At 74.3% G+C, this 53,976-nt stretch carries 57 protein-coding genes and 1 pseudogene (2 of these 58 only partly in view); 33 read left to right on the top strand and 25 right to left on the bottom strand.

Features of this window, described 5'->3' with window-relative positions:
- The 11 genes from AB0D45_RS04270 to AB0D45_RS04220 all read left to right on the top strand — a co-directional run.
- Window positions 1-1,458, top strand: partial view of a nitrate- and nitrite sensing domain-containing protein gene (locus AB0D45_RS04270; RefSeq protein WP_362455210.1) — the 3' portion only. The gene continues 900 nt to the left of window position 1, outside the view; the window shows 1,458 of its 2,358 coding nt (coding positions 901-2,358); its start codon lies beyond the left edge, outside the window; its stop codon occupies window positions 1,456-1,458.
- The gene (locus AB0D45_RS04265) at window positions 1,455-1,859 is read left to right on the top strand and encodes a roadblock/LC7 domain-containing protein (RefSeq protein ID WP_361604540.1); all 405 of its coding nucleotides are present in this window, start codon (window positions 1,455-1,457) and stop codon (window positions 1,857-1,859) included. The genes AB0D45_RS04270 and AB0D45_RS04265 overlap by 4 nt, the downstream gene beginning before the upstream one ends.
- Complete coding sequence (locus AB0D45_RS04260; RefSeq protein ID WP_361604543.1) at window positions 1,859-2,230, top strand: DUF742 domain-containing protein; 372 nt, start codon at window positions 1,859-1,861, stop codon at window positions 2,228-2,230. The genes AB0D45_RS04265 and AB0D45_RS04260 overlap by 1 nt, the downstream gene beginning before the upstream one ends.
- A complete protein-coding gene (locus tag AB0D45_RS04255) occupies window positions 2,217-2,819 on the top strand; it encodes an ATP/GTP-binding protein (RefSeq protein ID WP_362455209.1) in 603 nt (200 codons plus the stop codon). Before AB0D45_RS04260 ends, AB0D45_RS04255 begins: the two co-directional genes overlap by 14 nt.
- 73 nt (window positions 2,820-2,892) lie before the next feature.
- Window positions 2,893-3,504 (top strand): hypothetical protein, encoded by a 612-nt coding sequence (locus AB0D45_RS04250; RefSeq protein WP_362455208.1) that lies wholly within the window; start codon window positions 2,893-2,895, stop codon window positions 3,502-3,504.
- Window positions 3,505-3,838: 334 nt separating this feature from the next.
- A complete protein-coding gene (locus AB0D45_RS04245) occupies window positions 3,839-4,813 on the top strand; it encodes a PP2C family protein-serine/threonine phosphatase (RefSeq protein WP_362455240.1) in 975 nt (324 codons plus the stop codon).
- A gap of 100 nt (window positions 4,814-4,913) precedes the next feature.
- Window positions 4,914-5,288: a VOC family protein gene (locus tag AB0D45_RS04240; RefSeq protein ID WP_361604555.1), complete on the top strand. Its 375-nt coding sequence runs from the start codon at window positions 4,914-4,916 to the stop codon at window positions 5,286-5,288.
- A gap of 230 nt (window positions 5,289-5,518) precedes the next feature.
- Window positions 5,519-5,968 (top strand): SRPBCC family protein, encoded by a 450-nt coding sequence (locus AB0D45_RS04235; protein ID WP_361604561.1) that lies wholly within the window; start codon window positions 5,519-5,521, stop codon window positions 5,966-5,968.
- A 443-nt stretch (window positions 5,969-6,411) separates the two neighbouring features.
- Entirely contained in the window at window positions 6,412-7,614 is a 1,203-nt protein-coding gene (locus AB0D45_RS04230; protein WP_362455207.1) for an enoyl-[acyl-carrier-protein] reductase FabV, read from the top strand.
- A gap of 349 nt (window positions 7,615-7,963) precedes the next feature.
- Window positions 7,964-9,205: a globin domain-containing protein gene (locus AB0D45_RS04225; protein WP_362455206.1), complete on the top strand. Its 1,242-nt coding sequence runs from the start codon at window positions 7,964-7,966 to the stop codon at window positions 9,203-9,205.
- Window positions 9,206-9,294: 89 nt separating this feature from the next.
- Window positions 9,295-9,933, top strand: coding sequence for a pyridoxamine 5'-phosphate oxidase family protein (locus AB0D45_RS04220; protein ID WP_361604570.1), 639 nt, complete (start codon window positions 9,295-9,297; stop codon window positions 9,931-9,933).
- A gap of 40 nt (window positions 9,934-9,973) precedes the next feature.
- Here the strand turns inward: AB0D45_RS04220 and AB0D45_RS04215 are convergent, their stop codons facing one another.
- Entirely contained in the window at window positions 9,974-10,672 is a 699-nt protein-coding gene (locus AB0D45_RS04215; RefSeq protein WP_362455205.1) for a DUF4232 domain-containing protein, read from the bottom strand.
- A gap of 84 nt (window positions 10,673-10,756) precedes the next feature.
- On the opposite strand from AB0D45_RS04215, the pseudogene AB0D45_RS04210 reads away from it, so the two are divergent.
- From AB0D45_RS04210 to AB0D45_RS04190, 5 genes and pseudogenes are all read left to right on the top strand, one after another.
- Window positions 10,757-10,855, top strand: a pseudogene (locus AB0D45_RS04210) (hypothetical protein); the annotation flags it as partial.
- Window positions 10,856-11,056: 201 nt separating this feature from the next.
- Window positions 11,057-11,239, top strand: a complete 183-nt coding sequence (locus AB0D45_RS04205; protein ID WP_362455204.1) for a hypothetical protein — start codon at window positions 11,057-11,059, stop codon at window positions 11,237-11,239.
- 55 nt (window positions 11,240-11,294) lie between these two features.
- A complete protein-coding gene (locus AB0D45_RS04200) occupies window positions 11,295-12,014 on the top strand; it encodes a hypothetical protein (protein ID WP_362455203.1) in 720 nt (239 codons plus the stop codon).
- A complete protein-coding gene (locus AB0D45_RS04195; protein WP_362455202.1) occupies window positions 12,011-12,949 on the top strand; it encodes a hypothetical protein in 939 nt (312 codons plus the stop codon). Before AB0D45_RS04200 ends, AB0D45_RS04195 begins: the two co-directional genes overlap by 4 nt.
- On the top strand, window positions 12,946-13,953 hold the full coding sequence (locus AB0D45_RS04190; RefSeq protein WP_362455201.1) for a serine hydrolase domain-containing protein: 1,008 nt from the start codon (window positions 12,946-12,948) through the stop codon (window positions 13,951-13,953). Before AB0D45_RS04195 ends, AB0D45_RS04190 begins: the two co-directional genes overlap by 4 nt.
- Window positions 13,954-13,969: 16 nt before the next feature.
- Here AB0D45_RS04190 and AB0D45_RS04185 read toward each other — a convergent pair whose 3' ends face one another.
- On the bottom strand, window positions 13,970-14,758 hold the full coding sequence (locus tag AB0D45_RS04185; protein WP_362455200.1) for a TIGR04222 domain-containing membrane protein: 789 nt from the start codon (window positions 14,756-14,758) through the stop codon (window positions 13,970-13,972).
- 290 nt (window positions 14,759-15,048) lie between these two features.
- On the opposite strand from AB0D45_RS04185, the gene AB0D45_RS04180 reads away from it, so the two are divergent.
- Entirely contained in the window at window positions 15,049-16,425 is a 1,377-nt protein-coding gene (locus tag AB0D45_RS04180; protein ID WP_362455199.1) for an oxygenase MpaB family protein, read from the top strand.
- Window positions 16,426-16,526: 101 nt separating this feature from the next.
- Here AB0D45_RS04180 and AB0D45_RS04175 read toward each other — a convergent pair whose 3' ends face one another.
- The 3 genes from AB0D45_RS04175 to AB0D45_RS04165 form a co-directional block, all read right to left on the bottom strand.
- Window positions 16,527-17,792: an MFS transporter gene (locus AB0D45_RS04175; RefSeq protein ID WP_362455239.1), complete on the bottom strand. Its 1,266-nt coding sequence runs from the start codon at window positions 17,790-17,792 to the stop codon at window positions 16,527-16,529.
- Between the two features lie 17 nt (window positions 17,793-17,809).
- Complete coding sequence (locus tag AB0D45_RS04170) at window positions 17,810-18,349, bottom strand: winged helix-turn-helix domain-containing protein (RefSeq protein WP_362455198.1); 540 nt, start codon at window positions 18,347-18,349, stop codon at window positions 17,810-17,812.
- Window positions 18,350-18,508: 159 nt separating this feature from the next.
- Window positions 18,509-18,928, bottom strand: a complete 420-nt coding sequence (locus tag AB0D45_RS04165; protein ID WP_362455197.1) for a hypothetical protein — start codon at window positions 18,926-18,928, stop codon at window positions 18,509-18,511.
- 203 nt (window positions 18,929-19,131) lie between these two features.
- On the opposite strand from AB0D45_RS04165, the gene AB0D45_RS04160 reads away from it, so the two are divergent.
- Both AB0D45_RS04160 and AB0D45_RS04155 read left to right on the top strand, forming a co-directional pair.
- On the top strand, window positions 19,132-20,310 hold the full coding sequence (locus tag AB0D45_RS04160) for a lycopene cyclase family protein (protein ID WP_362455196.1): 1,179 nt from the start codon (window positions 19,132-19,134) through the stop codon (window positions 20,308-20,310).
- A gap of 24 nt (window positions 20,311-20,334) precedes the next feature.
- A complete protein-coding gene (locus AB0D45_RS04155) occupies window positions 20,335-21,888 on the top strand; it encodes an FAD-dependent oxidoreductase (RefSeq protein ID WP_362455195.1) in 1,554 nt (517 codons plus the stop codon).
- Between the two features lie 63 nt (window positions 21,889-21,951).
- On the opposite strand, the gene AB0D45_RS04150 is transcribed toward AB0D45_RS04155, so the two are convergent.
- The 4 genes from AB0D45_RS04150 to AB0D45_RS04135 are packed head-to-tail and all read right to left on the bottom strand — an operon-like array spanning window position 21,952 to window position 26,775.
- The gene (locus AB0D45_RS04150) at window positions 21,952-22,971 is read right to left on the bottom strand and encodes a DUF5914 domain-containing protein (RefSeq protein WP_362455194.1); all 1,020 of its coding nucleotides are present in this window, start codon (window positions 22,969-22,971) and stop codon (window positions 21,952-21,954) included.
- Window positions 22,968-24,026 carry a phytoene/squalene synthase family protein gene (locus AB0D45_RS04145; RefSeq protein WP_362455193.1) on the bottom strand — a complete coding sequence of 353 codons (1,059 nt, stop codon included), beginning with the start codon at window positions 24,024-24,026 and terminating at the stop codon, window positions 22,968-22,970. Before AB0D45_RS04145 ends, AB0D45_RS04150 begins: the two co-directional genes overlap by 4 nt.
- Window positions 24,023-25,606 (bottom strand): phytoene desaturase family protein, encoded by a 1,584-nt coding sequence (gene crtI, locus AB0D45_RS04140; protein WP_362455192.1) that lies wholly within the window; start codon window positions 25,604-25,606, stop codon window positions 24,023-24,025. Before crtI ends, AB0D45_RS04145 begins: the two co-directional genes overlap by 4 nt.
- A complete protein-coding gene (locus tag AB0D45_RS04135) occupies window positions 25,603-26,775 on the bottom strand; it encodes a polyprenyl synthetase family protein (protein ID WP_362455191.1) in 1,173 nt (390 codons plus the stop codon). The genes crtI and AB0D45_RS04135 overlap by 4 nt, the downstream gene beginning before the upstream one ends.
- 165 nt (window positions 26,776-26,940) lie before the next feature.
- Here AB0D45_RS04135 and AB0D45_RS04130 point away from each other — a divergent pair, with 165 nt between their 5' ends.
- From AB0D45_RS04130 to AB0D45_RS04120, 3 genes are all read left to right on the top strand, one after another.
- A complete protein-coding gene (locus AB0D45_RS04130) occupies window positions 26,941-27,648 on the top strand; it encodes a class I SAM-dependent methyltransferase (protein ID WP_362455190.1) in 708 nt (235 codons plus the stop codon).
- 103 nt (window positions 27,649-27,751) lie between these two features.
- Entirely contained in the window at window positions 27,752-28,663 is a 912-nt protein-coding gene (locus AB0D45_RS04125; RefSeq protein ID WP_362455189.1) for an SDR family oxidoreductase, read from the top strand.
- A 19-nt stretch (window positions 28,664-28,682) separates the two neighbouring features.
- Window positions 28,683-29,165, top strand: coding sequence for an MSMEG_6728 family protein (locus AB0D45_RS04120; RefSeq protein WP_362455188.1), 483 nt, complete (start codon window positions 28,683-28,685; stop codon window positions 29,163-29,165).
- On the opposite strand, the gene AB0D45_RS04115 is transcribed toward AB0D45_RS04120, so the two are convergent.
- The 3 genes from AB0D45_RS04115 to AB0D45_RS04105 form a co-directional block, all read right to left on the bottom strand.
- Window positions 29,117-29,401, bottom strand: coding sequence for a helix-turn-helix transcriptional regulator (locus AB0D45_RS04115; RefSeq protein WP_362455187.1), 285 nt, complete (start codon window positions 29,399-29,401; stop codon window positions 29,117-29,119). The two genes, AB0D45_RS04120 and AB0D45_RS04115, sit on opposite strands and share 49 nt — an antisense overlap.
- Window positions 29,401-29,886: a DUF2975 domain-containing protein gene (locus tag AB0D45_RS04110; RefSeq protein ID WP_362455186.1), complete on the bottom strand. Its 486-nt coding sequence runs from the start codon at window positions 29,884-29,886 to the stop codon at window positions 29,401-29,403. Before AB0D45_RS04110 ends, AB0D45_RS04115 begins: the two co-directional genes overlap by 1 nt.
- A 129-nt stretch (window positions 29,887-30,015) precedes the next feature.
- The gene (locus AB0D45_RS04105) at window positions 30,016-30,903 is read right to left on the bottom strand and encodes an NAD(P)H-binding protein (protein ID WP_362455185.1); all 888 of its coding nucleotides are present in this window, start codon (window positions 30,901-30,903) and stop codon (window positions 30,016-30,018) included.
- A 215-nt stretch (window positions 30,904-31,118) separates the two neighbouring features.
- Here AB0D45_RS04105 and AB0D45_RS04100 point away from each other — a divergent pair, with 215 nt between their 5' ends.
- From AB0D45_RS04100 to AB0D45_RS04090, 3 genes are all read left to right on the top strand, one after another.
- Window positions 31,119-31,310: a hypothetical protein gene (locus AB0D45_RS04100; RefSeq protein WP_362455184.1), complete on the top strand. Its 192-nt coding sequence runs from the start codon at window positions 31,119-31,121 to the stop codon at window positions 31,308-31,310.
- A 111-nt stretch (window positions 31,311-31,421) separates the two neighbouring features.
- Window positions 31,422-31,574, top strand: a complete 153-nt coding sequence (locus AB0D45_RS04095; protein ID WP_362455183.1) for a hypothetical protein — start codon at window positions 31,422-31,424, stop codon at window positions 31,572-31,574.
- Between the two features lie 558 nt (window positions 31,575-32,132).
- On the top strand, window positions 32,133-33,077 hold the full coding sequence (locus tag AB0D45_RS04090; RefSeq protein WP_362455182.1) for a hypothetical protein: 945 nt from the start codon (window positions 32,133-32,135) through the stop codon (window positions 33,075-33,077).
- Window positions 33,078-33,112: 35 nt separating this feature from the next.
- Here AB0D45_RS04090 and AB0D45_RS04085 read toward each other — a convergent pair whose 3' ends face one another.
- On the bottom strand, window positions 33,113-34,303 hold the full coding sequence (locus AB0D45_RS04085) for a spore photoproduct lyase family protein (RefSeq protein WP_362455181.1): 1,191 nt from the start codon (window positions 34,301-34,303) through the stop codon (window positions 33,113-33,115).
- A 291-nt stretch (window positions 34,304-34,594) separates the two neighbouring features.
- Between AB0D45_RS04085 and AB0D45_RS04080 the strand changes: the two genes are divergently transcribed.
- Window positions 34,595-35,002 carry an SsgA family sporulation/cell division regulator gene (locus AB0D45_RS04080; protein ID WP_362455180.1) on the top strand — a complete coding sequence of 136 codons (408 nt, stop codon included), beginning with the start codon at window positions 34,595-34,597 and terminating at the stop codon, window positions 35,000-35,002.
- Between the two features lie 90 nt (window positions 35,003-35,092).
- Here AB0D45_RS04080 and AB0D45_RS04075 read toward each other — a convergent pair whose 3' ends face one another.
- Complete coding sequence (locus AB0D45_RS04075) at window positions 35,093-36,175, bottom strand: helix-turn-helix domain-containing protein (RefSeq protein ID WP_362455179.1); 1,083 nt, start codon at window positions 36,173-36,175, stop codon at window positions 35,093-35,095.
- Window positions 36,176-36,275: 100 nt separating this feature from the next.
- Here AB0D45_RS04075 and AB0D45_RS04070 point away from each other — a divergent pair, with 100 nt between their 5' ends.
- Window positions 36,276-37,595, top strand: coding sequence for an MFS transporter (locus AB0D45_RS04070; protein WP_362455178.1), 1,320 nt, complete (start codon window positions 36,276-36,278; stop codon window positions 37,593-37,595).
- Complete coding sequence (locus AB0D45_RS04065) at window positions 37,592-38,077, top strand: hypothetical protein (protein WP_362455177.1); 486 nt, start codon at window positions 37,592-37,594, stop codon at window positions 38,075-38,077. Before AB0D45_RS04070 ends, AB0D45_RS04065 begins: the two co-directional genes overlap by 4 nt.
- Before the next feature lie 87 nt (window positions 38,078-38,164).
- Here AB0D45_RS04065 and AB0D45_RS04060 read toward each other — a convergent pair whose 3' ends face one another.
- From AB0D45_RS04060 to AB0D45_RS04040, 5 genes are read right to left on the bottom strand one after another with little or no spacing between them, the layout of a single operon-like run.
- Window positions 38,165-39,151, bottom strand: coding sequence for an ABC transporter substrate-binding protein (locus AB0D45_RS04060; protein ID WP_362455176.1), 987 nt, complete (start codon window positions 39,149-39,151; stop codon window positions 38,165-38,167).
- A 1-nt stretch (window position 39,152) separates the two neighbouring features.
- Window positions 39,153-41,243 carry an ABC transporter permease subunit gene (locus AB0D45_RS04055; RefSeq protein ID WP_362455175.1) on the bottom strand — a complete coding sequence of 697 codons (2,091 nt, stop codon included), beginning with the start codon at window positions 41,241-41,243 and terminating at the stop codon, window positions 39,153-39,155.
- Window positions 41,244-41,295: 52 nt separating this feature from the next.
- Entirely contained in the window at window positions 41,296-42,366 is a 1,071-nt protein-coding gene (locus AB0D45_RS04050; RefSeq protein WP_362455174.1) for a glycine betaine/L-proline ABC transporter ATP-binding protein, read from the bottom strand.
- Window positions 42,363-43,889: a GMC oxidoreductase gene (locus AB0D45_RS04045; protein WP_361609588.1), complete on the bottom strand. Its 1,527-nt coding sequence runs from the start codon at window positions 43,887-43,889 to the stop codon at window positions 42,363-42,365. The genes AB0D45_RS04050 and AB0D45_RS04045 overlap by 4 nt, the downstream gene beginning before the upstream one ends.
- 45 nt (window positions 43,890-43,934) lie before the next feature.
- On the bottom strand, window positions 43,935-45,419 hold the full coding sequence (locus AB0D45_RS04040) for an aldehyde dehydrogenase family protein (RefSeq protein ID WP_362455173.1): 1,485 nt from the start codon (window positions 45,417-45,419) through the stop codon (window positions 43,935-43,937).
- A 206-nt stretch (window positions 45,420-45,625) separates the two neighbouring features.
- Between AB0D45_RS04040 and AB0D45_RS04035 the strand changes: the two genes are divergently transcribed.
- A complete protein-coding gene (locus AB0D45_RS04035) occupies window positions 45,626-46,315 on the top strand; it encodes a DUF6882 domain-containing protein (protein WP_362455172.1) in 690 nt (229 codons plus the stop codon).
- Between the two features lie 89 nt (window positions 46,316-46,404).
- Here AB0D45_RS04035 and AB0D45_RS04030 read toward each other — a convergent pair whose 3' ends face one another.
- On the bottom strand, window positions 46,405-47,022 hold the full coding sequence (locus AB0D45_RS04030; RefSeq protein ID WP_362455171.1) for a TOPRIM nucleotidyl transferase/hydrolase domain-containing protein: 618 nt from the start codon (window positions 47,020-47,022) through the stop codon (window positions 46,405-46,407).
- Window positions 47,023-47,119: 97 nt separating this feature from the next.
- The gene (locus AB0D45_RS04025) at window positions 47,120-48,079 is read right to left on the bottom strand and encodes a LysR family transcriptional regulator (protein WP_362455170.1); all 960 of its coding nucleotides are present in this window, start codon (window positions 48,077-48,079) and stop codon (window positions 47,120-47,122) included.
- A gap of 89 nt (window positions 48,080-48,168) precedes the next feature.
- Here AB0D45_RS04025 and AB0D45_RS04020 point away from each other — a divergent pair, with 89 nt between their 5' ends.
- A complete protein-coding gene (locus tag AB0D45_RS04020) occupies window positions 48,169-49,092 on the top strand; it encodes a zinc-binding dehydrogenase (protein WP_362455169.1) in 924 nt (307 codons plus the stop codon).
- Complete coding sequence (locus tag AB0D45_RS04015; protein ID WP_362455168.1) at window positions 49,089-50,081, top strand: alpha/beta fold hydrolase; 993 nt, start codon at window positions 49,089-49,091, stop codon at window positions 50,079-50,081. The genes AB0D45_RS04020 and AB0D45_RS04015 overlap by 4 nt, the downstream gene beginning before the upstream one ends.
- Window positions 50,082-50,147: 66 nt before the next feature.
- On the opposite strand, the gene AB0D45_RS04010 is transcribed toward AB0D45_RS04015, so the two are convergent.
- Together AB0D45_RS04010 and AB0D45_RS04005 are read right to left on the bottom strand one after the other, a co-directional pair.
- Window positions 50,148-50,741, bottom strand: a complete 594-nt coding sequence (locus AB0D45_RS04010) for a DinB family protein (protein ID WP_361609602.1) — start codon at window positions 50,739-50,741, stop codon at window positions 50,148-50,150.
- A 174-nt stretch (window positions 50,742-50,915) separates the two neighbouring features.
- Window positions 50,916-51,395: a lamin tail domain-containing protein gene (locus AB0D45_RS04005; protein WP_362455167.1), complete on the bottom strand. Its 480-nt coding sequence runs from the start codon at window positions 51,393-51,395 to the stop codon at window positions 50,916-50,918.
- A gap of 575 nt (window positions 51,396-51,970) precedes the next feature.
- On the opposite strand from AB0D45_RS04005, the gene AB0D45_RS04000 reads away from it, so the two are divergent.
- On the top strand, window positions 51,971-52,333 hold the full coding sequence (locus tag AB0D45_RS04000) for a subtilase-type protease inhibitor (protein ID WP_362455166.1): 363 nt from the start codon (window positions 51,971-51,973) through the stop codon (window positions 52,331-52,333).
- A gap of 62 nt (window positions 52,334-52,395) precedes the next feature.
- Here AB0D45_RS04000 and AB0D45_RS03995 read toward each other — a convergent pair whose 3' ends face one another.
- Complete coding sequence (locus tag AB0D45_RS03995; protein WP_362455165.1) at window positions 52,396-53,217, bottom strand: M15 family metallopeptidase; 822 nt, start codon at window positions 53,215-53,217, stop codon at window positions 52,396-52,398.
- 117 nt (window positions 53,218-53,334) lie between these two features.
- On the opposite strand from AB0D45_RS03995, the gene AB0D45_RS03990 reads away from it, so the two are divergent.
- On the top strand, window positions 53,335-53,916 hold the full coding sequence (locus tag AB0D45_RS03990; RefSeq protein WP_362455164.1) for a hypothetical protein: 582 nt from the start codon (window positions 53,335-53,337) through the stop codon (window positions 53,914-53,916).
- Between the two features lie 51 nt (window positions 53,917-53,967).
- Here AB0D45_RS03990 and AB0D45_RS03985 read toward each other — a convergent pair whose 3' ends face one another.
- Window positions 53,968-53,976, bottom strand: the 3' portion of a protein-coding gene (locus AB0D45_RS03985; protein WP_362455163.1) for an SDR family oxidoreductase. The gene runs 771 nt beyond the window's last position; 9 of the gene's 780 nt are visible here — the last part of the coding sequence; its start codon lies beyond the right edge, outside the window — the gene reads right to left on this strand; its stop codon occupies window positions 53,968-53,970.

The following is a 53,976-nucleotide window of genomic DNA, read 5'->3' as shown; positions in this document are numbered from 1 at the left end:
CCGCGGCTCGCCGCACTCAACACCGACCGGGCCCGCGGCGTGCTCGCCCACGCCGACGCCAAGGCCTCCCGGCTGGAGACCGAGGTCTCCTGGCTGGTCGGAGCGAGCGGCGGCGCCCTGCTGCTGGTCACCGCAGTCGTCGTCCTCACCACCCGATCGGTCCTGCGCCGGCTGAGCCGCCTGCACACCCGTACGGTCGCCATCGCCGAGGAGACCCTGCCCGAGGTGGTGGCACGGCTCCAGCGCGGGGAGGCCGTCGACCCGCAGGCGCTGCCGGCCGTGCGCGGACGCCAGGACGAAGTCGGGCAGATCGCCGACGCCTTCGCCCGGGTGGTCGCCGTCTCCGTCGACGGGCACCGCCGACTCGCCGCCGAGCGCCACGGCTTCGGCCTGTTCGCCTCGGGCATCGCCTCGCGCACCGGAAACCTCGTCAGCCGACAGCTGAGCCTGACCGAGGACCTCCAGGACACCTTCGGCCACGACGAGGCGCTCCTGGCGCAGTTGATGCGGTCCGACCAGCTGACGGTGGGGATGCGGCGCCAGATCGAGAACCTGCTCATCCTCGCCGGCGGCGAGGTCCCGGACCCGCACACCGAGCCGATGCGCGTCGCCGACCTGCTGCGCGAGGCCGCCGCGGAGGTCGAGGACTTCCGGCGGATCGAACGGCACGCACTGGACGAGGCGAGCGTTCAGCCGCACGTGATCAGCCAGATCAGCCACCTGCTGGCGGAGCTGCTGGACAACGCGACGCGGTTCTCGCCGCCGCGGTCCAAGGTGGTCGTCCGGGCCGAACTGGTCGCCGACGGCCTGTCGGTCGAGATCGAGGACCGCGGGCCGCGCGTGTCGCCCGCCGGGTACGAGGCGATGAACGAACGCCTGCACTCGGCCCCGCCGTACTCCGTCCTCGCGGAGAACGCGCACCGGCTCGGCCTCTTCGTCGTGGGCCACCTGGCCGACCAGCTCGACGCACGCGTCACGCTGCGGCGCTCCGTGTACGGGGGGACGGCGGCCGTGGTGATCCTGCCGGGCGGGCTGCTGGTGCCCGCCGCGGACGAAGCGGAACACGGGCGGGCAGCGGCGCCGGCGGAGCGGGGGCCCGCGCGTGATCCGGAGCCGTCCGCCGCGCCCGGCCCGGCCCGCGTCCCCGTACGGGCGTCCCTGCCCGAGCCCGTACGCGGGACCCCGCCCGGCGCCGGCGACCCGCCGGCCCCCGCCCCCGTACCGCTGCGGCCCGAGCGGACGCTGCCCGCCCGCCCCACGGCCGCCGCCGACGCGCGACCGGCCCTCCCCGAGCGCGTCCCGCAGACCCACCTCACCCGGCAACTCCGCGGGCCCCGCGCCCCGGAGCCGGCCGCCGGCCGGGACACGGAGACACCCGAAGAGGTGGCCGACGCCTGGGCCGACTACGAAGAGGGGACCAAGAAAGTGGAAGCAGAGCTCGGAGCGGACCAGCCATGACGACGACAGCCAGCGACATGATCTACGGCATCCTGGACAACAACCTGAGCAGGATCGCCGGCATCCAGGGAGCCGTGCTCCTGTCCAACGACGGGATCAAGCTCAGCGCGTACCTGCTGGAGCGGGACCAGGCGGAGCGCATCGCGGCCGCCTCCTCCGGGATAGCCGCCACCATGAAGGCGATATCCAGGGAGATCGCCGGCGGCCAGGTCATCCGCCAGCTGGTGGAGATGGACGACCGGTACCTCTGCGTCGTCGGGTGCGGGGAAGGCAGCACGCTCATCGTGGTGACCTCCCGCAAGGCACGGCTCGGAGAACTGGGCGGCGAGGCCGTCCGGACCGCCCAGGCGCTCGGAGAGTGGCTGGGAACCCCCGAGCGCACTGCCGCGCCGACGTCGTAATGCCGGACGAGCCGCAGCGCCGCAGCCCTCGCCGGACACGGCTGTACGCGCTGACCGACGGCCGCACGGCCGCCGCCCCGCAGACCGTCCTCACGATGGACACCACCATCGTGGCGGCGGTCGCCGGGGACGACGCCCACACCGGACTGGCCACCGAATGGCGGGCCGTTCTCTCCCTGTGCGCGCCGCCCGGGGGAATGGCGGTCGCCGAGGTCGCCGCACGCATGCACATGCGCCTCACTCCCATGACGCTCCTCCTGGGCGAGCTCGCGGACCGCGGGCTGATCCACCACCGCCCGCCGCTGGAAGGCGCCGAGACCACCAATGTCCACCTGCTCATGAAAATCAGGGACAACCTTGCCCGGATATGACACTCCCGACGCTTCCGCCGCCCCGGAGGCGTCCCCTGTCAAGATCCTCATCGCCGGTGGATTCGGAGTCGGCAAGACGACCCTGGTCGAGGCGGTCTCCGAGATCGAGCCGCTGCGGACGGAGGAGCGCCTCACGAGCGCGGGAGTCGGCGTCGACGACCTCGACGGAATCGAGTCCAAGACGCTGACCACCGTCGCGATGGACTTCGGCCGGATCACCCTCGCCGACGCCGGAGTCGTCCTCTACCTGTTCGGCACGCCCGGCCAGGAGCGGTTCTGGTTCATGTGGGACGACCTGCTGAAGGGGGCCCTGGGGGCCCTCGTGCTCGTCGACACCCGCCGTCTGGACCGCGGCTTCCCGGCGGTCGACTTCTTCGAGAGCCGGGGCCTTCCCTTCGTGGTCGGCGCGAACTGCTTCCACGGCGAACAGCCGTACACCGCCGAGGAGATCGCCGCCGCCCTGCGCCTGCGGGATCCCGCCACCCCGGTCCTCCTGCTGGACGCGCGCTCGCGCACGGACGTACGCGACTCCCTGCTGGCCCTGCTCGACGTGGTCATCGCCAACGCGGCGGCGCCGGCCGCTCCCTGAGTAGCCTGCACCCGGTCGCCGGCGGCAGGGGGCGGTTCTCCGAACGGTGGACGCCGGCACTAGCGTGAGCGCCATGTACGAGATCAAGGGCGTGACGGCCACGCCAGGCGGGCGGATCACCGTCCGGTTCCACCAGCACGGCTACGTCGTCGAGCCGGACCGGCGCGCCGGCCGCATAGCCGACACCTTCCTCGGCGAGGGGGCCGGGTGCGTCACCGCACTGGTCCTGCTCGCATCGGTCGGCCTCTACAGCCTGCTCCGCAAGACCGGAGCGCCGGAGGCCGCCGTCACGGCCTGCCTCGTGGTGGGCATCGTCGCGGTCTGCTACGGGTCGCTCCTCGCGCTCCTGCACTGGACCAGCGGGGTGATCGCGAACACCGTGCTCTTCCTGCTCGTCGTGGTGACCTCGCCGGCGCTGTTGATCCCGGCCTACCGGCGCGCGGTGCGGCGCCGGTGGGGCGGTGGCGGCCCTGAGACCGAGCCGGGCTGGGTGCCCGCCGGAGCCCTCACCGGCGTGTGGCACCAGCCCGACCCCCGCGCCGGCAGCGTGGTGACGGTCCAGCACAGGGACGGCTCCGTCATCGCCCACGTCCCCCCGCCGGACAGGGCCCGCGACCTGTACGAGCACTTCCACACCCTGCTCCACACCCCCCACCCGCCCCACCCCGGCTACCACCCCGCCTGACCCCGCCCACGGGGGACCCGGCCGACGGGGATCACGCGGGGTTCACCCGGTCGGCGACGTGTGGGTGCCCGTATGGGGTCAGACGTCGCGGATCGTAGCGAACCCGTCCAGAACGGGTGAGGGGCCGGTGTGCAGCCCGTGAGGCGGCCCGGGAGGGCGATCGGACGGCGTTCGTAGAGCGCAATGCCCTCATTGCGTGGATATTCTGGGACATGTGATCGAGTCTGGACGGCCGCGGCACCGCCGGCGCCCCGGCCGGGGGAGGTTTGTGCGGCTGTCGCCGGTCATCCTGACCGTCGTGATCGCCAGCCTGGCCTACGCCACTCCGCCGGAGATGGCCTTCAGTCGCCTCCTGCCCGCGGCGCCGGCCCTGGCCGCCGCCATGTGGCCGGTGCTCCCCACCGTCCTGCTCGGGACGGTCTGCCTCCTCCTCATGATCGGCCTCAGCCTCGTCTTCCCCGACCTGGGGACGTGGTGGACGGCTGCGGGGATCATCGCGGTCACCGTGGCCGCGGCGTACGGCAGCCACCTCCGCCTCCAGCGCGAGCGCACCCTCTTCCAGGTGCGCCTCGTGGCCGAGGCCGCGCAGCAGGTGGTGCTGAGCCCCATGCCACGCCGCCTCGGAAAGGTCGAGATCGAGTCCCTCTACCTCGCGGCCGCGGCGGAGGCCCGCATCGGCGGCGACTTCTACGAGGTGGTCGACACCCCCTACGGGGTCAGGCTGCTCATCGGTGACGTGCGGGGCAAGGGCCTGCCGGCGGTGGGGGCGGCCGCGGCGATCGTCAACGCCTTCCGGGAGGCGGCCTACGACGAGGCCGACATGGTCAGCATCGCACGCAGGCTGGACGCCAGCAGCACCCGCTACAACGCGGCCTTCCCCCCCGAGGGGCCGATGGAGCGCTTCGCCACCGCCCTCCTCGTGGAGATCCCGCACGAGGGCGGACGCCTCGACATCCTCAACTGCGGCCACCCCCCGCCGCTGCTCCTGAACCGCGGGGGACTCCGCGTCCTCGAGCCCGCCTCGCCGTCACCGCTGCTCAGCCTCGCGGAGCTGATCGGCGAGCACTACAACGTCGACACGTTCGACATCGCCCCCGGCGACCTGCTGCTCCTCTACACCGACGGGATCGCCGAGGCCCGCGCCCGCGACGGCGAGTTCTTCCCGCTGGCGGCCTGGATGCGCGGGCAGCACCGGACACTGCCCCGCGACCTGCTCACGGCGCTGCACGGCGACCTCGTCCGCTACAGCAAAGGCCGCCTTGACGACGACGTCGCCGCCCTCGCCGTACGCCTGAGCCCCGAGCCCTGAGGCCCACGGGCGCGCCGCGCGCATGCCCGTCGCGGGGCCGGGTACGACCTCTCCGGTACGGGTGGCCGTGGAGCGACCCGCGGACGAAAGGGTAGGGGAAGTGATCCGAAAGCTGCAGGCCGTCGCCCTGGACTGCGCCGATCCGGTACGGCTCGCGCAGTTCTACGCGGAACTGCTCGGCGGGCGGGTGGTGGCGGACCCGGGGGACTCCGACTGGGTCGAGGTGCACGGCTTCGAGGGGACACCGCTGGCCTGCCAGCGGGTGGACGGCTACCGGCCGCCGGAGTGGCCCGGTCAGCAGTCCCCGCAGCAGGTCCACCTGGACTTCGACGTGGACGACCTCGAAGGGGAGGAGAAGCGGGCGCTCGCCCTCGGCGCGACCGTGCTGGAGCGGACGGACCAGCTCCGCCCGGAGGCCAACTGGCGGGTGTACGCGGACCCGGCCGGCCATCCGTTCTGCCTCTGCCTCCACTGACCCGGCGGCGCCGCCCCGCCCGCGCCGCCGATCCGCCCGGGACGGCTATCCGTTCAGGCGCAGCCACAGGAGGAACAGCCCGAACAGCGCCAGGCCCCCCGAGACTCCGGCGGCAGTTGTTCCGTTCGGGGGTGATGGACGGCGGAAACGGGGGCAGGGGCGGCCCAGGGGGAAGAGCTCCCCGGGCCCGGGTGGGTACAGCCCCGGCCGTTCGAGAGGAAGGACGCTCCGTGTCCAAGGTCGAAGAGTCCGTCGAAGTCGATGTCCCCGTCCGTACCGCGTACGACCAGTGGACGCAGTTCGAGACGTTTCCCCGCTTCATGGACGGCGTGGAGCGCATCGATCAGCGCACCGACACGATGACCCACTGGGTCGCGAAGATCGGGGGCGTCACCAAGGAGTTCGAAGCGGAGATCACCGAGCAGATCCCCGATGAGCGGGTGGCGTGGACGACGCTGGGCGGCGACGTCCGGCAGGCCGGTGTGGTCACCTTCCACCGGCTCGCCGACGCGAGGACGAAGGTGATGCTGCAACTCGACTACGACCCCGACGGCTTTGCGGAGAACGTCGGCGACAAGCTCGGGTTCGTCAAGCGCCAGATCACCGGCGACCTCAAGCGGTTCAAGGAGTTCATCGAGGACCGCGGCCGCGAGACCGGTGCCTGGCGGGGGCAGGTCTGACCCGTCTCCGCAACGCCCGGGGGCTCGGCACCGTGCGCGGGTGCGGGGCCCCGGGGCGGGGCCGGCGGACGAAGCCGGGGGGCGTGAGGCCACCCCGGCTTCGACGCGTCCGAAAGCCCCACCTCCCCTGCCCGGCCCCGGCGTTCACCCCCGCCGACTCCGGACCCGCCCGCGCGCTGTCAATACCGCAGACCACAAGGACCGAGCCCATGGTGCGTGACACTCCGTCACAGACCGCTGCATCACCGCTGGATACGATCCCCGAAGACGGACGGCCGCAGCGGGACTTCGGCACCGGCGGACCGGTCCCGGCCGAGCCGGTCACCATCCTCGAAGCGGAACCGTCCGCCGTCATCCGGGACGAAGAGACCGCACGCCTGCGCACCGTCGCGGCTGCGCCCCCTCCTCGACCGCCCCACTCCCAGCGGAACGGACACCCCTTCGTGAGCCTTCGCCCGATCGAGCCCAAGCAGCGCGGTTTCCTCATCGTCAACTCCCACCCGGAAGGCGCCGCACAGACCGTACGCCGCACATGGGAGGCGATCCCCGCCCGCACCGACGGCCGCCGCCCCGTCGCGCTCGTCCTCGGCCACTCCGCCGGCTACGGGCTGGCCGCGCTCCTGGCCGGCCTGCGCCGGCACGGCATACGCGGCGTCGGCGTCGCGTACGAAACCCCCGACACCGGCCGCCGTACCGCGAGTGCCGGCTGGTACCGCACCGCGGCCGCCGCCCGGCTCGCCGCCGAGGCCGGGCACGACATCCGCTTCGTGAACGCCGACGCGTTCTCCGCCGAGGCCAAGGCCGAGGTCGCGGACCTGCTGGAGCGGCACTACGGTCCGGTCGACCACCTCGTCTACAGCCTCGCCGCCCCCCGCCGCACCGACCCGGCCACCGGGGAGACCCACCACTCGGTGATCAAACCGCTCGGCGCCGCCTACGAAGCCCCCGCCCTCGACTTCTCCGGGGCCGTCCCGGCGGTGTCCCGGCACCGGATCGAAGCCGGCACCGAAGACGAGACGCGCGCGACGGTCGGCGTCATGGGCGGCGACGACTGGGCCCTGTGGGTGCGGGAGCTGGCCGCCCGCCGACTCCTGGCGCAGGGGTTCACCACCGTGGCCCTGACCTACGTCGGCTCGGAGGTGACCGCGCCGGTCTACCGGCACGGCACCATCGGCGCCGCCAAGGCCCACCTGGAGCAGACCGCCCGCGACCTCGACGCCTCCCCCCTCCTCAAGGAGAAGGACGGGCGGGCGTTCACGGTCGTGGCGGGTGCGGCCGTCACCCAGGCCTCCAGCGCGATCCCCTCCATCGCCCTCTACACCGCCTTCCTCCGTACCGTCCTCGGCGAACGCGGCTTCCGCTCCACGGCCGAGCAGGCCTGCGCGTTGTGGGACCAGCTGGAGGGCCGCACCCCGCTCGTCCTGGACGAGGAGGGAAGGATCCGACTCGACGGCTGGGAACTCGACGCCCGGGTGCAGGACCGGGTGCGGGAGCTGTGGGCCGATCCGGAGCGCGGACTGGAGGCCTCCCGGCCGGGCGCCGACTGGTTCATGGGCCAGGTGAAGGGCCTGTACGGCTGGGGCGTCGGCGACGTGGCGTACGGCCGGCCGGTCGAGACCGACGTCCCCTGGCCCACCCGTCCGTGACCCCGCCCACCGGGCCGAGACCCGGGCCACCCGCCGCCCCCGGCCCGGGCCCCACGCGCCGGGCAGGGCGGCACACCCGTGGCCCACCCCTCACATTTGGGACGATGCCGCAGTTTGAGCACATCTGCGTCTCACGGATCGTTGGTTACTTCTGAGTCACCTCCTTGATCAGGTACCGTCCGGAACCGCTCGATCCGATTGCACGCCCACGCCCGCTTCGAGGACCCATGCCTGCCAGTGAAGTCCCTGCCCTCAAGGCCCATCGGGGGTCCTGCCACCTGAACGCGGCCACTGTGCGGTCCACCCGCCACCGGCCGGCGCGCATAGCGGGCGGAGGAGCTCTGGCCCCTTGAAATTCCGAATCAAGCGCCCGGACAGCAGCACATCCCCCTTCCCGCACCCCGAGGCGCCCGCCCCCGACGTGCACACGGCCGCCCCCGAGGCCGCCGCCGAGGCGCCCTTGTCGGCGTACGAGATCGAGCTCATCCGCACCTCGGTCTCCGTGGTCGAGCCACTCGCCGAAGAGATGACCGTCTACTTCTACGCGATCCTCTTCGCCCGCTTCCCCGAGGTCCGGCCGATGTTCCCGCCGGGCATGGACGCCCAGCGCGGGCGCCTGCTCCGCGCGCTGCTGCGCATCGTGGACCTGGTCGACGACCCGGAGAGCCTCGTCCGCTTCTGCGGACACCTCGGCCGCGACCACCGCAAGTTCGGCACGCTCCCCGCTCACTTCCCCGCCGTGGGCGAGTGCCTCCTCGCCTCCCTGGCCCGCTATGCCGGCCCCGCCTGGACCCAGGAGATCGCCGCCGCGTGGGCCAAGGCGTACGGCGTGGTCGCCGACGTCATGATCAGCGCCGCCGAGCAGGACGCGCGGGTACGGCCCGCTGTGTGGCCCGCCACGGTCGTGCACCTCCTGCGGCGCGGGCACGGCATCGCCGAGGTCACCGTGCGCCCCCACCTCCCCTACGCGTACGCCGCCGGGCAGTACGTCAGCGTCGAGACCCCCTGGTACCCCAGGCAGTGGCGCTACTATTCCCCCGCCAACGCGCCCCGCGAGGACGGCACCCTCACCTTCCACATCCGCGCGGTCCCCGGTGGCACGGTCAGCGAAGCACTGGTGCACCGGGCGGTGGTGGGCGATGTACTGCAACTGGGCGCCCCCATGGGCGACATGGTGCTGGAAGCGGCCGCGTTCGACGACCTGCTCTGCGTGGCCGGCGGCACCGGGCTCGCACCGATCCGGGCGCTCGTCGAGGAGGTCGCCCGTCGTGGCGGGCGCCACCAGGTCGACCTCTTCCTCGGCGCCCGCACCGGTGCCCAGTTGTACGGCGTGGACGACATGCTGCGGATGTCCCAGAGGCACCACTGGCTGACCATCAGGGGCGCGGTCTCCCACGAGTACGTCCCCGGACTGCGCGGATCCCTGCCGCAGGTCCTGGCCGAGTACGGGCCCTGGTACCAGCACGACGTCTACCTCAGCGGGCCCGTACCGATGGTCGTCTCCGCCAGGGAGACCCTCACGCTCGGCGGTACGCCGCCCGACCGCATCCACCACGACCCGTTCGAAACGCCCGTCCTGGCCAGGCCCTGACCCCCGCACCTCCGGTCAGGCCCCGCCCCCGCCGGGCCCCTTGCCCCGTCCCTCCCTCCTCCCTCCCCGCCATGCCAGGAGAGCGCCCCGTGACCTTGCCCCCGCCGCCCTTCGGATCAGCAGGCGAACACCTTCTGCAGCAGCAGCTGGGCACCGCCGACCGCGCCAACAGGTTCTACGACCAGCAGGTGCGCCCCTGCCTCACCTCTCGGATGCGGGAATTCATCGGCCGCCAGTCCATGGTCTTCCTGGCCACCTCCGACGCGCGCGGGGAGTGCGACGCCAGCTTCCGGGCCGGGCCGCCCGGGTTCGTCCACGTGATCGACGAACACACCCTGGCCTACCCGGAATTCCGGGGGAACGGCGTGCTCGCCAGCGCCGGCAACATGACGGAGAACCCGCACCTCGGCATGCTGTTCGTGGACTTCTCCCACGATCACGTGGGCCTTCACGTCAACGGCGTCGCCCGCCTGTACACGGACGCAGACCTCCGCTCGCTCCACCCGGGCCTGCCGTCCGGCACCGCTCCCGGGCGGACCCCCGAGATATGGATCCACCTGAGCGTCGAAGAGGCCTACATCCACTGCTCGAAGTTCATACCCCACCTGGTGCCGGCCCCCCGCCCCACCGCGCACGACCCGGCCCGCCCGAAGGACGTGAACTACTTCACCGGCCCCCGGCACGCCGCCGACCGGACCGGCCACGTACCGGGGACCATCCGTCAGTAGGCCCCCGGATCCGCCGCGTCGGCGGGTTCCCGCCCCCGCGCTAGAGGGTGTCGAAGGATTCCCGGGCGGTGAAGTGGTACAGCCCGACCTTCGGGCGGGCGACGGTGCCCGGAGTGGTGAGCGGCAGGCTGACGCCGTCCGCGTTCGGCATGTGGCCCGGGTCGGCGATGATGTTGATCTCGTCGGCGACGGGCCCGTTGCCGCCCGACGGGTTGAGGTCCACGGCCGCGTACGTGGTGGCTCCGGGCCGTACCGGGTGGGCGGGCGCGCCGCCGAGGCCCTCGGGGGGCGTCGCCTGGATGCCGAGGGCGGCGTCCTTGGCGCTGAAACCGACGGCCGGGTGGAAGTCGAGCCCGCACGTGGTGGAACCGTTGTTGGTCACCGTGATGATGCGGACCGTGGCCGGGAAGCCCTGCGGCGAGGTGACCTTGACGGTGAGGTTCCGCGCGGAGCAGGGGTGGGTGTAGGCGTAGCTGTCGTCGGTGGTCGGCCCGGGTGTACCGCCCGTGGCGTCGGCGTTGGGGCCGGCCTGCGTCGGGCTCGCGGCGGCCGCCGGTGTCCCGGTACGGGCCGGCGTCGCAGACGCGGCGGCCTCGGAGGCCGCCGCCCCGGTGCCCGGGCTCGTCGAGGGTGCCTTGGGCGCCCCGCCCGCGGAGTCGGCGCCCTCGCAGGCGGTCAGGGCCAGGGCAAGCCCGACGAAGGTGGCCAGGGCCGCGGAACGGCTCCGGTTGATGCGCATGCTGAAACTCCCCGTGTCGTACGTCCGGGGCGGAAGCCGCCCGAGTAGGAACCACTATCACCCGAACGGCCCGTATCGCGGGCATGCGCGCCGATCACCTGTCATGGGGAGGGCGGCGGGAACGCAGGAGCCGCCCAGGCGGCGGCCCCCGAGTTGTGGACGGGCGGTGGATCCGCACGGTGACGCCGTCACGCTCGTGCCGGATGACGCAGGCGGCACCTGGCAGAAGGCCGACAAGGGCGTCCCGCTGTCGAGTGAAGTGCACGCCTCGGCGCTGCTCGCTCCGCTCCCTCCGGCGTCGTGAATGTGACTGTTGTGCCGTGTTCGCGAATGCGTGCGCACAGTGCTGTTCCTGGTGCTGTCCGAACGAGAAGGAGACACCTGATGCTTACTGCACCGCTTCCGGCCCTCGCGCCGGTCGCCTCTCCGGCCGAAGCTGACATCCTCGACGCGCTGCTGGCGGAGGGGGAGGCTCCGGTCAGTGACGCGCCGACCTTCTGCGCGGTTGCGGGCTCCATCCTGATCATCCTGCTCGGGCCGAAGGAGCCGAAGGCACAGCAGCACTGACCCCCCCCGCCCCGCCCCTCCGCCGTACCTGCCGTGACAGGAGAACCACCCCCGCATGTCGATGACCGATGCGACGCTGCGCGCCGAGTACGGCGCGGCGGTCGAGCGGATGGCGGGCCGGGCCCTCGCCGCCCTTCGGGGCGGCGAGGGCGCCGGTGCCTGGTCCTGGCCGCTGTCCAGAGCCGAGCTGGCCGCGGTGCGCGTGCTGGGCGCGGACCTGTTCGCGCCGCACCTGACCGGGGCCCTGCCCTGGGACGACGCCCCGGCGGACGCCGTCGCCGAGGCCTGCCGGATCTTCCCGCCCCGGCCGGAGGACGACCCCGTGACCGCCTGGCACGACTGGGCCGCCCGGGCGCTGGCCGCCCGTACCGGCACCGCCGTCGCCGGACCGACCGCCGGCGCCCCGCCCGAGCCGCCGCCACCGGCCCGTACTCCCGCCCCCGAGGCCGACGGCTGGCACCAGCTGGCCGCAGCGGCGGCCCGGCTGGCACCCATGGCGCTGCCCGCCTTCGACAGCCCCCTCCACCGGACGGTGCGGGCACATCCCCTCGCCGTGGCCCGCGGCACCGTCCGGGCCATGCTGCGCCGCGACTACCGCACCGCTGCGCGGCTGACCCGCTGGCTGGCCTGGCTGCACCACACCCGTACGCCGGTCGCGCTGGAGATCGCCCCCCTCCTGACCCGCCTGAAGCAGGTCGGCGGCGACAGCGCCCGTACGGCCCTGGACCTGGCCGTCGCCGAACACCTCGTGCAAGCGCATCCGGAGGGACGATGACCGCCACCGCCACGGAACACCTCGGCACCGTCCAGAGCTGGTCCTCCCATGCGCTCCACTGGCTGCACACCGCACACGCACAGGGCTACGGCACCCTCGCGCCCGACGCGTCAGCCGACCTGGCCGATCCCGACAGCGCCTACAAGCCGCTGGGCGAAGCAGCACTGGCCGCGTCCCTCGTCCTGCGCGACGGCGTCGCCGGCTCCCACGACGCCCGGGCGGCACGCGCCCTGATCGACTCGTGCTGGAACCAGCTGCAGAACGGCGACTTCCTCTACGAACGGCAGTTGCGCCACCTCACCGTGAGCGACCCGATGGAGCTGTACGCCCACTTCGTGCGCGCCGGCCACCGCCATCGCCTCCTGGACGGCCTCCTCGCCGACTACGCCGCCCTGCGCGCCCCCGCGGCCATGGAGATGGTTCCCAACCGGCGCCTCGCGGTGGCCAACGCCCGCCGGATCATCGGCATCGGCCCGCAGCCCGACTGGCCGGCACTCGCCGCGGCGACCTGGCTGGGCGCCACCCCGGAGCCGTGGGCGGTGGACTGGAGCACCGGCTACGACATCACCCACACCGTCTTCCACCTCACCGACTGGGGCGCCCGCCCCGCGGGGCTGCCCGCGCCCATGGCCGACTACCTCAGGAACTGGCTGCCGGCCTGGGTCGACATCTGGCTGGAGGTGGGCCAGTTCGACCTCGTCGGGGAGCTCCTCGCCGTCGACGCCTGCATCGGCGAGCCCGTCTGCGGCCCCGACCCCTGGCAGCGGCTCGCGGCCGTCCAGCATCCCGACGGGCTCACCCCCCGCGACGGCGACCCCGTCGCGGACGACCCCCGCACCGCGTTCAAGGACAACGAGCACACCGCGGTCGTCGCCGTCGTCGCCGGCACCATCACCCTGTCCCGCACCCTCGGCGCCGCCGGCTTCGCGGCATGACTCCCACGCCCGACCTGACGGGCCTGGTGGAGGCCGCCCCCGGTGCGAGCGCCGTGACCCTCGCCGTGGCCCGTGGCGGAACGCACGACGTGTACTGCCACGGCCGCCTCTCCCACGGCGGCCGGCCCAACACGCCGGAGACCGCCTACGAGATCGGCTCCGTCACCAAGACGTTCACCGCCCTCCTGCTGGCCGAGCTCGCCGCACAGGGCCGCCTCGGCCTGCACGATCCCATCGACGCCCACCTGCCGCCACAGCATCGGCCCACCCCGCCGCACGGCACCCGGATCACCCTCCTGCACCTGGCCACCCACACCTCCGGCCTGCCACGGCTGCCCCCCGGACTCCTCGCCCGCGCCCTGCCCACGTACTTCACCAACCCCTACGCCCGCTACCTCACCCGGCACTTCCACCGCGACCTGCGACGCACCCGGACCCGCCGGCCCCCGGGCAGCCGTCTGGCCTACTCGAACTACGGCATGGCCCTCCTCGGCCACACCCTGACCCAGGCGACCGTCGCGGACTACCCCGCCCTCCTGGCCGAACACCTCTGCCGCCCCCTCGGCCTCACCTCCACCACCTGCGGCCCCGCCCCCGCCGGCCAGGCCACCGGCCACCGCGGGGACAAGCCCCTGCCGCCCTTCGAGATCCCCGCCCTGCCCGCGGCCGGCGCCGTGCGCTCCACCGGCCCCGACCTCCTGCGCTACCTCCAGGCGCTGCTCACCCCCGCCGACACCCCGATGGCCGCCGCTCTGCACACCGTCCAGCAGCCGCGCCTGCGGGTCCCGCGCTCACAGGACCGGCTCTGCCTGGCATGGAACCTGCGCGAGGCTGACGGCCGGACCATCCTCTTCCACTCCGGCGCCACCCGCGGCTTCACCGCGTTCACCGGCCTCTGCCCCCAGTCGGGCACCGCCGTCGCGGCCCTGGCCAACACCGGCCCGCGCTCCGACGGCCGCTTCGTAAGGACGGCCTACGCGCTCCTGAAGCAACTCGACACCTGACACGGGCCCCAGCGGCCTAGCCCCCGCAGCTCGCGAACGCTTCACCCGAGCCGCCGCCGCCCCGGTTCGGGGGCTCCTTCGGGGGGCGGGTCAGCAGGCCGCTCTCCTCGGTGAACCGGGGGAGTTGTTCACGCAGTGCCGGGGCGCCGAACAGGGCGACGCTCAGCAGCAGCGCCTCCGGCCGGTCCTCCGTCGCCCGGCGGACTTCCGCGTGGTCGCGGCGCAGCCGGGTGAGCAGCGCCGCGCCGCGCAGGGTGCGCCGGGGCCACAGCCACAGGGCCACCGCCCCCGCGTCGGCGAGCAGGCCGAGCACCAGCCACACCGCCGCCTGCCCGCCCGCGGCGGCTCCGACCGGCGCGGCGGCGAAGACCGGCAGCAGCAGGCCGCGTACGACCCACGCCCTTCGGCGGGACACCACCAGCCGCGCCCGCTCCAACTCGGCCGACACCCCCCGGACCGCATGCCGGACCCGCTCGATGTCCGCCAGGCGGCGCGGGTGCAGGGGCTTGAACAGCACGTGGTACTGGGCGCGGGCCACCTCGGAGCAGCCACGCGGCAGCCGGGCCTCGCCGGGCCGTACGGTCTGCCGCCATCCGGCCCGGACCGAACCCCCCAGGTACAGCTCCACCAGGGCCGTCTGCGCCGCACCCCGCGCGCCGCCGCGCAGCAGGCCCGTCTCGACGGGGGAGAGCCGCCGGCCCAGGGGGTCGCGCCGCGGCCGCACGCCGGGACGAAGGCGCAGGACGGCGGCGAGCAGCAGCAGGAGCCATGCGGTCCCCGCCGACACCGCGTCGATCACGAGCACGGACCACCTCTCCCTCCCCGGACCGCCGGTGGACACCGGAGACCGCCTCGGGGTCCACCATGTCGCAAGCGTGCGCGAAGAGGAACAGAGCCGGCCGCGGGACAGCGGCGGGCACCTTCGGGGGGTCGTCCACCTCCGCTACCGCGTGGTGCGCTAGGTGCGACCTGCGGGGCGTGCGGGTGTTCGGGGGGACGCCCGTCAGGGTGGTGGGCGAGGCGGTGCGGCGCGGAGGGGCGTTGTAGGAGGTGATGTTGTTTCTCTAGTGAGGTGGGGAGTCTCCAGTGCCCTCTGTGGCGTCACCTGAAGTCGAGACCCTGTTGCGGCGGACGCTCGGCGAGCGGCGGATCGGGCTGGTGGCCTGGCGGTTGATCGTCCTGCAGATCGCGCATCCCGCCGTCGCGGCCGGGATGGACCGCTACTCCACTTACCGCGCGCACCCCTGGCGGCGGATCGAGCACACCATGGAGAGCGGAAGCAGGCTGTTCTTCGCCGGGCCCGAGGAGCGGCGGCTCGAAGTGGCGCGGCTGGCCCGGACGCACCGGCGGATCCGGGGGGCCGACGCGGCCGGGCGGGCGTACTCCGCGGAGGACCCCGAGGTGCGCGGCTGGGTGATGGTGACGCTGTACGAGGCCATGACCGCCATGCGGGAGCTGGCCGGGGAACCGTTGTCGGCACGGGAACTCGACCTGCTGTACGGCGAGTTCCTGGAGGTGTGCGCGGCGCTCGGGATTCCCCGTGAGGCGGTTCCGGCGAGCGCCGCGGACGTGCCCGCGTACGTCGACCGGCACGTGCGGGAGGTGCTGGAGTACGGCGATGTGGCACGCCACATGCTCCACGAGATGCTGCGCGAGGCGCCCGTTCCCCGGCGGCTGGCGCGGCTGGGGCCCGCGTGGCCGCTGGTACGGGCGCTGATCGCGCGGACGCTGACCACCCTGACCGTCAGTGATCTGCCGCCGGCCTGGCACGAGCGGTTCGGGACGTCCCGCGGGCGTGCGGGCGCCGTACTGTCGTGGACGCTGCACCACGGGCTGCGCCACGCCATGGCCCTCGCCCCGGACCGGGTGCGCTACCGCCGCCGGTCCAAGACCGGCGGCGCGCCGCCCGCGCGGCTGCCGCGGCCCCGGAGCGTCGACTCCCGCCCGGCCCGGCTGGAGACCTTCTTCCGCCAGGTGCTGGACCAGACCGGCAACGGCCGGGTCGATTCCGCCGACCTGCAGGCCATGGTCCACACCATGTGCTGGCGGCTCGAACTGCCCGTCGAGCGGGAGGACGTGGTGTACGCCGCGTTCGAGGGGTGGTGGCGGCAGTTGCGCCGGAGCGCTGACGCCGACGGGGACGGCGCCGTGACGTGCGCGGAGTTCGTCGGCGCGATGCTGGCCGGGGTGGACGGGGACCCGGCGTATCTGGAGAACGGACTCGTGCCGGCGGTGCGGGCGCTGTTCCGGGCCGCCGACGCCGATGGGAGCGGGTACCTGGGCCCGGACGAGTACCGGGCCCTGTTCGGCGGGCCGCGGGTGCATCCGGCCGAGCTCAACGACGGCTTCAGGGAACTGGACGCCGATGGGGACGGGCGGATCGACGAGGAGGAGTTCGTCGCCGCGTTCGCCCAGTTCTTCACCGCGCGGAGCGAGGCCGTCGCCGGTACGGCGCTGCTGGGACGCGCCTGAGCGCCGGAGGCGGACGGCGGCCCGCGTACGGCCGGGAGGGCTGGGCTGGGGCTGGGCCCTGCCCCACTGCTCGGGCCCTGCCCCACCGGCCCCGCGGAGCTCTAAACGGCACGCTCCTCAACAGGATTCGTGGATTCCCGGTGGTCCGAATCCTCGGGCGGGGCCGCGGCACGCAGCGCCGCTTCGACCCGGCGGTTGCCGACCATGGTCGACGTGACGGCGGTCATGGTGAGGAGGAGGCCGCCGGCGGCGTAGAGCGGGGTGCGGATGTCGTAGGCGGTGGCCAGCCAGCCGCCGAGGAAGGCCCCGGAGGGGGCGGCGCACATGGCGAGCATGCGGGAGGTGGAGGCGACCCGGCCCATGAGGTGGGCGGGGACGATCGCCTGCCGGAGGGAGGGGCCGAGCACCATCGTGGCGCCCATGCCCGCACCGCAGACGGCGAGGGCGAGGCCGGCGACGTACGGGTTCGGGGCGGCGGCAAGGCCCAGGACGGCGAGTCCCTCGACCACGGCCGTACAGGTCAGCGCGGTCCCGGTGCCGAGCCGTCGGCCGAGGAAGGAGGCGATGCCCGCGCCGAGCAGGCCGCCGGTGGCTTCCGCGGTGAGGAGCAGGCCGAAGCCGAAGGTGTCGATGCCGAGACGGTCGTGCGCGAAGAGGGCGAGTACGGTCTCCACGGCGACGAAGGCGATGTTCCCGACCGCCGGACGCAGCGCGAGCCCGAGCAGCAACCGGTCCCGGAACACGTACGAGGCGCCGGCCCGCGCCTGCCGCAGCAGCGACTCCCGGGCCTGCGGTACGGGCCGGGGCGCGGCGGGCAGCGACCGTACGAGCAGGGCGGAGAGCGCGAACGACACCGCGTCGGCGAGCAGCGGAACCGCCCGCCCGAGCGCGAGCAGGGCACTGCCCGCGGGCGGCCCCGCGAAGCCGGACGCGGCCGTCTGGGTGCCGCGCAGGCGGGAGTTGGCGCGCTCCAGGAGCGCGGGGTCGCGGCCGAGCAGATCCGGCAGGTAGGCGGTGGCGGCCGTGTCGAAGAAGAGCCCGCCGAGGCCGAGCAGGAAGGCGACGGCCGCGAGCAGGGGAATGCTCAGCATGTCGAGCGCGGCCGCAGCGGCCGGTACCGCGAGCAGCACCGCACGGGCCGCGTCCGTGATCCACATCGTGCGCCGGCGGTCCCAGCGGTCCACCAGCGCACCGCCGAGCACCCCGAAGAGCAGCCACGGCAGCGTTCCGGCGGCCGTGACGACGGCGAGCGCCATCGGATCCCGCGTCAGCATTAGGGCGAGCAGCGGCAGCGCGGCGTGCGACACGCCGTCACCGAGCGAGGACACCGTCTGCGCCGTCCACAGCCGTCCGAACCCGGTGGGCAACGTGCCTGCGCGGTAGGTCACTTGGCGTCCCCCTCGGCCGGCTGGCGCGATGCCGGGCGGAAGAGTGCGAAGACGAGCGACGCGTCCGGCAGCGACGGATCGGACAGCGCCCGGTACTCGTCCGCCAGTGCCTCCAGCCGCGCCCCCAGCTCCGCGAACTGCTCCTCGGTGAGCCGCAGATGCGCCATCCGTACGTGCCGCTCGCCATCGGCCGGCGCCGCCTCCAGGTCCGCCACCGCGTGCCGCATCAGCACGTCCGGCCCTCCCTCGCCCGGATCCGGCAGCACGATCGCCCGCGCGGCCATCGCGTAGTACCGCTCGGTGACCCCGCGGACCTTCCGCGTCCGTACCACCTTCACCAGGCCGGCCCGCTCCAGCAGCCGTACGTGGTAGCTGGAACTCCCCTTCGCGAGGCCCACTCGCTCGGCGATCTGCGTGATCGTCGCGGGCTCGAAGCGGAGTACGGCCATGATCCGGTGGCGCGTGAGACTGGAGACGGCGCGCAACTGCTCGTCGGTGGTGACGTGGAACGTCTCGGGAAGATCATCGGTAGGCATGCGCCAATGGTCAACGTTTCTTGTCCATTAGGCAAGGGATTTCGGACCGCGGATCACGGCGGAGGACGGACAGGCGTTCACGGTCGGCGGATCACGGCGGAGGAGGGCCCGCCGGGACGCTCCCGGACCGGCCCGCCCACGCAGCAAGGCGCCTGAAGGTCAGTCACCGCTCGGGGGCGCCGGGAAGTCGGCCACGATCTGGTGCGCGTACTCGTCCTCCGGGCCGAGGTCCTCCACCGCTCGGCCGGCTTCCGGGAGCCGGCCCGTCTCGCACAGCAACCGCACGAGGAGGTACAGGGCGCCCTTGTCGCCTTCCTCGGCACGATGGCGAAGCGCCCTGTCCATCCCGCGCTCGTGAAGCGATCGGTTGAGCCTCCGACGGGCGTGGACATCCGTACGTGCGAGCTCCGTGAGCTCGGCGAAGCGCTCTGCGCCGACGAGCAGGTCCATGTGCCACAGATGGCTGTCGTGCGCGCGGAAATCGGCGGAATAGCACGCGGCGCGGGCGCTGACCAGCGCGATGGCCGTGTCCCAGTCCCGGATCTCTTCCGCTGCCCGCGCCTGCTCGTACCACTCCACCGGCCGAGTATCGCGCAGTGCCTTCCGCGACGACACCGGGAAAGCGGTCGCCGGCGCGGACCTGGTCCGCGACGCGCACGGCGTGGCCGCGGGCGGAGCGCATCCGGAGGCGGGTCCGCGCGAGAAGCTGAGTCGCACCGCCGAGCCGGCGGCCGGCCGGGACCGGCCGCCGCCCGACCCCTCCCGGACGGAGAGCCCAGATCATGAGGCGCAGCAGCGACATCGTCATCATCGGCGCCGGCGCCGCCGGCCTCTCGCTGGCCTGGCGGCTGCTCGACCCGCCGCCCGGCGTCCGGGTCCCGGACGTCGTCCTCGTCACCCCGCCGCCCGGCCGGCTCCGTCCTCCCGAACGCACCTGGTGCTACTGGGAAGCCGGACCCGGTGACTACGACCCCCTCCTCACGGCGAGCTGGCGCAAGCTCCGCGTCCGCGCCCACGACGGCGACGGCCCCGTCCACGACCTCGGGGGAGACCTGAACTACAAGATGCTCCGCTCGGACGCGTTCGAAAGGGGCCTGGCGCCACGCCTGTCCGCACTGCACCGGGTCGAAGCCGCCGTCGAGTCCGTCACCGACCGCCCGGACGGCGCCGAGGTGACCTCTCGCGCCGCCGACGGCACCGTCAGCACGCTCCACGCCCGCTGGGTCTACGATTCCCGGCCGCCCGCCGCACCACCCCCCGCCCGCGTCTCGCTCCGCCAGCACTTCCGCGGCTGGTTCGTCCGGTGCGACCGCCCGGTCCTCACCCCCGACACCGTCGAACTCATGGACTTCCGCACCCCCCAGCCGCAGCACGGGCTCTCCTTCGGCTACGTGCTGCCGACCAGTCGCCACGAGGCGCTGGTCGAGTACACCGAGTTCGGCCGCGCGCCGCTCACCCGCCCCACCTACGACGCGGCCCTGCGCCACTACACCGGACAGGTCCTCGGGCTCGGATCGTTCCGCGTGACCGCCGCCGAGCAGGGCGTCATCCCCATGACCGACGGCCGCTACGCGCGCCGGGCCGGCCGGCACGTCTTCCGGATCGGCGCGGCGGGCGGAGCCGTACGCCCCTCCACCGGGTACGCCTTCGCCGCGATCCAGCGGCAGGCCCGGGCCGTGGCGGACGCCCTGCACGCAGGCCGGTCACCGGTGCCTCCGCCGGCTCACCCGGCTCGGGCCCTCGCCATGGACGCCGTTCTCCTGCGCGGCCTCGACACCGGACGCATCGACGGCGCCGCCTTCTTCACCCGCCTCTTCCACGAGGTCCCCTGCACCCGCCTGCTCCGCTTCCTCGACGGCACGACCCGTCCCGTCGAGGAGTTCGCCATCGGGCTGCGCACGCCCGTGCTCACCATGCTCCGCACCGCCGCGGAAATGCCCCTGCTCAGCCGCCGCAGCTGACCGTCACCACCGAAGGAGACCCCCATGGCCCGCCCCGCCCCCGCCGCCCGCCGCGGCCGCGACCGCAAGGCCGTCGTCCTCCCCGCGCCCCCGGGCCGGCCCACCGGCGACGGCGCGACCCGCCGGTGCGCGGTCATCGGCGGCGGCATCGCGGGCCTCGCCGCCGCGACGGCCCTCGCCGAACGGGGCGTCCGCGTCACGCTCCACGAGCGCGAGCGGACGCTCGGAGGCCGCCTGGCCGGATGGCCCACGGAACTCGCCGACGGATCGACCGTCACCATGAGCCGCGGGTTCCACGCCTACTTCCGGCAGTACTACAACCTGCGGGGGCTGCTCAGGCGGGTCGACCCGGGACTCGAGCGGCTCCGCCCGCTGCCCGACTACCCCCTGCGGCACGGCTCGGGGACGTACGACAGCTTCGCCCGCGTTCCCCGGACACCGCCCTGGAGCGCCCTGGGCTTCGCCCTCCTCAGTCCGAGCTTCGGCCGCAAGGACCTCACCCGGATGAACCCGCGGGCCGCGCTGCCGCTGCTCGACGTCCGGGTCCCCGAGGTCTACCAGCGGTACGACGACGTCAGCGCCCTCGCACTCCTCGACCGCGTCCGCTTCCCCGAGGCGGCCCGCCACCTCGCCTTCGAGGTCTTCTCCCGCAGCTTCTTCGCCGACCCCGGCGACCTGTCCGCCGCCGAACTCGCCCTCATGTTCCACATCTACTTCCTCGGCTCCTCCGAGGGCCTCCTCTTCGACGTGCCCGACGAGCCCTACCCCCAGGCCCTGTGGGACCCGCTCGCCCGCCGTCTCGACGCCCACGGCGTCGACATCCGCACCGGCGCCGCCGTGGCGGCCCTCGAACCCGGCCCCGGGGGCGGGCACCTCGTGCACACCCCGGACGGAGTCGAACACGCGGACGCGGTGGTCCTCGCCCTGGACACGGCCGGGCTGACCGAGCTCACCGCCGCCTCGCCCGAGCTGTGCGACGCCGCGTGGCGCGCCCGGATCGGCAGGCTCCGTACCGCCCCGCCCTTCCTCGTGACCAGGCTCTGGACCGACCGCCCGGTCGACCGGCACCGCCCAGGCTTCCTCGGCACCAGCGGTTACGGCCCGCTGGACAACATCAGCGTCCTGAACGCCTTCGAGGGCGAGGCCGCCCGCTGGGCCGAGAAGACCGGAGGCGCCGTGCTCGAACTCCACGCCTATGCCGCGGACCCGGCCGCGGACCCGCGGGGACTCGCCCGCGCCCTCGTCGAGCAGCTGCACCGCGTGTACCCGGAGACGGCCGCCGCGCGCATCGTCGACCGGCGGGACGAGTGGCGCCGCGACTGCCCCCTCTTCGCCGTCGGAGGCCACGCCGACCGGCCCACCGTGGACACCCCTGACCCCACCGTCACCGTCGCCGGGGACCTGGTGCGCACCGACCTCCCGGTGGCGCTCATGGAACGGGCCGCCACCACCGGGTTCCTCGCGGCCAACGCCCACCTGCGGCGCTGGGGCCTGCGCGGGCATACGCTGTGGACCGTCCCCCGGCGCGGCCGCTGCGCACCGCTGCGGCTCCTGGCCCGCCGGTTCGGCGAAAGCTGACGGCCGCCGCACGCCGGTTCGGCGAAGCTGACCGGCCTGCCGCGCGCCGGCCGGCGGGGGCGCTCAGCCGGGGAACCGGCCCTCGGCGCGCAGTCGCCGGCGCCGCTCGGCGTACGCGAGGTCGTCGCGCCACAGCCGGCCCGCCGCGGCCCGCATCGCGGGGCGCAGCAACGGCGCGAGCGCCCGCGCCACCGCGAACCCGCGCCGGTCCGACCCGGCCACGATCGCCTCCACCACGGCGGTCCGCGGACGCCCGGCACCCGCCGGTGTCAGGGGCGTCGCATGCGTTTCCACCACCGACCCCGCCCCTTCCCCCGCGACGATCCGCATGACGACCGTCCGCGGATCCGGCGCGTGGAACGCCGCGCTCACGGGGACGACGATCCGCCCGGCCACCTTGAACGACACGTCCACCAGCAGCACGTCGTCCTCGTCCGCCACGGCGCCGCCCGGGTGGTCCCGGACGACCAGGTCCACGAACGAGTACGGGTGGAGCCACGCCCCGTGCCACGGGTCGAGGCGGTTCGCGACGACGTCCTGCGGCTCGCACGCGCCGGCCCCCGTGTAGACCGCGGCGAGCGCGGCGGCCCGAGGCGGCCGGGCCGGCACGGCGGGGCGCTCCGTCGGCGTCTCACCGCCCACCCGGTCCAGGCGGACCCACACCAGCACCCCGTCGTCGTGCACCGGCCACGGCTCCCACCCGGCGAACGGGCCGCCGTCGAGGCCCAGTCCGTGCCAGTGGCAGACCAGCCTTCCGCACCGCACCACGGCGTCCTTGAGCGGCGCCCCGAGATGCGGGCACGCCCCGGGGCCCGCGTGCGGCGTGCCCTCCTCGTCGCGCCACAGCACGACCTCGGTGCCCGCCACCGTACGGCCCAGCGGCCGGCGGCCGGTCAGGTCCCGGGCGGCGCCGACGACGTACCAGTTGCCCGACGGACGCCCCACTGCCCGCTCCAGCGCCTCGGCGATCAGCGCCGGCCGGGCCTCCCGCCACGTCGGGCGCTGGCGCTCCCAGGCGACGGCGTCGCGGCGCAGCCGCAGGGGGACCAGCCCCCGCCGTCCCGGCCTGTCTCCGGTACTCACACCGTGTCCTCTCCTCGGCGGCGGGTCGGGCCGCCGCCTCCTCCCGGCGCGGCGGGCTCCCCGCCGTACCCCGCTCCCGCCCGCCCCGTCCGCCACCGGGGCCCGCCGGCCCGGTCGGCCGGACGCGGCGCGCGGCGCGCCGCGAGGGCGCCGGCCAGGCCCCGCAGGGCCACGGCGGCCCGCCGCCGACGGCCCACGACGGCCCGCCGGTGTACCACCGCGTACCCGTCCCGCTCGATGGCGCCGAGGATGTCCCCGTACAGCACGAAGGCCGTGCGCACGCACGGCGCCGAGACGGGATCCAGCCGGCCGATGCCCGGCTCGGCCGCCCGGTAGACGTCCCGCGTCAGGGCCGCGGCCGCCCGCAGGGCCGAGGTGATCCGGGCGTCCCGGCGTCCGGTCAGCCTGCTCCACCCGAGCAGGTCGCGGTCGACCCCGTGCGAGGCCAGCAGGTCCGCGGGCAGGTAGACCCGTCCCCGGTCGAGGTCCTCGCCGACGTCCCTGAGGAAGTTCGTCAGCTGGAACGCCATCCCGAGGGCCGCCGCGTACGGCTCCGCCTCCTCCCGCGGCACGACCGTGCCGAGCACCGGCACCATCTGCAGGCCGATGACGGCGGCCGACCCGTGCATGTACCCCCGCAGGTCGGCGTACGTGGCGTACTCCCCGACGGACAGGTCGCTGCGCATCGACGCGAGGAAGTCGCAGAAGTGGCGCGCCTCGATCCCGTACCGCGCCCTGGTGTCGGCCGCCGCCCGCACCACCGGCTGCGGTACCCGTTCGCCCCGGACGGCGCGCAGCCACTGCCGTTCCAGCGCGTCCAGGGCGTCGCCGCGGTCGCGTGGGGTGGCCGTCGTGCCGAGGTCGTCCACGATGTCGTCGGCGTACCGCGCGAACCCGTACAGGGCGTGCACGGCCGCGCGCCGGTCGACGGGCAGCAGCCGGGTGGCGAGGAAGTACGTCTTGCCGTGGCGGGCGTTCAGCCGCCGACAGGCCGTGTAGGCCGCGCGCAGCGACGGGTCGGTGATGCCCGCGGCGTCCAGCTCCCGGGCCGTCATCCCGCGCGCTCCCCGCCCGGTACGCCCTCGCCCGCCGGCGCCGCGTCCCTCCCGGGCGCCGGGGCGGGGGCCGCCGGCCGGGCGGTGCGGCGGGGGCGGTGGGCGCCGCCGGTCACCCGGGCGGCGGCGAGCTTCCCCGAGAGCAGCACCGTGGGCACCCCGACCCCCGGTGTGGTGCCGCAGCCGGCCAGGACGGCGTTCTCCGTCCCCCGGACCAGGTTCCGCGGCCGGAACGGCCCGGTCTGGCCGAAGGTGTGGGCGGCCGAGAAGGGCGTCCCGGCGGCATGTCCGAGCGCTGTCCAGTCCGCCGGCGTCACGAGGCTCTCCGCCTCGATCGACGCCCCCAGCCCGGCCAGCCCCCGCCGCTCCAGCTCGCGCACCAGGCTGTCGCGGTACCGCGGTCCGAGCTCGCCCCAGTGGGCCGCCCCGGGCCCCGTCCGCGTGTTGGGGCACGGCGCCAGGACGTAGTGCAGGTGGCGGCCCGGCGGCGCCAGCGACGGATCGGTGGCGGTCGGCCTGGTGATCAGCAGGGACGGATCGCTCATCAGCCGCCCGCCCCCGATCAGTTCGTCGAACGTGGCCTCCCAGGACGACCCGAACGACAGCGTGTGGTGCGCCAGCTGCGGCCAGGTACGGTCCGTCCCCACGTGCAGCACCACCGCGCTCGGGGCGTGCCGCAGACGCAGCGCCCGCCGGGGAGCGCGTCCCAGGAGCGCGTAGGAGAGCGGCAGGTCCGGGGTGAGGACGACCGCGTCGCACGGGATGCGGTCGTGCGCGGTGACCACGGCCGTCACCCGGCTCCCCGCCCGCTCCAGCCGCAGCACCGGCTCCTCGAAGCGGAGCACGGCCCCCGCCCGCGCCGCCGAGCGGGCCATGGCCTGCGGTACGGCGTGCATCCCGCCCCGCGGGAAGTACACCCCGGCCACGGTGTCCATGTAGGCGATCACGGCGTAGGCGGCCAGCGCGCGCGAGGGCGCCACCCCCGCGTACAGGGCCTGGAAGGTGAAGACGCGCCGCAGCCGCTCGTCCCGGAGGAACCCGCCGATCGCCCGGTCGAGGCGTCCGAACCCGCCGAGCGCGGCCAGCCGCGCCAGTTCGGGACGCAGCAGCTGGGCGGGGGAGTCGAAGTTGGTGTCGATGAAACGCCGCATCTGAACGGCATGGAGCCGCTCCAGCCAGCGGCGCAGCCGGCGGTAGCCCAGGGCCTCCCGCGGGCCCGCGAAGGCGGCGACCTCGGCCTCCATGGCCTCGCCGTCGGTGTGGACGTCGAGGCGGGAGCCGTCGGCGAACAGCGCCCGGTACGCCGGATGGAGCGGGACGAGGTCGAGCCGGTCGTGCAGGGAGTCGCCCACGGCCCGGAAGGCCTCGTCGAGGATCTCGGGCATGGTGAGCACGGTCGGCCCGGTGTCCACCCGGTAGCCGCCGAGGTCGACGCGTCCGGCCCGCCCGCCCGGCCCCGCCTCCCGCTCGACGACCGTCACCCGCCGTCCGGCCCCCGCCAGGTGCAGGGCGGCGGCCAGCCCCGCGAGGCCGGCGCCCACCACGACGACGTGGTCCGTCGGACCGGTCACCGTCTTCAACGGCCTTCCCCCATCAGCACGGTGGCGTCGGTGTCCCGGACGGCTCCCGCCGTCCCGGTGACGCCGGGGGCGAGTCCGCACGCGCCGCGCAGCAGGAGCCCGATCCGGTCGGCGGCCGCCGGCGAGAGACCGGCGCCCGCGACCGCCCCGGCGCCGCGGGCGCACAGCTCCTCGATGCGCTCGGTGACCTGGTCGCGGGCGCCGCACGACACCAGCAGGTCGAGGACCCGGGCCACGTCGCGGGCGCCGGCGGCGGGCGCGCCGGCGACCTCGTCCAGGAGCCGCAGGCCGGCCCGGTCCCCGCGCCGGGCGCACAGGTCCCGCGCGACGGCCAGCACGTAGGTCGCCTTGCCCTCGCGCACGTCCTCGCCGACCGGCTTCCCGATCACCGCCGGTTCCCCGAAAGTCCCCTGGAGGTCGTCGTGGAGCTGGAAGGCGAGCCCCGCCGACCGCCCGGCCTCGCGCAGCCGGCCCACCGTGCCCTCCGGCGCACCCGCCAGCGTGGCGCCCAGGGCCAGCGGGTGCCCGACCGTGTACAGCGCCGTCTTCAGCACCGCCGTACGGACCGCCTGACCGGCCGATCCGGCGCCGGTGACCTGGGCGCGCAGGTCGAGGTACTGGCCCGCCACCATCTCCGTGCGCATCGGCCGCCAGACGCCGTACGCCCGCACGGCCGCCGGCGACCCCTGCAGGCACTCCGCGAACGCGTCGTCGGCCCACCCGAGCGCCAGGTCGCCGGCCAGTACGGCGGCCGCGCCGCCGAACGTGCCGCAGGGCAGCTCCCGGTCACCGGTCCCGTACTGGTCGTCCATGACGACGTGCAGGGCGGGGCGCCCCCTGCGCAGGGACGATCCGTCCATCACGTCGTCGTGGATCAGCGCACAGGCCTGGATCAGCTCCAGCGCCGCCCCCGCGCCCAGGGCCCGCCCGGCCTCGGCGTCCTCGCCCCCGCAGCCCCGCATCGCCCACCACAGGAACTCAGCGCGCAGCCGCCTGCCGCCCGCCCGTGCGAAACGCACGACCCGGGCCGCGATGTCGGCCGCGAAGACGGGGTCCGTGGCCTGCGCCTCCGCCAGGCGGCGTTCCAGGATCTCGCCGAGGCACGCCTCGACGGCCGCGGGCACGTCCTCATCGACGTCGAGCGGGTCGAGCGGGTCGAGTACGCGCATGGGAACTCCCTTGGCCGGCGGCGTGACGTCTTTGGCTCACGGGTCATTCCGTACCGCCTCTGCCTCCGGATGCACGCGCATTGCGCCGAGCGGCCCCCTAACGGACTGCTCCCGGGGCGCGCGGGGTGACACTGGGGACATCGAGGACGCGTGGAGGAACCGACGATGGGCCTGCTCGAAGACGCCGAACTCGCCGGGGCGTTCGACCGCGCGGCACGCACGTACGACCGGATGACCTCCGCCAGCCCCGGCTACCACCGCCACCTGCGCCGGTCGGCGCGCCGCCTCGCCCTGCCCGCGGACGGAGCGGACCAGCACGTCCTCGACCTCGGCTGCGGCACCGGCGCGTCGACGGCCGCCCTGCTGCGCGCCGCGCCGCGCGCGTCCGTCACCGGCGTCGACGCCTCGGCCGGCATGCTGGCCCGGGCCCGGAGCAAGCGCTGGCCCGGCAGGGTGACCTTCGTCCACGCCCCCGTCGAGGGCATGGCGGAGGCGGGCGTCACCGGTCCGTACGACGCCGTCTTCGCCGCGTACCTCTTCCGGAACCTGGCCGATCCCGACGCCGGCCTCGCCGCGGTGCGCGACGTGCTGCGCCCCGGCGGCCGGCTGGCCGTCCACGAGTACGCCCTCGGCGGCCGTCCCGTCGACCGCGCGGTGTGGTCGGCGGTCATGGCCGCCGTGGTGCTGCCCTGGGGGCGGCGTCACGGCGACGAGGCGCTCTACCGCCACCTGTGGCGCAGCGTGCTCGACTTCGACACCGCCGGGGCGTTCGCCCGCCGGCTGCGCCGCGCCGGGTTCACCGGCGTGCGCACGCTGCCCCAGCCCGGCTGGCAGACCGGCATCACCCACACGTTCGTGGCGACCCGCCCCTGACCGGCCCACCGCGTACGCAGGCGCCGTCCGTCCCGGGGGTGCATCCGGATTGCGCCGAGGAGCGGAAGAGACCTTACGAGAGACCGCGCGCGAAGGAGGAGCCATGGTGGACGTCCGTCCCCTCGAGGGCCGCACGGCGGTCGTGACGGGGGCCGCGCGCGGGCTGGGCGCGGCGATCGCCCGGGAGCTGGCCGCCCGCGGGATGCGCGTCGCCCTGCTCGGACGGGACACCGACGCCCTCGACGGGGTGGCGGCCGGCCTTCCCACGCCGGCCCGCGTGTACGAGGCCGATGTCACCGACGACCGCGCCATGGAGCGGACCGCCCGCCGGATCCGGCAGGAGCTCGGCGCGCCCTCGGTGGTGGTCGCCAACGCCGGCATCGCCGAGGGAGGCCCGTTCGAGCGGTCCGACCCGCGCACCTGGCGCCGGGTCGTCGAGGTCAACCTGATCGGGAGCGCCGTCACCGCCCGCGTCTTCCTGCCCGCGCTGCTGGACACCCGGGGCTATTTCCTGCAGATCGCGTCCACCGCGGCCTTCGGCGCCGCCCCGATGATGAGCGCCTACTGCGCGTCCAAGGCCGGAGCGGAGTCCTTCGCCCGCTCGCTGCGCGCGGAACTGGCCCACCGCGGGGTGTCCGTCGGCGTCGCCTACGTCCACTGGACCGACACGAGCATGATCCGCGACGTCGAACGGTACGCGGTCCTGCGCGAGCTGCGGGCCCACATGCCGCCGCCGGCCCGGCGGATCCATCCGGTGGGCCAGGTGGCCGCGTGGATCGCCCGGGGCGTCGACCGGCGTTCCGCGTCCGTGTACGCGCCGCCGTGGCTGCGGCTCGCCCAGGCGGTCCGGCCGCTCTTCCCCATGGCGGTGACCCTCCTGTCCCGGCGGCAGCTGCCGCGGCTGCTGCGGGAGGCGCCGCTGGAGGGCACCGGCCTCCTGGGGCGGGGCGGACGCATCGAGGAGGACCACCTCGCCCGGACGGCCCGCGACGCCGGTCCGGACGGCCGGCCCTGACCGCCCGGAGGCGAACCGCATGCAGACGTTCCTCCCGTACGCGGACTTCTCCGGATCCGCCGACGTCCTGGACCCGAGGCGCCTGGGCAAGCAGCGCGTCGAGGCCCTGCAGGTCTTCCGGGGGCTGACGGTGCCGACGTACGGATGGCGCCGCCACCCCGCGGTGCGCATGTGGGCCGGGTACGAGGAAGCCCTGGTGCGCTACGGCCTGGACGTCTGCGCCGCCTGGACCGCCGAGGGCCGCTCCGACACCTGCGCCGCCACGCTGATGCGGGACTACCTGGCCTGGCGGCCGGCAGCGGAGGTACGGGAGCAGAGCCGGCTCGCCGCAGCGGGTGAACTGCCGCCCTGGCTCGGCGATCCGGCCTTCCACCGCAGCCACCAGTCCGCGCTGCTGCGCAAGGCCCCGGACCTCTACCGCCACCTCTTCCCGGGCGTGCCCGACGACCTGCCCTACCTCTGGCCGTCGTCCGACCGCGACAGCGGCTCCGAGCGGCCCTGAGCAAGAGCCTCCGGTTCCCGGCCGGCGGTCTCCTCGGGCTCCCAGCGCAGCAGGTCCCCCGGCTGGCACTCGAGCACCTCGCAGAGCGCGGCGAGCGTCGTGAAGCGCACCGCCTTGGCGCGGCCGTTCTTGAGCACCGCCAGGTTGGCGGGCGTGATCCCCACGCGGTCCGCGAGCTCGCCCACGGACATCTTCCTGCGGGCCAGCATCACGTCGATGTCCACGGCGATCGGCATCAGATCACCTCGTCCAACTCGGCCCGCATCCGCGTCGCTTCGACGTCGCGCGCGACGGCCTGGGCGAGCAGCATCCGCAGGACGAGCACGATGAGCGCGACGCCGAGGACGGCCACGCCCACCCCGCCCATGATGAGGGTGACGCCCGGGTCCTCCCGCTGGCCGGGGGCGTTGACGGCCGTCACCGCGAACCACAGGAGGGCGGCCGACACGATCGCGCCGATCATCACGTCCACGTACCGGAAGGCGGCGGGGGAGAACACGGTTCCGCGCCGCACCATCGCCACCAGCTGCCATACGCAGACCACGGCGACCTGCGCCGTCACCATGCCCAGCATCGTGAGCACGCGCAGCGGGGTCAGCGGGAGCGACCCGTCCTCCGGATCGGTGGCCAGCGCCCACACCATCAACACCTGTACGAACACGGTGCCGGCGAGCACCACCACCAGCACGGCGCGCAGCGCACGCACGGTCCACATCCCCATGACCCATCCTTCCATCGAGCAGCGATGGAAATCTATCGAATCTCGATAGGTGGAGCAAGGGGTGGCCGTCCGTCCGTCCCTCGGCGAGCCGGGCGAGCCGGGCGGGCCGCTGGTCCCGGCCCGGGCCGGTCAGGCCGGACGCCGCTTCTCCAGCAGGGGGCGCAGCTCGGCATGGGCCCAACCGCCGAGCCGGGTGGGCGTGGTGGTGACGGGGGTGCGGGGCTGTTCCGGCACCAGGCCGCGCGATCCGGCGGCCATCCCGACCACCGCCTCGACCGCCGAGGGCGGCAGCCCGGCCGCGCGCAGAGCCTCCCGTACGGTCTCGTCGCCGACGCTCTCGAGCCGCACCGTGCGCCCGAGCGCGGTGGTGAGGATCCGCGTGACCTGCCTGAAGGTGAGGTCCTCCGGCCCGTGCACCGCCTGCACGACCCGCCCCCGCCAGGTGTCGCAGAGCAGCCGGGCCGCGGCGACGTCCCCCACATCGCGCGGATCGACCCACGGCATCGGGTGGTCGGGGTCGAACGCCGTGGCCAGGACGCCGCGGGAGAGCCCGTCGAGGTCGAGCAGCAGGTTGGTGAAGAAGTACGCGCACCGCAGGTGCACCACGTCCGCCCCGGTGGCGTCGAGTTCCTCCTCGATCCCGGCCAGGGCGTCGATGTGGCCGACCCCGTGCCGTTTCTCCGCCCCGATGCTGCTCAGCAGCACCACGCGCTCGACGTCGCCGGCCCGGGCGGCCGACACCAACGGCGCCGCCGTCGACAGCGAGACGTCGATCGGGTCCGCCGTCGTGTGCGGGGTGGGATCCACCCAGAAGACGGTCCGCGCCCCCGCCAGCGCCGTCCGGACGAACCCGGCGTCGGTCAGGTCCCCCCGGTGCACGTCGACCTGCGCGCGGGTGTGCTCGTCCAGGCGGGCCGGCTCGCGTACCAGGACACGGGGTCGGGCGCCGGCTTGGAGCAGGAGCCGTACCGCGCGCGATCCGACGTGTCCGGTCGGTGTGGTGACGACGATGGTCATCGAGCCGTCCTTTCCACGGACTTCGCCCGCGCGCGCGGACGTCCGCACGCGCTCCGGCCGTGCGCCTACCCCTGGGCGGTGGGGGCAATCCACCGGGCTCAGGGCGGCTCGTCAGCCGCACTCCCCGACGTGCCGTCACCCTCTGTGTTTACGCGCCGCCACATCGGTAACAAGATGTAGTGAAAGACCATCATCAACCGACGGAGGGAAGGAACATGAACCTCATCGCAGTGCTGATCCTTGTCGCGGTGCTGGCAGTTGTCGGTCTGCTCATCGCCGCCCCCGGCGCACCGGCCCGGCGCAACCCCTTCCCGGGGCGCCGGCGACGAGCCGGCCATCGCCGCCCGGCCACGGCCCGGTCCCACCGCGTTCCGCATCAGCGGGGCGTCCAGCACCATGCGCGCTGACACGGGCCGGGGCGGACGGCGGGCCCGGCGCGCCCCGCGCGGGTCCCGCCCTGGCGCCACCGCGCCCCTGGGCACCGCTCACAGGGACGTCTCGCACTCGCCCTGATGCGCATGTGCGCGCCCGTCCCCCATGCGTACGGGATCCTGCCGGGCGGTACACAGCCGCCGTCCTTCGGGCGGCTCGCGAACACCGTCGCCACGCTGCCGCCGCTCCTGATCACCGGAGTGAGCCCCTTCCAGGCGCCGCGGGTTCCGGCGCTGTAGCGCCCGGTGCCCTGCCAGCCCCCCAGTCACCGCTGCCGACGCCCGCCGTCGGGAGGGGCAGCGACACCGCGATCTCCGCCGGCCCGAGGCGGCTCCCGGCGCCCCGCGCCAGGTCGGCGACGAAGAGGACGGTCGCCCCGACCCGGGCGTACCGGCCGCTCGCCGCACAGGAGCCGAGCGCGGCCGGCATCACGTCGGCGGGCTTGAGGTCGGGTGCACGATCCCCGCCGCGTGGGCCGCGTCGAGCGCCGTGAGCAGGGCGACCGAGTCGGCCCGATGATCCTGCCCGGCTGCCCCTGCGCTGCCAACGTCCCCCGCCTTCCGCCCCGTTGACCACCCGTCCCGGCATGCGAACCGCCGACCGGAGCCTACGGATCCCCCCGCCGGGGATCAATGACCACCCGACCGCCGCCGGAGCCGGCACCTCGGATCCGCCGGCGCGGGCGCGGGGACGCTGCGCGCGCCGTCGCCCGGCCTCCGCCGTGACTCCGGTATCACCGTGAACCACGGGCGCGGGCACGGACCGGTGCACCGCGGACGCTACGTGGGAGGCAGTCGATGGAAGCGGACAGGCATCCGGGGCTCGAAGCGGCGAAGGCGGCGATCGCCGCGCTGCCCCGGGAGTGGACGGCGGTGTCGGAGCGGGCGGCGGGCGGCCTGTGGCGGCTGCCGCGGGCGGCGGACGCCGTGGAGCACGCGCTGCGCGAGGGCGGCGAGGAGCTGCGGGAGCGCGGCTGGGTGATGGTGCGCGCCCGGGGGGCGCAGGAGATCGGCTCGGGGCGGGACTGGACGCGCGAGATCGCCGTGTGGCTCGCCAGGGGAGGGGCGACCTGGCGGGAGTCGGCCCGTGTGACGGGCGACGTCGCCTGGCGGGCGCGCGGCGACGGAGTGAGCGCCCTGCTCTTCCTGGACCAGGCGTACGTGACCTCGCTGGACCCGGACACGGAATTCGGACGGGCCCTGTGGCACGCCTTCCTGACCACGCTGCGGTACGACTTCCGCTGCATGGCCGTGGAGGCGTTCTTCGACGCCCTCCCCGCCGGCCGCGGATCCGTGGACCCGTACACCGACGCCCTGCGCGCCTTCGCCCTGCTCGGACGGTCGCGGACCGAAGGACTGGAGCTGATGGAGGCGGTCCTGGCCCGGGCGGGGGACGAGGACAAGGTGGTGCACGCACTGCTGCACGGCCTGTGGCTCGGGGAGAACCTGCCCGGGCAGGCGTCGCTGATGCTGGACCTGCTGGGGGCCTCCGCCTTCGAGGGCGGGACCCTGGGACCGGAGGCGCTGTTCCGCAAGGCCGGGGCGCTCAGACGGCTCAAGCGGTACGAGTCCGCCCTGGCGGCCGTGCAGAGCGCGATCGACGGCCTCGACCCGGGCGAGGTCGTCGTACACGCGGACTGCGTGCGCGAGCGGTCCCTGATCCTGGCCGAGCGCAGCCTGCACGCGGTCGCGGGCGGCCGTGTCGAGTGGGGCGCCGGGGACGGGCAGGTCGGGGGAGGGTAGGACGCTCACGGCCGCGCGGGGCGCGGGCTCCGCGGTCAGAAGGCGTACCGGATCCGGAGCCACGGCGCGTGCGCGGCCACGAGGGCGCGCATCGTTTCGACGGCCTGCGCCTTCACGCCGTTGCGGTAGCGGACGTTCCAGCTGCCGTTCTCGGAACGCTTCGGCTGCTGGAGGTCGGGCCTCCACAGGACGTCCTCCGCGCGCGGGTGCCAGCCGAGGTTGAGGTCGTGGAGCGCCTGGTTGTGCGTCAGCATGATCACTTCGGCGGCCGCCTGGGCCTTCACCCGGTCGGGCAGGACGTCGTCCATGTGCCGCAGCAGGAGGCTCCAGTCCCGTTCCCAGCCGGGGCGCACGACGACCGGCGAGAGGTTGAAGTGGACCTCGTACCCCGCTTCCAGGAAGTCCCCCGCGGCGGCGATGCGGCTCTCCACCGGGCTGGTACGGATGTCCAGCAGCTTGGAGTCCTCCTGCGGCATGATGGAGAACCGCACCCGGGTGCGTCCTCGCGGGTCCAGCAGCAGGAGGTCGGGGTTGACGAACTTGGTGGCGAAGGAGGCCTTGGCTGCGGGCCAGCGGGCGAAGGCGCGCACCAGGTCGGCGACGTTGTCGCTGACCAGGGCGTCGACGGAGCAGTCGCTGTTCTCCCCGATGTCGTAGACCCATGCGGCCGGGTCGCACTGGTTCGCCGCTGTCTTGGGGCCGAGGCGGGCGAGGTGCCGCGAGAGGTGGGCGATGATGCGCTCGATGTTGGTGAAGACGGTGATCGGGTTGGCGTAGCCCTTGCGGCGCGGGACGTAGCAGTAGGCACACGCCATGGCGCAGCCGTTGGCGGGGCCCGGGGCGATCCAGTCCGCGGAGCGTCCGTTGGGCCGGGTGGTGAGCGTCTTCTTCTCGCCCAGGACCAGTACCTCGCTCTTGACCCGGACCCAGCGGTCGATGTTCCCCTCGTTGCCGTGGAGGGCCGGGATCCCCCAGTGGGAGTCCACGGCGACGACTTCGGCCTCGGGGAAGCGGGCGATGATCTGCCGGCCGCGCGGGGAGGCCGCTGCCGCCGGCTCGGCGTGGATCGCCCGTACGGACAGCAGCCGGCGTGCGGCCGGGGAGTCGCGGAACAGCGGCCCGGCGCCGGCGGGACGGGGCTCCTGGCCCGTGTCGAGGTCCGCCAGACCGAACAGGGCGTCCGCGGAGTCGTCCTCCGGCCGGCCAGGGTGCGGCTGGGCTCCCATGTGCGCCTCCTGCGGATCTTCGCGGCTCGCCTCGCCGGGGGCGCCGCCCCGGGGGTGGTCGGGTCTTCCGGGTGGTCCTTCCACTCTAGGCGAGCCGCAGGACACCCCGTCGCGGCCGGATGGGCCACGCCGTCCCGGGTGCGGGAGCGAGCCCCGTACCCGCTCGGATGGTCCGGCCCGCCGAAGGGACGGCTCCTGACAGCGGCCGGGAGATCCCACCGGATGGCGCAGTATGGCGCCGCCGAGCCGGGGCATACGCGGGCAGCCGCCGTGTCGACCAGGAGGACCACCATGCCCGCCGTCTCCGCCCATGCCGCCGTCCACGCGATGGACGCCGGGGGTCGTGTGGCCCTCCAAGCGCACCTCTTCTACGACCTCGTCGATCCGTACGCGGTGCGGGTGCAGTTCCTCGACCGGGACACCGCCCTGGCGTGCTGGTACTTCGACCGGCAGATGCTGGCCGAGGGCATGCACCGCCGGGTCGGGGAGGGGGACGTCGCCTTCCGGCCGCGGCGGACGGCGTACGGCCACGAGGTGCACGTGGAGCTGCGCGACCACTCGGCGCCCGGACGGGCAGTGGTGATCACCATGGACGCGGCCGACCTCGCCGACTTCCTGGACCGGACGTACGCGCTGGCCCCGCCGGGGTACGAGGCCGTGGACCTCGACGGCTCCCTGCGGGACCTGCTGGCCTGGTGAAGGACGCGACGACGGCCACGCCCGCCACCCCCGGTCGCGCACGCGGGCTCGTACCGGCCCCGGGTACAAGCGGACGTGAGACCCGCACCCCTACCGCAGTACCGCCGCCAGCAGATCGGTGCCCAGCGCCGTCACGTCCGGCACGTTGAGGCTGTACCGCACGTACCGTCCCTCCCGCCGGGCCACGAGGAGCCCCGCACGCCGCAGCAGGGCCAGGTGCCGGGACACCTCCGGGGGCGTCAGATCCCAGGCGTGGGCCAGTTCGCCGTTGGTGTGCGTGCCGCGGGCCAGGGTCCGGAGCAGCCGCAGCCGCGCCGGGTGGGCGAGGGCCTCCAGACGCAGGGCGACCGTGTCCAGCGGGACCGGATCCGACGGGTCCGGCTCGGCCACCGGGTACTGCACCACCGGCTGCCACCCGGGCGCGTGGACCATCGCCAAGTGCGGCCGGCCGAAGACGCTCGGGATGAAGGTGACGCCGGTGCCACGGGCGGTCGTCGCCTTGTCCAGCAGCTTGTCCACGAGGATGCCGTCGCCGTCCGGAGCCAGGGCGACCGCGCCGGACACCGAGGCGAGGGCCGCCCCGAGGCCCTGGCGTTGCAGCAGGTCGTTCTTCAGACGCAGGTCCGTGGCCAGCTGGACGGCGGCGTCGGCCCAGGCCGCGTCGAAGAAGGCTTCGGCGCACGCCTCCAGGGTGTCGCGGACGCGCGCCCGTACCGCCTTCGGGTCCGCCAGCAGCCGCTCCGCGAAGGCTTCCTGGCGCGCACCCCGGGCCTGCGCCAGGTCCAGGGCCAGGTCACGCGTGGCCGCGTCGGTGAGGGGCGACGGGGAGGCGAAGTGGATCCGGTTGCCGCACGTGGTGACCAGGGCGGCGGACGCGTACCTCTCGTCGTCGATCCGGTCCACGTCGTCCAGTTCCTCCCCGAGGGTCGGCCGGGGCCGGGCCGGCAGCATGAAGTCGGCCTGGGACGTACGCCAGAGGAATTCCGCCTCCCGCAACCGCTCGGCCAGCCCCGGCCGCAGCCCGGCCCACACATCGGCGGCCCATGCGGCGAACTGCGGATGGTGCTCCGGCTCGGCCAGCACGTGCAGCATCGCGGTCAGCTCGGCCAGCGGGGAGGCGGCGAACCGCAGCCCCTCGGACGGCATGCCGCGGATGTCGATCCTCAGCGTCATCCGTACATCATCACCGCCCCGGCGGGCGGCCCCGACACCACTTGACGATCGCCGTCAAACGACGTGCCCGGACCGGGCGGGTGGAGCCACCGTTCACGCCATGGCAGTCACGAGCACCACCCCCACCCCCCGGGTCGGGGCCCGGGCCCGCACCCTCCTGCGCGCCTGCGGCGGCCCCCGTTATGCCGTCGCCCTGGCCGTCGACGCCCTCGGTACCGGCCTGCTGAGGCCCTTCCTCCTCCTGTACGGGGTGACGGTGCTGCACCTGTCCGCGTCGGCCACCGGCCTCGCCATGACGGCCGGAATCGTCATCGGCCTGCTGTGCATGCCCGCCGTCGGGAAGTGGCTGGACCGCGGGGCCCGCAGCACCGTCGTCGCCGCGTCGATGCTGATACGCGTGGTGGGGGTGGCGGTGCTGGTGGCGACCCCCGCGGGGCACGTGTGGCCGTTCGCGGCCGCGGCCCTCCTCCTCGGCATCGGCAACCAGGCCTGGCCGGCCGCCCACGCGGCCCTCGTCGCCACCCTCGCCCACGGGCGGGAGCGCGACACGGCCCTCGCGGCGGGACGCGCCCTGCGCAACGCCGGGCTGGGGGCGGGGGCGCTCGTCGCCATGGCCTGCCTGGCGGGCGGGGCCTCGGCCCTCCAAGCGCTGGCGGGTGTCACGGGAGTGGCGTACCTGGCGGCCGCCGGCTTGGCGTGGTCGGTCCGGGTGCGCGCGGGGCGGGAGACGACCCTGCCCGCCACACCGGCGGGGCGGGAGGAGCCCTCGCCCCGGATGCGCGTCCTGCTGGCCGCCAACGTCGTCTACGTCTTCTGCCTCAACGTCCCCGAGATCGCGCTCCCGCTGGTCCTGCTGACCCAGCTGCACGCCTCACCGGCATGGTCGGCGGCGATCTTCGTGGCCAACACGGTGCTGGTGGTCACCCTCCAGGTCCCCCTCACCCTGCTGATGTCCCGCTACGCCCGGCGCACCGCGCTGACCACCGCCGGTGTCGTCCTCACGGCGTCGTACGCCGGCTTCCTGGCGGTGACGTCCCTGGGAGCCGGGGAGGGGCGCGGATGGGCCGCCCCCGCGGTCGCCGCCGTCTCGGTGGTCTGCACCCTCGGCGAGATCATCTACGCCGGAAGCGCCACCGCCCTCGTGACGGCCCTCGCCCCGGCCCGCGTCCTGGGCAGCACCCTCGCCCGCTTCGAACTCTCCACCGGCTTCGGCCTCGCCGTCTCCCCGGCCGCCATCACCGCCCTCGCCCCCCACGGCCCGGCCGCCCTCTGGGGCACCCTGGCCGCGGCGACCCTGCTGTCCGCCTCCGCCGTCGCCGCCGAAGCCGAACCCCGCCGGCCCCGCCCCGAGCCGCGCGCCGGACACGGCCCCGTGCCCGCGGTGCCCGCGCCGGATAAGGTGCCCCGGACACAGGGATGAGGGGGATCGCGTTGGAGCGGCGGAAGGTCATCGGCATCGGGCTGGGGGCGGGGCTCGCGGTCCTGCCCGCCTGGTGGGCGCTGCGCGAGGTGGCGCAGGAGGCCGGGGGAGACTGGCACACCGACACCGCACCGCTGGAGCAGGCGTTCCCGCTGCTCGGCCCGCTCACCGACGCCAAGTGGGTGAGCAGCCGGGACAACGACCGGGGCCTGCCGTCACCGGAGCTGGTGATCTCGGGCTTCGCCCGGCTGGCGGCGGGGAAGCTCGCAGAACTGACGGCGGCCCACGCCTTCGTCGCCGAGGGGCCGGCCGACGACTTCTCCTCGTGGTTCGAGAAGGCGCTCCGGGGCGAAGGGCCGCAGGACCCCGACTGGGTCCGGTCGCACGAGCTCGACCGCGTCGGCAGCGGCCACTCCACCCACCTGTGGTTCGACCGCCGCAGTGACACCGTCCGCTTCCGGGCCCTCAACCCGTACGGCTGACAGGGGCTCGGGAAGTCCGGCGCGCGCCGACGCGCCCGTACGGCCCCCGCCGTGGCCGGCGGGGGCCGTACGGAGCGGTCCGGCGGGTCAGCCCAGCCACGGCCGCCAGACGGGCTCGTTCCGCTCGACCCACCTCTTCGCCGCCTGCTGCGGTGAGAGCTTCTCCTCGGCGATCATCAGGGCCACCTCGTTCTGCTCCGCCGTGGTCCAGCGGAACTTCCTCAGGAAGGCCGCCGCCTTGCCGCCGGACTCGGCGAAGCGCGTGTTCAGGTACTTCTGCAGCGGGGTGTGCGGGTAGGCGCAGGCCACCTTCTCCGGGACGTCCGCGCAGCCCTCCTGGTACTCGGGGAGCTTCACCTCGGTCATCGGGACGCGCTCGAAGAGCCACTGCGGCTTGTACCAGTACGTCAGGAAGGGCTTGCCCTCCTTGGCGAACTGCTTGATCTGGGTGATCTGGGCCGCCTCGGAGCCGGCGAAGACGACCTCGAAGTCGAGGCCCAGGTTCTTCACCAGCGCCTTGTCGTTCGTGACGTAGGACGGGGAGCCGTCCATCAGCTGGCCCTTGCCGCGGCTCTCGGCGGTGCGCAGCTGGTCGGCGTACTTGTCGAGGTTCTTCCAGTCGGTGACGTCCGGGTGGGCCTCGGCGAAGTACGTGGGGACGAACCAGCCGATGTGGCCGGTCACCCCCAGATCGCCGCCCCGGGTGATCGTCTTCTTGCCCTCGACGTACCGCTTCTCCTGTTCGGGGTGGCCCCAGTCCTCCAGGATCGCGTCCACCCGTCCCTGGCTGAGCGCGTCCCAGGCGGGGACCTCGTCGACCTGCACGGTGTCCACGCGGTAGCCCAGCTCGTGTTCCAGGAGGTAGGCGGCCACGGCCGTGTTCGCCTGGGCGCCCACCCAGGACTGGACGGAGAGGGTGACGGTCTTCGAGTCCTGCGCGGCGGCGTACGGAGAGGCCTGCCGGGTCATGTCGGCCGCTCCGCAGCCGGTGACCACGGCGAGTCCCGTCGCGGCGGCGAGCAGGGCCGCCGCGCCGCGGCGTCCGCGTCTGCCGTTGAAAGGGTGGTTGCGCATCTCAGGCCTCCTTCGCGGGCTGGGTGACGCGGTCGAGCAGCAGCCCGAGGCACACGATCGCGGCGCCGGCCACGAGGCCGGTGGCCAGGTCGCCCTGCGCCAGGCCGAGGACGACGTCGTAGCCGAGCGCGCCTCCGCCGACCAGGCCGCCGATGATGACGACGGCGAGGACCAGGACCACGGCCTGGTTGACGGCGAGCAGCAACGCCGGCCGGGCGAGCGGCAGCCGGACCTGCCACAGCTGCTGTCGGCGGGTCGCGCCCAGTGAGCGGGCGGATTCGAGCGCCGCCGGATCCACCTCGCGCAGGCCCTGCACGGTGATGCGGACGACCGCCGGCAGCGCGTACACGACCGCGGCGGCCGCGGCCGGTGCCCGCCCGACCCCGAACAGCGCGACCACGGGGATGAGGTAGACGAACTGCGGCAGCGTCTGGCAGACGTCGAGCACGGGGCGCAGCAGACGCTGCGCGCGGGCGCTGCCGGCGACGCCCACCGAGATAGCGAAACCGGTCACCAGGGTGACGGCGACGGCGGCGAGGACCTGCGACAGCGTGTCGAGGGAGGCTTCCCACACGCCGAGCACGCCGACGCCGGCGAGGGCGAGCACGGCCGTCAGGGCGCTGCGCCAGGTGCCGACGAGCAGGGCCAGCGCCGCGGCGAGCAGCAGGAGCAGCCACCAGGGCGCGGCCTGGAGTCCGCCGCGCAGGGGATCGAGGACCCACCCGGTGAACCGGGCGGCCCAGTCGGCGCTGCCCCCGACGACGGGCACGCCGGAGTAGAGGTGGGCGGTCATCCAGGCGACCGCCCGGTTCACGGGTTCGGCGATGGACACCGTCCAGGACGCCGGCCACAGCGACGTGCCAGCGATCCGGCCGGCCACGCCGACGGCCACCGCCGCCAGGACGGTGAGCAGCCACCCGTACCAGCCGTCGAACACCTTGAGCAGGAGCTGCCGCGCGCCGCGCGCGGGGGTGTCGTCCGCGCCCATGCGGTGGCCGGCCGCCTCGGCGGTGCGGTCGAGGATCACGGCGAGCAGCACGATCGGGATGCCGGCGGCCAGGGCGGCGCCGACGTCGACGGAGGCGAGCGCCTGGTAGACGCGGTCGCCGAGGCCGCCCGCGCCGATGACGGAGGCGATCACGGCCATCGACAGGCCGGTCATGACGGCCTGGTTGACGCCCAGGAGGAGCTGCCGGCGTGCGAGCGGAAGCCGGGCGGTCAGCAGCCGCTGGCGCCCGGTGGCGCCGAGCGAGGCGGCGGCCTCCAACACCCCCGCGTCGGCCTCGCGCAGACCGAGCGCGGTGAGGCGCGCCATCGGCGGGGCGGCGTACACCACCGTGGCCAGCACGGCGGCCGGTACGCCGATGCCGAAGACCAGCACCATCGGCAGCAGGTACGCGAACGCCGGGAGGATCTGCATGGTGTCGAGCAGGGGACGCAGGAAGCGGTCGGCGCGCGCCGAGAGCCCGGCGGCGAGTCCGAGCAGCCCGCCGACGGCGACGGAGGCGGCGACGGCCACGACCATCAGCGCAAGGGTCTGCATGGTCGGCACCCACATGCCGAGCAGCCCGCACGCGGCGAGGGCGGCGGCACAGGTCAGGGCGAGCCGCAGGCCCGCCAGGCGCCAGGCCACCAGGGCGGCCAGCGCGGTGACGCCGGTCCAGCCCGCGGCGAGCAGGACGACGTAGACGGCCCGGACCGACACCACCACGGCGTTGCTGACGTGCCCGAAGAAGTACAGGAACAGCGGGTGGCTGTCCCGGTGGTCGATGATCCAGTCGCCGGCCCGGCCGAGCGGCCCCGACAGGTCCACGGCCAGGGCGGCGGGCCAGCTGCCGGACGCCGGGAAGGCGACGGCGAGCGGCACCAGCACGGCGGCGGCGACGGCGAGGGGCAGGAGCAGTCCGCGGACCAGGGGGCGTCCGAGGAGGGACGGGCCGCCGCGCGGGCGGACCGGCGCTCCCTTCCCGGCCGCCGTGCGCGCCGCCGCGGGGCGGCCGGCGGTGGCGCGCTCCGCGCCGCCCGGGCGGCCGGACGACTGCGGGCCGCCCGGTCTGGAGGGTTCGCGTGCGGGGGCCGTGGCCGCGGTCATGCGCACCACCCCCCGGTGACGGGGGCGGGGACAGCGGGTCGGAGGGTGCCGGTCATGCCGCCGCCTCCCGCCCGGTGGCGGCCGGGAGCCCGGCCACCACCGCGAGGAGTGCCGCCTCGTCGACCACGCCCAGGCAGCGGCCGCGGTCGACGACCCGGACCGGACCGCCGCTGCGGACGACGGCCTCGATGGCGTCGGCCACCGTGGTGGCGGGGGTCAGCGCGGGGCCCTGCGCGGCCGCGTCGCCGGAGGCGGGGCGCATCGCACTGCGTACGGTGAGGACCTGCTCGCGCGGAACGTCGCGGACGAAGTCCCGTACGTACTCGTCGGCCGGCGAGCCGACGATCTCCTCGGGCGTGCCGAGCTGCACGATGCGGCCGTCCCGCATCAGCGCGATGCGGTCGCCCAGGCGCAGGGCCTCGGCCAGGTCGTGGGTGATGAAGACCATGGTGCGGCCCTCCTCGTGGTGCAGGCGGGCCACCTCCTCCTGCATCTCGCGCCGGATGAGCGGATCGAGCGCGCTGAACGGCTCGTCGAACAGGAGCACTTCGGGGTCGGCGGCGAGGGCCCGGGCGAGCCCGACGCGCTGCTGCTGGCCGCCCGAGAGCTGTCCGGGGCGGCGCTCCTCGAGGCCGGCGAGGCCGACCTTCTCGACCACCTCGGCGGCCTTCCCGCGGCGTTCGGCGCGGCCCACGCCCTGGATCTCCAGGCCGTAGGCGACGTTGTCCAGGACGCTGCGGTGCGGGAGCAGGCCGAAGTGCTGGAAGACCATGGCGGCCCGGTGGCGGCGCAGTTCGCGCAGCCGGCCGGCGTCCATCGCGAGGACGTCCTCGCCGTCGAGGGCGAGGGTCCCGGCCGTGGGCTCGATCAGCCGCGTGAGGCACCGTACGAGGGTGGACTTGCCCGAGCCGGACAGGCCCATCACGACGAAGACCTCGCCCTTGCGGACGTCGAACGTGACGTCGCGGACGGCCGCCGTGCAGCCGGTCCGTTCGCGCAGCTCCGCCGCGGGCAGCCCGGCATGGTCGGAACCGGGGACCTTCGCGGCCGCCCCCTTGGGGCCGAAGACCTTCCAGAGGCCGTCGACGGAGAAGACCGGGGCTTCGGTGGTGACGGCGCTCATCGGGCACCGCCGTCCAGGGACAGCAGTTCGGCGGCCTTCTCGCCCACCATGAGGACCCCGATCATCGGGTTCACGGCGGTCATCGTCGGGAAGACGGAGGCGTCCGCGATCCGGATGCCGTCGAGTCCCCGCACCCTGAGGTCGGGCCCCACGACCGCGGTGGGGTCTTCGGCGGCGCCCATCTTGCAGGTGCCCGCCGGATGGTAGACGGTGTGGGCGACGGAGCGGGCGTACGCGCTCAGCTCCTCGTCGCTCGTGATCTCCGGCCCCGGACAGACCTCCCGCTTCAGCCACCCGGACAGCGGCTCGGTCGCGGCGATCTCGCGGGCGAGCTTGATGCCGTCCACGAGGGTACGTCCGTCGTAGTCCTCTTCGTCCGTGAAGTAGCGGAAGTCCAGCGCGGGTTTGACCTCGGGGTCCGCGCTGGTCAGGTAGAGGCGGCCGCGGCTGCGGGGCTTGGGGATGTTGGGCGTCATCGACACCCCGTGCGCGGGGCGTTCGTAGCCGATGCGCTCCGGGTTGTCGGTGAAGGGCACCTGGTAGAAGTGGAACATGAGGTCGGGGCCCTGCGACTGCGGGTCGCGCCGGACGAAGAGCCCGGCGTCGCTGTCCATCGCCGAGTTCTCCGGGATCGGACCGTCGGTCTCCCAGACGATCACCGACTCCGGGTGGTCGAGCAGGTTCTCGCCCACCCCGGGCAGATCGTGCAGCGCGGGGATGCCGAGGGCCTCCAGGTCGGCGCGCGGGCCTATGCCGGAGTGCAGCAGCAGGCGCGGGGTGTCGACGGCGCCCGCGCAGACCACCACCTCACGGCGTGCGGTGATCAGCGACCGGGTGCCGTCCTGCGACCGCACGTGCACCCCGCGCACCCGGGCACCGTCGAGTTCGAGGCGGTACGCCCAGGTCTCCAGGAAGAGGCGGAGGTTGGGCCGGTCGTCCATCACGGGGTGGAGATAGGCCACCGAGGCGGAGGAACGCTTGTTGTCCTCCGGGTGGTAGGCGAGGTCGAAGAAGCCGGCTCCCTCGTGGAAGGGCTTGCGGTTGAAGCCTTCGACGAGCGGGACGCCGAGGGCCGCGCGCGCGGAGTCGACGAAGTCGCGGGCGATGGCGTTGCGGTCCTTCTCCGCCACCGGGACGATGTGGTTGAGGAGCTTGTCGAAGTACGGCTCCATGGCGGCGGAGTGCCAGCCCTCGGCACCTGCCTGCGACCACTCGTCCCAGTCGGAGGGCAGCGGCTTGAAGGCGATGAGGGTGTTGTGCGAGGAGCAGCCGCCGAGCACGCGGGCGCGGCTGTGCCGGATGTGGGAGTTGCCGCGCGGCTGCTCGGTGGTGGGGTAGTCGTAGTCCAGTTCACCGCCGAGCAGGCCCATCCAGCGGCGCAGGGTGAGGACCTCGGGCCGGTCGACGTCGCTGGGGCCGCCCTCGATCACGGCGACGGTGGTGCCGGGGTCCTCGGTCAGACGGGAGGCGATGACGGAGCCGGCGGTCCCGCCGCCGACGACGACGTAGTCGTACTCGTGCACGGGGATGTCCGCGTTCGCGTTCGTATGGATGGTTCTCCTCCTCCTTCAGCCCGCGAACCAGCGCACGGGGCGCGGAGCGAGGTTCTGGTACACGTGCTTGGTCTCGCGGTACTCGGCCAAGCCCGCCGGGCCCAGCTCGCGTCCGGTGCCGGACTTCCCGAAGCCGCCCCACTCCGCCTGCGGCAGGTAGGGGTGGAAGTCGTTGATCCAGACCGTGCCGTGGCGCAGCCGGCCCGCCACCCGGCGCGCCCGGCCCTGGTCGGCGGTCCACACCGCGCCGGCGAGCCCGTATTCGGTGTCGTTGGCGAGCGCGACGGCCTCGTCTTCGGTACGGAAGGTCTCGACGGTCAGCACCGGCCCGAAGACCTCCTCCCGCACGACCCGCATCGACCGGTGGCACCCGTCCAGGACGGTCGGGCGGTAGAAGTAGCCGGGCCCGTCCGGGCGGGAGCCGCCGGAGCGCAGCACCGCGCCCTCGGCGAGGGCCGATTCCACGTACTCCTGCGTCCGCGCCAGCTGGGCCGCCGAGACCAGGGGCCCGCACTCGACGCCCGGGTCGGTGCCGCGGCCGAGGCGGATCCGGTCGGCGCGGCGGGCGAGCTCGGCGACGAAGCGCTCGGCCACGCCCTCCTCGACGATGAGCCGGGAGCCGGCGGAGCAGACCTGGCCACTGTGCATGAAGGCGGCGTTGAGGGCCTGGTCGACGGCGGTGTCGAAGCCTTCGGCGGTGGCACAGGCGTCGGCGAAGACCACGTTCGGGTTCTTGCCGCCGAGTTCCAGGGCGACCTTCTTGACGGAGTCGGCAGCCGCGCGCATGACCTTCGTACCGCTGGCGAGGCCGCCGGTGAAGGAGACGAGGTCGACATCGGGATGGGCCGACAGGCGGGCGCCGACGGGATCACCGGCGCCCGTCACCAGATTGGCGACACCGGCCGGCAGACCGGCCTCCGCCAGCAGGCGGATGAGCTCCACCGTGGACAGCGGGGTGATCTCGCTCGGCTTGAGGACGAAGGTGTTGCCCGCCGCCAGGGCCGGGGCGATCTTCCAGCTGGCCTGGAGCAGCGGATAGTTCCACGGCGTGATCAGCGCGCACACCCCGACCGGCTCGTGGACCACGACACTGTGGATGTCGGGGGAGCCCGCGTCGACCACGCGTCCGGCGCTCTCACCGGCGACCAGGTCCGCGAAGTAGCGGAAGGCGTCGCTGACGCAGTCCACGTCCACGCGCCCCTCTTCCAGCGTCTTGCCCGCGTCCCGGCTCTCCAGCAGCGCGATGCGTTCGCGGTCGCGCTGGAGCAGCTCGGCGGTGCGGCGCAGCAGGGCGGCGCGCTCCTTCACCGGCGTCCGGGGCCACTCGCCGCCGTCGAAGGCGGCCCGGGCGGCGCCGACGGCGGCGTCGGTGTCCGCGGTGCCGCCCTCGGCGACGAGCGCGAGGACGCTCCCGTCCGCCGGGTCCAGGACCTCACGGGTGGCTCCTGAGACCGCAGACCTCCAGGTTCCGGCGATATGGATGGTTCTGTCCTCGGACACGACGCGCTGTACCTCCGCTTCCGACACCGCGGCTCGCCCGCGATGCGTTGCTTCGGCCCCCCTGCCCTGCCGCTCGTCCCACATGCCCCTTCCGTAACGGGAAGTGACGGGAGTCACGCCGCGTGACCCGTTCGGCGAGGCCGTCCGATGCGCCCGGGCGCCGGTACCGCTTGGGCGCCGGCGCGGCAGCCTCGTAGGGTCGGGGCATGATCAGCGAGTTCAGCGAACCCTTCCTCCTCGAGGCCGAACGGCACGCCGCCTGGGGCGCCGCCCAGCTCGAAGCCCTGAACGCGTTCCTGCCCGACGGGCCGTGGAGCGCCGACCTGCCGTCCTGCCTGTACCGGCAGGGCGGACTGGAGCTGCGGGCGGCCGTACTGGGCACCTACGACACGGACGAGCGGTCCTGGATGTGGGGTTGGGCCAACCCGGGCCTGCGCGGCAGCGAGGTCGTCGCCCTGACCGCGGCGATCGAGAGGTACGGGCGGGCGCACGGCATACCCGAACTGACCGCGGAGGCCGTGGACCTGTCCGGTTTCGAAGACCCGCGGCGCGCCGCCGAGATGCTCGCCTTCACCGGCATGGGGGTGGCCGAGGCGCCCGGCTACATGGGGCTTCCGGCCGGACCGGGCACCCGGGTCTACTTCCTGCCCGACGACCCCCGGGTCCCGCGCGCCGCGCTGGATCCGGTCACCCTGCCGCGGACCCTGCTCACCGGCGCCGGCCTGATCGGCCACTCGGCCCGGCACGTGGTCGGCGGCTACTTCGACCACCACGGCGTGCCCCACCGTACGGAGGGCGACCGGATCGTCGCCGGCCTGCCGGGCGGCAACGCGGCCGAGGTCGGCTTCGACGCCCTCGGCCGGATCGCGGGCGTGGAGGTCAAGGTCCTCCCCTGATCACCCGGCGGCATCTGGCCGCGGACCGTCCCCGGACGGCAGGCGCCGTCCGTACGCGGTCGGGCGGGCCGTACCGGTGTGCGGCCCGCTCACAGGCAGGCGAGCAGGGCGCCCAGGGGGGCGGGTACGCGCCCGAGGTCGACGGAGCGCGCCAGGAGGTGGCCGTAACGGATCTTGCGGCCCTTCCTGGTACCGAGGAAGCGCCGCATCTGGCGCAGCGGGTCGCGGCCCTGCTGCGCCGGCTGACGCGTGAAGGTCCGCCACGGCGCGAGCTCGCCCTCGGCCTCCACGATCGCCTCCACCCCGGCCACGCCCAGCGCGCGGATCAGTTCCTCTTCCAGGTCTTCCACACAGACGAAGACCTCCTGCCCAGGTGCGCCGGCGCGGGCGAGGGCCCGGTCGTAGAACGGCCGCTCCCGCGCGTCGCACAGCCCGGTGACGCGCAGCCCCAGCCCCGGCGGGCCCAGGAGCTCGGCGTAACGCCCGACGTTCATCGCCCCGCCCATGGAGAGGACGCAGACGCCCTCGTCGGGCAGGGCCCGGCCCAGACGCGCCGCCAGCGTCTCGACCGCGGCGAGGTCGCTGGGTCCTTTCACCAGCACCACGGTCCGGACACCCGCTGCCGCGGCCGCCTCCCTCGCCGCCGCGCCGCAACCGCCCGCCGCCCAGCCGCTGACCGCGGCCCGGAACACCCCCATGTCTGCCATGGGGCGATTCTGCTGCACCGCCCGCCGGACACGGCACGCATTTTCCCCTGGGCGTCACCTGCCGTGCCGTTGCCCCGGCAGGCGCCGGACGCAGCGTTCACCCGTGCCCGAAGCGTTCCTCCCGGCGCCCGGGACGGTCGGTCGGCGGTTCGGGCATCCAGTCGCGCGCCGGGCGGTACTCCAGCCACCGGCTCTGCCCGGCCCGCGCGGCGCAGGCGGCGGTGAGGCGGGTGAGCCCCGGGGGCTCGTCGCCGGTGCGCCACAGCAGCGACCAGGCGTACAGCGGCGTGGGGTCGACCAGCGGGACGGCGCACAGTCCGGGGACGTCCGGGAGGGGGACGTCGGCGGGCAGGAGCGAGAAGCGCCGCGGGTCTTCGGCCACCTCGGCGAGGAAGCGGGGGAGTCCCAGGTTGATGCCCGCGGCTGTGCTCCGGATGCCGAACCGGTCGGCGAACTGGTGCAGGAAGTCGAGGCGGTCCAGCGTGCCGGGTGCCCACAGCACGCTCTCGCGCAACTGATCGGGCCGCAGAGCTCGTTCGGACGCGAGCGGATGGGCGGCGCTCATGACGGCGTCGACCGGTTCGAGGCGGATGAGCCGGTGCGCCAGCCCCGCGGCCAGCGGAGGGTGGACCCGGCCGAAGGCCGCGTCGATGTCACCGTGCAGCAGTGCCTCCGTCACCGACGGCAGATCGCGGCCGTGCCCCAGCTCCAGTTCTCCGGCCTGAGCGGCGACCTGGGCCAGCGTCCGCATCGGCTGGTAGAGGTGCCCCCAGAAGTCGACGCGCAGCGGCCGACGCGTCCCGGTCACCGCGGCGACCGCCGCGTCGGCGGCGGTCACGGCGTGGCGGGCCGGCGAAAGGAAGCGCTCACCGGCCTCGGTGAGGCGGACACCGGTCCCGCCGCGCTGGAACAGCCGCGTGCCGAGCAGGGACTCCAGCCGCGCAATGCGCTTGGACAGCGCCTGCTGGGAGACGCCGAGCAGCCCGGCCGCCCGCCCGAAGTGCAGCTCTTCCGAGGCGCGCACGAAGGCACGTACCTGCGCCACGTCAAGATCCATGCCTCTCACCTTAGGCGACAACTTCCGGTTGTCGGCGTCGTGTTCCGGTTGTTGGAGCACCGGGCGGCCCCCGGTGTTGCATCTGCGGCATGCACAGACTGATTCCCACGGGGGAAACGACGCGACCGGTCGCCTTCGCCGAGGCCGCCCAGCCGCTCCCGCGGCCGGACGAGGCGCTGGTCAAGGTGGAGGCGTTCGCACCCAACCGCGGCGAGACCTTCCTCCTCGAACACCCCGCGCCGGGGTGGCTGCCCGGCAAGGACGTCGCGGGCCTCGTCGTGCAGGCCGCGGCGGACGGATCGGGCCCCGGTACCGGCACCCGCGTGGTCGGGCATCCGGCGCAGGGCGGTTGGGCCGAGTACGCGGCCGTGCCCACGCACTCGCTCGCCGTGCTCCCGGACGGCATCGACCACGTACGGGCGGCGGCCCTCCCGCTGGCCGGGATCACCGCGCTGCGCCTGCTGCGGACTGCGGGTTCGCTGGCCGGGCGGCGGGTACTGCTGACCGGCGCTTCGGGCGGAGTCGGCCACTACGTCACCGAGCTGGCCACGGGGGCCGGCGCGGAGGTGACCGCGGTGACGGCCACACCGGTGCGCGGCGAGCGGCTCGCGGACCTGGGCGCGAAGGTGGTGCACGACATCACCGACGCCGGGGGCCCGTTCGACGTCGTCCTGGAGTCCACGGGCGGCACCGCCCTGCCGGCCGCACTGTCCGCGGTCCGCCCCGGCGGCACCCTCGTCTGGTTCGGCCAGGCCAGCCGCACCCCCGTGACCCTCGACTTCTTCGACGTGCTGAACGGACCCGAGCGCGTCACGATCCAGCACTTCCACTACGCGGGCGGCCCCTACGGTCCCGACCTCGCGACCCTGGTGCGCCTGGTGGAACGAGGCCGGCTGCACCCGGAGATCGGCCGGACCGCCGACTGGACGCGGACGGCCGACACGTTGGTCGACCTGCGAGAGCGCCGCATCCGCGGCAAGGCCGTACTGCTGACCGGAGGAACCGAGCGATGAACGCCCACGAGTTCGCGGCCGCCCAGTGGACGCGCGCCACCGGCGCGGGGGTCGATCCCCACGAGTACCGGCGCGTCACCGGCGCCCTTGCGTCCGTCGACGGCTGGGGCCCGGCTCTGGTCGCCGCCGCCCGGGCCCACCTCACGCGCGCCGACCAGGCAGGATCGACGGTGTCCGCCGGTGAGCACCTGCTGATGGCGGCGCGGTGGTTCCACCTCGCCACGCTCGCGCCCCATCCGCAGGCGGCCCGGGCCGCAGCCGAAGCGGACCGGGCCCTGGGCCGGGCGCTGACCGTGCTGGAGCCCGGGGCGCGACGCGTGAGCGGCGACGGCTTCACCGGCTGGCTGCGCGGCCCGGGCGATGCTCCCGCCACGGTGGTCGTCGTCCCCGGACTGGACTCGGCCAAGGAGGAGTTCCTCGACCTGGCGTCCGCACTGCTGGCCAGGGGCCTGGCCGTGTTCGCCGTGGACGGCCCCGGACAGGGCGTCCTCGCGGACACGACGACCCTCCGGCCGGACTACGAGCAGGTCGTGGGCCGCGTCATCGACGCCCTCGGCGTCCCGCGTATCGGCCTCGTCGGCCTCAGCCTGGGCGGCTACTTCGCCGCCCGCGCCGCCGCCCTGGAGCCGCGCGTCCGCGCGGCCGCCACCGTCAGCGGCCCTTTCCGCCTCGACTGGGGGCAACTGCCCCCACCGGTACGGGACATCCTGGCCCGACGCACCGGGGGTCCCGACGCCGCCCGCGCCTTCACGGGGCACGTGGACCTCTCCGCCCTGGCACCCCGGATCGCGGCCCCCCTGCTGGTCGTGGACGGAGGGCAGGACGTCATCCCCGGCGTCACGAACGGCGAGCCCCTGGCCCGGCTGGCCCCGCACGGCACCCACCTGGCCGTCCCGCACGGCGACCACCTCCTCGGCAACGCCCGGGCCGACTGGCTGCCCCGCCTCGCCGACCACATGTCGCATGCCCTGACGGCGGCACCGGCCTGAACCACCCCGGGCCGCAGGGCGGCCGGGCACGGCGCGTCGTCGGCGTACCGCTGCTCCAGGGCGCGATCAGCCCAGTTCGGCCTGGGCCTGCTTGGCGGACGCCTCCAGCCTGTTCCAGTACTCCCGGTACCAGGCCGCGTCACCGCCGGCCATGTTGCCGTTGGCCTCCCGCATGCCGGTCCTGCCGTCTATCAGCTCGCGGACGATGTCGCAGTGGCCGGCGTGCCGGTTCGTCTCTGCCGTCATGTGCAGCATGATCCGCTGGAGCGTCGCGTCGCCGCCCTCACCCCACCACGCGACGTGCCCCATCGCATCGAGCGGCAGGGCCTCGATCGTCGCGTCGGCGTGCGCCCAGGCGCGGCGGTAGAGGCCGAGGATGTCCTCGCGTGACTCGTCGCTGGTCGCCCACATGTCCGCGTTGGGCTCGGCGTCCTGCGCGTGCCAGGGGAGGGGCTCGTCGTGCGGGCGCCCGAAGGTCGGCCCGAAGTAGCCGAACTCGACGCCCGCGAGGTGCTTGACGAGGCCGAGGAGGTTGGTGCCCGTCGGTGTCAGGGGGCGGCGGACGTCGTACTCGGACAGTCCGTCGAGCTTCCAGACGACGGCTTCGCGGGCTGCCTTGAGGTAGCGGTGCAGGTCGTCCTTGGGGTCGTTGAGCTTCATGGGGCGAGTCTCGCACCACCCGCTGACAACGGCCGTGGGTTTCCGGACGCACGGCCGACTGCCGTACGCGGTCCGCGCCGACCGGCGCGGGACGGGCCGCCACCGTCGTCCGGTGGCGGCCCGCAGCGGTCGGCGGCGCACTGGCGGGAGCGGCCGTCCGCTCCCGCATACGGCCTAGTCGCCGTGGTGGTGCCCGCGGCGGCCCCAGGACTCGGTGTCGATGACGTTGCCGCGGTTGTCGCGCAGGGTGGCGGTGTCGCGCTCGTCCCAGATCTGGTGGCGGCGGTCCTGGTAGAGGTGGTGGCGGGTGTCGCGGCCCTTGCCGGTGTGGACCTTGACGCTGGAGTGGCCGTCCAGGCGGAAGTCGTGGAAGCGGTACCGGTTGCCCTGCTTGTCGGTGAGGGTGAAGCCGTGCAGGTCGACGCTGTGGCGGCCGGTGTTCTTCACCTCGACCCACTCGCTGTTCAGCGCGCGGTTGTCGTGCCCGCGGCCGGCGTTCTCGACCTCGCCGATGACGACGGAGGAGCGCGGACCGCCGTGACCGTGTCCGTGGTGGTGGTCGTCGGCGGCGGCCGGTACCGCGGCGGCGCCGATCAGGGCGCCGAGGGCGACGAGGCCGGCGAAGGCGCGGCGGGGGGCGAGAGAAGCAGACACGAGGATGGCTCCTTCAACAGTCAGCCCGGCCCGGCCACGTGCACGCCGGGCGGGCTCTGAACGTTCCCGGCGTCCTGCCGAGGAGCCACACTCTGGACCCAATTCCTTCCAAAATCAACAAAAACAGCCCGTGTTGCCCAAGGCGGGCATTTTCGTACTATGCGCGGAATGGGGGCGCGGGCGGGTGTCCACGCCGCCCGCTGCACCGTATCGATCCGGTCACCCTGGACGGCCCTGCGGCGGACCGCTCCCGGCCGCCGTCGGGGCGGCCATCGCCGGCGGGTACACCGGAGTCGGCAGTACATCACGCAGGTGCGGGACGTGGACCTGCGCTCAGGCGGCGGCAGTCGACCGGTCCCACCCGCTGATCCGATAACCGAACGGCGTGTCCGCATCTCGATCGTCGATGTGCGGCGGCCCTGCACTTCTGACATGGTCGTTCCACGTCCATTTCGGCGCCACACAGAAGCCGTAGCGCCTCCTCCACCTTCGAATCGAAAGCGAGTGTTGTCGTGCGTCACCGCTTAGCAGCAGTCTCCGCCGCCGCCCTTCTCTGTCTCGCCGGTGCCACGGGCGTGGCGGAGGCCAAGCCCGCGAACCCGTCCTCCCCGTCCGCCATGGTCTTCAGCGTGGTCCGCGGGACCGATGCGGCAACGGGCACCGTCCTGCGGGCGACCGTCCTCAGCTGCGCCTACACGGCCGAGGGGACCCACCCCGCCCCCAGGGCCGCGTGCGACGCCCTCAACGCCACGGGCGGCGAGTTCGACCGCCTGCTGGCCGCCCCGCTTCCGGACCGCCCCTGCCCGCGGCAGTACGACCCCGTCACGGTCACGGCGGACGGCGTCTGGCGCGGCCGCCACCTCACGTGGAGCCACACCTTCCCCAACGCGTGCGAGATGTCCGCGACCCTGAACGGCAACGCGCTCTACGCGTTCTGACGCACTCGGCGCCGCTCCGGACCGGGGCGACCCGGAATCGTGCATACGCCGGCGTACGTCCGTCACGGGCGGTGCTGCCCGGCCACCGACCGGCGCGCGACGGGGAAGTCGAAGTAGGTGTCCGGGAAGAGTTCGGGCTTGTACGTGAAGTGCCACCATTCCTCGGGCAGGTTGACGAATCCCTCCGCGGCCAGCGTCGTCTTCAGCAGCTGGCGGTGCGCGCGCTGTGCTCCGCGGACGCGCGGGTCGTCGGTGTGCGACAGGGTGTCGAAGCAGTCGAAGCCCGTTCCCATGTCCACGGAGTTGTCCGGGTACCGCTCCGCTTGCGGCGCGTAGCAGGGAACGGACTCCTGCCCCGGCCTCGGCGCAGGCGCCGGCACCGCCGGAAGCGGGACGATCGTGAGGTCCATGGTGCTGCCACGGCTGTGCCCGGACCTCTCGGCGATGTAACCGTCGTCGAACAGGCGCGACTTGTCGACCCTCGGGTAGAACTCCGCCTTCCGCCGTTCGTCGGTCAGGTCCCTGGCCCACCGTACGAAGTGGTCGACGGCCCGCTGAGGCCGGTAGCAGTCGTACACCTTGAGCGAGTACCCCTGGGGCTGAAGGCGCGTCTGGACCCGGTGCAGGGCTTCGGCCGCCGGTCGCGTCAGGATGCAGACGGGCTGCCGGTAGCCGTCGATCCGCTCGCCGATGAAGTTGTGCGCCGACACGTAGCGCATCTCCTGGATGATCGTGGGATCGACGGAGCGCAGCGAGACGAACTCCCCCGGCGCCCGGGGCTCCGGCGAACGGACGGCGGCGCCGGCGCCCGGGGTCGAGGTCGCCGCGAACACGGCCGTCACCGCCGTGGTCACCGCGAGCCGCGCCATCGTGGACATGGTCATGGAGTCCTCCCTTGGCCTGAGCCGGTCTGTCGGGGATTCGGTGTCCCCGTCTTCTCGTCCGCTCCCACGGAAGGTACGCCCCGGCTCTCCGGTCCGTCCGGCGGATAGCGTGCCGGTATGACGATGACAAGCAAGCGGCGGGTCCTGTACCGGCAGGGCACGGGGTTCTGGCGGATGACGGCGAAGTGGGTTCTGGTCTTCGGGGCCCTGAGCCTGCTGGACGGCGGGTTGCTCCGAACGTGGGGCGACGCTCTCGTCTGGCCGGTGATCGGGGTCCTGCTGTGGGTGCCCTGCGGGATCGGCGTCGTCTGGTACTCGAAGAAGGACCAGAAGGTCACGCTGACGGCGTCCGAACTGCGCGTCCGGCGCAAGCGGCTGCCGATGGGGGAGGTGAACCTCCTGCACGTGGCGCGGCTGTGGTTGGAGGGGCGGTCGACCGCGGACGACCAGCCGGTGTCGGAGTGGATACGGGTCGACCGGGTGGTGTGGGTGCCGCTGAACGACGGCCGGGCCTTCGGCGTGGAGTTCCGGGATCCGGCCGCCTTCGCCAAGGTTTTCGGCGCCTTCGCGGTCGCGGCGTGCGGCGGGCCGGAGGTCGTCCGCGCGAGGGCCGCGGCGGCCACCTACCCGCAGCCGCGCCCGGTACGGGCCCGCACTGCGGGCGACGGCACCTGGGTGGATGTCCTGGACCTCTTCTGAGAGCCGGACGTCCACGCCGCCGGGCACCCCGGCCGGGGTGCCCGGCGCGGCTCAGTGGAC

This window comes from Streptomyces sp. NPDC048352, from assembly GCF_040651895.1.
Lineage (GTDB): Bacteria > Actinomycetota > Actinomycetes > Streptomycetales > Streptomycetaceae > Streptomyces.
This window is presented reverse-complemented; position numbering and strand designations above follow the sequence as displayed.

Excerpts from the sequence above, each read along its gene's own strand:
- AB0D45_RS04135 (WP_362455191.1), bottom strand. The coding sequence starts at position 26,775 with ATGCGCGTACTCGACCCGCTCGACCCGCTCGACGTCGATGAGGACGTG.
- AB0D45_RS04090 (WP_362455182.1), top strand. The coding sequence starts at position 32,133 with ATGGAAGCGGACAGGCATCCGGGGCTCGAAGCGGCGAAGGCGGCGATC.
- AB0D45_RS04105 (WP_362455185.1), bottom strand. The coding sequence starts at position 30,903 with ATGACCATCGTCGTCACCACACCGACCGGACACGTCGGATCGCGCGCG.
- AB0D45_RS04050 (WP_362455174.1), bottom strand. The coding sequence starts at position 42,366 with ATGAGCGCCGTCACCACCGAAGCCCCGGTCTTCTCCGTCGACGGCCTC.
- AB0D45_RS04195 (WP_362455202.1), top strand. The coding sequence starts at position 12,011 with ATGACCGCCACCGCCACGGAACACCTCGGCACCGTCCAGAGCTGGTCC.
- AB0D45_RS03995 (WP_362455165.1), bottom strand. The coding sequence starts at position 53,217 with ATGACCATGTCCACGATGGCGCGGCTCGCGGTGACCACGGCGGTGACG.
- AB0D45_RS04260 (WP_361604543.1), top strand. The coding sequence starts at position 1,859 with ATGCCGGACGAGCCGCAGCGCCGCAGCCCTCGCCGGACACGGCTGTAC.
- AB0D45_RS04130 (WP_362455190.1), top strand. The coding sequence starts at position 26,941 with ATGGGCCTGCTCGAAGACGCCGAACTCGCCGGGGCGTTCGACCGCGCG.
- AB0D45_RS04190 (WP_362455201.1), top strand. The coding sequence starts at position 12,946 with ATGACTCCCACGCCCGACCTGACGGGCCTGGTGGAGGCCGCCCCCGGT.
- AB0D45_RS04250 (WP_362455208.1), top strand. The coding sequence starts at position 2,893 with ATGTACGAGATCAAGGGCGTGACGGCCACGCCAGGCGGGCGGATCACC.
- AB0D45_RS04160 (WP_362455196.1), top strand. The coding sequence starts at position 19,132 with ATGAGGCGCAGCAGCGACATCGTCATCATCGGCGCCGGCGCCGCCGGC.
- AB0D45_RS04170 (WP_362455198.1), bottom strand. The coding sequence starts at position 18,349 with ATGCCTACCGATGATCTTCCCGAGACGTTCCACGTCACCACCGACGAG.
- AB0D45_RS04070 (WP_362455178.1), top strand. The coding sequence starts at position 36,276 with ATGGCAGTCACGAGCACCACCCCCACCCCCCGGGTCGGGGCCCGGGCC.
- AB0D45_RS04120 (WP_362455188.1), top strand. The coding sequence starts at position 28,683 with ATGCAGACGTTCCTCCCGTACGCGGACTTCTCCGGATCCGCCGACGTC.
- AB0D45_RS04265 (WP_361604540.1), top strand. The coding sequence starts at position 1,455 with ATGACGACGACAGCCAGCGACATGATCTACGGCATCCTGGACAACAAC.
- AB0D45_RS04110 (WP_362455186.1), bottom strand. The coding sequence starts at position 29,886 with ATGGGGATGTGGACCGTGCGTGCGCTGCGCGCCGTGCTGGTGGTGGTG.
- AB0D45_RS04205 (WP_362455204.1), top strand. The coding sequence starts at position 11,057 with ATGCTTACTGCACCGCTTCCGGCCCTCGCGCCGGTCGCCTCTCCGGCC.
- AB0D45_RS04085 (WP_362455181.1), bottom strand. The coding sequence starts at position 34,303 with ATGGGAGCCCAGCCGCACCCTGGCCGGCCGGAGGACGACTCCGCGGAC.
- AB0D45_RS04055 (WP_362455175.1), bottom strand. The coding sequence starts at position 41,243 with ATGACCGCGGCCACGGCCCCCGCACGCGAACCCTCCAGACCGGGCGGC.
- AB0D45_RS04080 (WP_362455180.1), top strand. The coding sequence starts at position 34,595 with ATGCCCGCCGTCTCCGCCCATGCCGCCGTCCACGCGATGGACGCCGGG.
- AB0D45_RS04075 (WP_362455179.1), bottom strand. The coding sequence starts at position 36,175 with ATGACGCTGAGGATCGACATCCGCGGCATGCCGTCCGAGGGGCTGCGG.
- AB0D45_RS04125 (WP_362455189.1), top strand. The coding sequence starts at position 27,752 with ATGGTGGACGTCCGTCCCCTCGAGGGCCGCACGGCGGTCGTGACGGGG.
- AB0D45_RS04145 (WP_362455193.1), bottom strand. The coding sequence starts at position 24,026 with ATGACGGCCCGGGAGCTGGACGCCGCGGGCATCACCGACCCGTCGCTG.
- AB0D45_RS04030 (WP_362455171.1), bottom strand. The coding sequence starts at position 47,022 with ATGGCAGACATGGGGGTGTTCCGGGCCGCGGTCAGCGGCTGGGCGGCG.
- AB0D45_RS04060 (WP_362455176.1), bottom strand. The coding sequence starts at position 39,151 with ATGCGCAACCACCCTTTCAACGGCAGACGCGGACGCCGCGGCGCGGCG.
- AB0D45_RS04155 (WP_362455195.1), top strand. The coding sequence starts at position 20,335 with ATGGCCCGCCCCGCCCCCGCCGCCCGCCGCGGCCGCGACCGCAAGGCC.
- AB0D45_RS04100 (WP_362455184.1), top strand. The coding sequence starts at position 31,119 with ATGAACCTCATCGCAGTGCTGATCCTTGTCGCGGTGCTGGCAGTTGTC.
- AB0D45_RS04025 (WP_362455170.1), bottom strand. The coding sequence starts at position 48,079 with ATGGATCTTGACGTGGCGCAGGTACGTGCCTTCGTGCGCGCCTCGGAA.
- AB0D45_RS04015 (WP_362455168.1), top strand. The coding sequence starts at position 49,089 with ATGAACGCCCACGAGTTCGCGGCCGCCCAGTGGACGCGCGCCACCGGC.
- AB0D45_RS04200 (WP_362455203.1), top strand. The coding sequence starts at position 11,295 with ATGTCGATGACCGATGCGACGCTGCGCGCCGAGTACGGCGCGGCGGTC.
- AB0D45_RS04215 (WP_362455205.1), bottom strand. The coding sequence starts at position 10,672 with ATGCGCATCAACCGGAGCCGTTCCGCGGCCCTGGCCACCTTCGTCGGG.
- AB0D45_RS04245 (WP_362455240.1), top strand. The coding sequence starts at position 3,839 with ATGGCCTTCAGTCGCCTCCTGCCCGCGGCGCCGGCCCTGGCCGCCGCC.
- AB0D45_RS03990 (WP_362455164.1), top strand. The coding sequence starts at position 53,335 with ATGACGATGACAAGCAAGCGGCGGGTCCTGTACCGGCAGGGCACGGGG.
- AB0D45_RS04095 (WP_362455183.1), top strand. The coding sequence starts at position 31,422 with ATGTGCGCGCCCGTCCCCCATGCGTACGGGATCCTGCCGGGCGGTACA.
- AB0D45_RS04065 (WP_362455177.1), top strand. The coding sequence starts at position 37,592 with ATGAGGGGGATCGCGTTGGAGCGGCGGAAGGTCATCGGCATCGGGCTG.
- AB0D45_RS04020 (WP_362455169.1), top strand. The coding sequence starts at position 48,169 with ATGCACAGACTGATTCCCACGGGGGAAACGACGCGACCGGTCGCCTTC.
- AB0D45_RS04115 (WP_362455187.1), bottom strand. The coding sequence starts at position 29,401 with ATGCCGATCGCCGTGGACATCGACGTGATGCTGGCCCGCAGGAAGATG.
- AB0D45_RS04010 (WP_361609602.1), bottom strand. The coding sequence starts at position 50,741 with ATGAAGCTCAACGACCCCAAGGACGACCTGCACCGCTACCTCAAGGCA.
- AB0D45_RS04035 (WP_362455172.1), top strand. The coding sequence starts at position 45,626 with ATGATCAGCGAGTTCAGCGAACCCTTCCTCCTCGAGGCCGAACGGCAC.